This is a genomic window from Ruegeria sp. AE4, assembly GCF_056542185.1.
Window position 1 is genome coordinate 1 of record NZ_JBQFZK010000014.1, and the last position, 57,671, is coordinate 57,671.

A 57,671-nucleotide genomic window follows, 5' to 3' on the forward strand; every position below is an offset into this window, starting at 1 on the left:
CGAAGCCGAAGCCGAAGCCGAAGCCGAAGCCGAAGCCGAAGCCGAAGCCGAAGCCGAAGCCGAAGCCGAAGCCGAAGCCGAAGCCGAAGCCCCGGTCACTGAAAAGACCGTCGAACGCGTAGTTGAAAAACGTGGCGGTTTCGTTCCGGCCCTGTTGGGGGGCGCGCTGGCTGCCGTTGCAGGTTTCGCGCTGGGCAACGGAGGGCTGTTGCCAACCAGCCCGGACAACTCGGGAGCGCTGGCAGAGCTGGAAGCAAAGCTGACAGAGCAGTCGGACCAGATCGCCAAACTGTCACAGGCGCTTGCAAACAGCCCTGATGTGTCTGGACTGGCAGATCAGGTCAAAACGTTGTCGGACAAGCTGACACCGGTTGAAGGCGACCTGAGCACGGTAAAATCCTCGGTCGATGCGCTGTCCGGTCAGGTCGCGCCATTGACGGACCGGATCGCTGCGCTGGAAAAAGCCCCGATTGCCTCCACTGCCTCGCCCGAGGCAACCGCCGCGTTTGAGGCGGAACTGAAGAAACTTCAGGATTCGCTGGCAGCGCAACGGGCTGAAGTCGAAAAAATGGTTTCGGACGCTCAGGCCCTTGAAGCGAAAGCCTCGGCAGAAGCACAAGCCGCAACGAATGCTGCCACTCTGGCGCGCCTGCGTGGGCAGCTGGATACCGGCCAGCCTTTTTCGGAACTGGTTGCTGAATTGAAGGCAGGCGGCGTGAATGTGCCGGACGCCCTGTCCGGCCCGTCGGAAAAAGGCGTGGAAACACTGACCGCGCTTCGGGCGTCGTTCGAGCCTGCGGCGCGAGATGCATTGGCCGAGGCGCGCGAGGCTGAAAAAGGAACGGGTTTGGTCGCCTTCCTGCAACGCCAAACGGGCGCCCGTTCCGTCACGCCTCAGGAAGGTGATGGTCCAGACGCTGTTCTGTCGCGCGCGCAGGCTGCGCTGGCAGATGGCGACCTGACCAAAGCGTTGAATGAACTGAAATCACTTCCCGAAGTGGCGCGGGCTGCGATGGCCGATTGGGAGCAGGCGGCCGGGATACGAGCCGCCGCCGTTGACGCCGTGAATACGCTGGCTTCCAGCCTGAACTCGAACTGAAGGACCTGCCATGCTGTGGTCATTGTTTAAGATCCTCGTTTTTGTTGCGATTATCGGCCTGCTGGCGCTGGGCGGTCACTTCCTGATGCAAACCAGTGGTGGGGTGCAGATCACGGTCGCGGGCACGGAATTCACCCTTGGGCCGCTTCAGTCGGTGATTGCGCTGGGTGTTCTGGTATTTGCGGTCTGGCTGTTCTTCAAACTGCTCAGCCTTTTGGTTGCGACGCTCAAATTCCTCAACGGCGACGAAACCGCCCTGTCGCGTTATTTCGACCGCAGCCGGGAACAGCGCGGCTATCAGGCGCTGGCCGATGGGTTGATGGCGTTGGCCTCGGGCGAGGGGCGCATTGCCATGACCAAGGCCAGTAAAGCCGAAAAGCTGTTGAACAAGCCGGAACTGACGGATCTACTGGTGGCGCAGGCTGCCGAGATGACGGGTGACACCAAGAAAGCTTCGGACACCTACAAGAAACTGGTGACAAACAGTGCGACCCGGTTTGTCGGGGTGCGTGGTATCATGAAACAGAAGCTTGCCGAAGGAGATGATGAAACCGCCCGCAAGCTGGCCGAAAAGGCACTGGCCATCAAACCGCGCCACGAAGAAACACAGGATGTTCTGCTGAATTTGCAGACCAAGGCGCAGGATTGGGCCGGTGCCCGGTCGACGCTGACGTCCAAATTGAAAGCAGGGTATCTGCCGCGCGACGTATTCAAACGCCGCGATGCGGTTCTGGCACTGTCCGAAGCCAAAGGAATCCTGGATGAGGGCGCAACTGTCGAGCAACAGGAGCGCGCGATCGAAGCCAATCGCCTGTCGCCCGATCTGGTGCCTGCCGCCGCAATGGCGGCCCGCGCGTATATCGCCAAGGGGAAGTCCCGGGCAGCGACCAAGATCCTGAAAAAAGCGTGGGAGGTTCGTCCGCATCCGGATCTGGCCCATGCCTTTGCCGAGATCGAGCCGGATGAAACCCCGGAACAAAGGGTCAGGCGTTTCACGGCACTGACCCGCGTTCATCCTGAAAACATGGAAACTCGTTTGATCCTGGCCGAGCTGAACATTGTGGCCGAAGACTTTCCCGAAGCCCGCCGTGCCTTGGGTGATGTTGTCGAAATACGAGGTGATGCGCGGGCCTATACATTGATGGCTGCCGTTGAGCGCGGCGAGGGTGCCACGGACGCTGTTGTCCAAGGTTGGCTTGCCAAGGCACTGAACGCGCCGCGCGGCCCGCAATGGGTGTGCGACAACTGTCATGACATTCAACCCGAATGGGGACCTGTCTGTCAGAACTGCCACAGCTTCGATACGCTCAGCTGGCAGACGCCACAGACACCCGAGATTTCAACAGCAACTGGGGTTCACATGTTGCCCCTGATCGTCGGTGCACTTGAAAACCAGACTGAAGAACCCGAAACAGTCGAGCCTGCGGAAGACGACGATGTGGTTGAAGTCACAGTGGATGCCGTAGAGGTCGCGGACGATGCAGAGGCTCAGAAACAGGTCTGAGCCCTGCTGTTGCTAACTGTGAATTGTCGCAATCAATTCGGTTTGCTAACGTCATCCTCGCGTCGGGGAGGGCGTTCAAATCCAAATGCTGGACTACTCTCACAACACTTGGTTGGTGGTGGCTTCGCTTGCCGTGGCGCTCATGGCCGGGTTCACGGGTCTGTACCTGACGCATGGCGCGTCCAGGCTGGATAGCCAGCGACGCAAGTTCGTGGTGGCATTGGCCGCTGTCATTCTGGGCGGCGGCATCTGGTCGATGCATTTCGTGGCGATGCTGGGGCTGCAACTGCCAATCCTGTTCTACTATGATGCCCTGATCACCCTGATGTCGGCACTGGTCGCGATCCTGATGGTAGGGCTGGCGTTGCTGCTGCTGCATTTCCGACCGCGTTCGGTTCAGACGATGATCGGATCTGGTGTGGTTGTCGGACTGGGCATCGTCGCGATGCACTATGTCGGGATGGCTGGTATGCAGCTTTGCCGCCCCGTCTATGATGTTTTCGACGTTGCTCTGTCAGCGCTGGCATCGGTAATCTTGTCGGTGTCTGCAATTTGGGTGGCTTATGGCAACCGGACTCAACGAAACATCCTGCTCGGCACGGTTTGTTTCGGGCTGGCGGTGTTCACCATGCATTTTGTTGCCACGGGCCTTACGGATTTCGTCGCGAGCGACAGCCTCGGTGGTGCGGGTCCTGCGCTGGATAATCAGGTTTTGGCAATGGGGGTGACGGTATCCGTCTTTCTGATCTGTGGTGCTTTCCTGTTGACCGGTATCACGTTCATAGAGCCAAAGCCCGTGACTGCACTTGCCTCGGGACCTGTGTTGGAACCCGCCCCAATGCGCGCTGGTGTTCCGTATGAGCGCGAAGGCCAGACCTTATTTGCTCATCCCGCCCGGATCGCCGCAATTCGGGCCGAAGGGCATTACACGGTTCTCTATATGGATGCAGAGAAACTGTTCTGCCCCTGGTCGATCACCGATGCGGAAACGCGGCTTTTGCCCGAAGGGTTCCTGCGGGCGCATCGCAGTTATCTGGTGAACCCGAAACACGTCTCGCGCTTTGAACGTCACAAGGACAACGGCACCTGTTATTTCGATGGTGTTGACGCGTTGAGCAAGGTACCGGTCAGCCGGTCCCGCCTGACAGATATTCGCGAAGCACTGGGGGTGTAGGCGCAACTCGTGCAGTTCTTTCGCATTTCGTGAAACAAGCCTCGCGCTCCGTTTTCCTTAACTGGATCAGTTGAATCCACCGTTCTTTCCTTACCTCAGGTCCCCCAAGGCATATCGCCCGGACCCAGGGAGGAAAAACATGATACCAGCCGGCTTTGAGTATCACCGGCCAGGCGACATTGCCTCGGCCATCGGCATTCTACAGGAATATGGCGACGAGGCGCGCGTGATCGCGGGTGGGCACAGCCTGATCCCGATGATGAAGCTTCGGATGGCCGAGATGGGTCATCTGGTCGATCTTCAGGCCATTGAAGAACTAAAGGGGATAGAGGTCGGGCCTGACACCGTTACTTTGGGCGCGATGGTCACGCAGCACGAACTGATCACCCACAGCGGTCTGGCCGAAGCCATTCCGCTGATCCGCGAGGCGGCACTTCAGATTGCGGATCCGCAAGTGCGGTACATGGGCACTGTCGGTGGCAATGTAGCCAATGGTGACCCGGGCAATGACATGCCGGGTCTGATGCAATGCTTGAACGCCTCGTTCGAATTGTCCGGCCCGGACGGGAACCGGACAGTTGCCGCGCGTGATTTTTATGAGGCCGCGTATTTCACTGCCCGCGAAGACGAAGAAATCCTGATCCGGATTTCGATCCCTGTACCGGGTGCAGGCGTGGGGCAGGCCTATCAAAAGCAGAAGCGCAAGATAGGGGATTATGCGACCGCCGCGGCGGCTGTGATGGTTGGCAACGGTCAGGCCTCGGTTGCGATGACCAATCTGGCCGACACGCCCATCTGGTCGGATGAGGCCAGCACCGCGCTGGCCGGGGGTGATGTCGAAGGGTGCGTTGCCGCAATGCTAGACGCAATCGATCCGGTCGCTGATAATCGCGGCCCCGTCGAATTCAAGAAACACGTGGCAGCCGTGGTGCTGCGCCGCGCCATCGACCGTGCGCAAAGCCGCGCGGGCTGAGGGGGAGGGAACCAATGTCGAAAATGCATGTCAAACTGACCGTAAACGGCAAGCAGGTTGAAGGTCTGGCCGAGCCGCGCACGCTGCTGATCCACTTCCTGCGGGAAGATCTGAAAATCACCGGCCCGCATATCGGGTGTGAAACCAGCCATTGCGGTGCCTGCACGGTGGATATCGACGGCAAGTCGGTCAAATCCTGCACCGCCTTTGTAGCGCAGGTAAACGGTGCTGAGATCACAACCGTTGAGGGGCTGACCAATGATGATGGCAGCCTTGGAGTGTTGCAGGAAATGTTCCGCGAACATCACGGGCTGCAATGTGGGTTCTGCACGCCGGGCATGATCACCCGGGCGCATCGTCTGCTGCAGGAAAACCCGAACCCGACCGAGGAGGAAATCCGTTTCGGCATGGCCGGAAACCTGTGCCGCTGCACGGGATACCAGAATATCGTCAAAGCGATCTCGGCCTCGGCTGATTTGCTCAATGCACAGAAGGAGGCCGCGGAATGACCGACCAGACCCTGACCCCCGAAGAACGCGCTGCCAACCTTAAAGGTATGGGCTGCACCCGAAAGCGCGTCGAGGACGTGCGTTTCACTCAAGGCAAGGGTAATTACGTTGATGACATCAAGCTGGACGGGATGCTGTTTGGCGATTTTGTGCGCTCCCCCTATGCCCATGCCCGCGTCGTCAGCGTGAACAAAGAGGCGGCCTTGGCACTGCCCGGCGTGATCGCCGTTTTGACCGCCGAAGACCTGTCGCCTTTGGGATTGCACTGGATGCCGACACTGGCCGGTGACAAGCAGATGGTGCTGGCCGATGGCAAGGTGTTGTTTCAGGGCCAGGAAGTTGCCTATGTCGTGGCCGAAGACCGCTATGTCGCGGCAGATGCCGTTGAACTGGTCGAGGTCGAATACGAAGAGCTTCCAGTCATCACGGACCCGTTCGAATCGTTGAAGTCGGACGTGGTGCTCCGCGAAGACCTGGAAGGTCAGACCGAAGGCGCACATGGACCGCGTAAACATCACAACCACATCTTTACGTGGGAACAGGGCGACAAGGACGCGACCGAAGCCGTGCTGGCCGAGGCTGACGTGGTCGCCGAAGAGATGATCTATTACCACCGCACCCACCCGTGCCCGCTTGAGACCTGCGGTTGCGTGGCGTCGATGGACAAGGTGACTGGCAAGCTGACGCTTTACGGGACGTTCCAGGCCCCTCATGCAATCCGGACAGTAGTGTCGCTGATTTCGGGGCTGGCCGAGCATAATATCCGCGTGATCAGCCCCGATATCGGTGGTGGGTTTGGCAACAAGGTGGGGGCCTACGCAGGCTATGTGTGTTCGGTGGTGGCCTCGATCGTTACCGGCAAGCCGGTGAAATGGGTCGAGGACCGGATGGAAAACCTGATGTCCACTGCCTTTGCCCGCGACTACTGGATGCAGGGGAAGATTGCTGCCACCAAGGAAGGCAAGATCACTGGATTGTGGTGTCACACCACTGCGGATCATGGCGGTTTCGACGCTTGTGCCGACCCGACCAAATTCCCTGCCGGGTTCATGAATATCTGCACCGGGTCTTATGACATCCCGACTGCCTATCTGGCGGTAGATGGTGTCTATACCAACAAGGCGCCGGGCGGTGTGGCCTATCGCTGTTCCTTCCGCGTGACCGAAGCCGCCTATTTCATCGAACGCATGATCGAGGTTCTGGCCATCAAGCTGAACATGGATGCGGCCGAGTTGCGTCGGATCAACTTCATCAAGGCAGATCAGTTTCCCTATCAATCCGCGCTGGGCTGGGAATATGACTCGGGCGATTATCACACCGCTTGGGACAAAGCGCTGAAGGCTGTGAACTATGAGGGTCTGCGGGCGGAACAGGCGCAGCGGATCGCGGATTTCAAGGAAGGAAAAACGCGCAAGCTGCTGGGCATCGGCCTGACGCATTTCACGGAAATCGTCGGAGCCGGACCGGTGAAGAACTGCGATATCCTCGGGCTGGGGATGTTCGACAGCTGCGAGATTCGCATTCATCCGACCGGATCAGCGATTGCGCGGCTGGGGACGATCAGTCAAGGGCAGGGCCACGCCACAACCTTTGCCCAGATCATCGCCAGTGAAATCGGCCTGCCCGCCGATGACATCACGCTGGAAGAGGGTGACACGGATACCGCGCCTTACGGGCTTGGGACCTATGGATCCCGGTCCACTCCGGTCGCTGGCGCGGCCACGGCAATGGCGGCCCGCAAAATTCGGGCAAAAGCCCAGATGATCGCGGCCTATCTGCTGGAGGTACACGACAATGACGTCGAATGGGACGTGGATCGCTTTGCTGTCAAAGGCGCGCCGGAGCGGTTCAAGACCATGAAGGAAATCGCATTCGCCGCCTATAATCAGGCCATTCCTGGGCTGGAGCCGGGTCTGGAGGCCGTCAGTTACTATGACCCGCCCAATATGACTTATCCGTTCGGAGCCTATATCTGTGTCATGGAGATTGACGTGGATACTGGTGAATGGGAAGTCCGGCAGTTCTATGCGCTGGATGACTGCGGTACTCGGATCAACCCGATGATCATCGAGGGGCAGGTCCATGGGGGTGTGACCGAGGCACTGGCCATCGCGATGGGTCAGGAGATTGCCTATGATGACATGGGCAATGTGAAAACCGGTACGCTGATGGACTTTTTCCTGCCAACCGCGTGGGAGACGCCGAACTATACCACTGACCATACGGTGACCCCATCCCCGCACCATCCGATTGGCGCAAAGGGTGTGGGGGAAAGCCCGAATGTCGGCGGTGTGCCTGCGTTCTCGAACGCAGTGCATGACGCGTTCCGGCCTTTTGGGTTGGTGCAGAGCCATATGCCGCACGATCACTGGCGGATTTGGAAGATTGCCAATGGTCTGGGGATGCATGGGTGATTGGGATCGGACCGGCTGTTGCCGGTCCGACCGACGGAGGGGGCTCTGCCCCCTCCGAACCTCCCCCGGGATATTTGGGGCCAGATGAAGATAGGATCCTGGATTTGACCTTGAACGACGTGCAGAACGGGTTGGCCGAGCAGGGCTATGTTGCCGATGATCGGTTGGTCATGGCGCTGCATCTGGCGCAGAAACTTGGGCGCCCGTTGTTGCTGGAGGGGCCGGCGGGTGTGGGGAAAACCGAAGTTGCGAAAGCGGTGGCAGCCTGGCGCGATACGCGATTGATACGTCTGCAATGCTACGAAGGTCTGGATGCCAGTCATGCCATCTATGAATGGAACTATCAGCGACAGCTATTGGCGATCCGGGCGAGCGAAGCGCAAGGCGGCGTCGCGGAGGCGCAGCTGTTTTCGGATGAATATTTGCTGAAAAGGCCTTTGTTAGAGGCTATCTCGGAAACGAAACCTCCGGTTCTGTTGATTGATGAGATTGATCGGGCGGATGAGGAGTTCGAAGCCTATCTTCTGGAAATCCTGTCAGACTTTCAGATCACCATACCCGAGTTGGGAACGGTGCAGGCACATGTGCGGCCTGTCGTCATTCTGACGGCCAACGGGACGCGGGATTTGTCGGATGCGCTGCGCAGAAGGTGTTTGTACAGCTTTCTTGACTATCCTTCGAGGGAGACCGAACTGGCAATCCTGCGGGCGCGACTGCCTGAAATCGAGGGGATTCTGGCGCGTCAGATCATCGGTGTTGTACAGGCGCTGCGTCAGGAAGATCTTGAGAAGAAACCGGGCATCGCCGAAATGCTGGATTGGGCAGCAGCCCTGTCCGGGTTGGGTGTCAATGATCTGGCCAAATCCCGCGAAGACGTCCAGGCGACGCTGGTGTGTTTGCTGAAAACTGCCGCAGATTACAATGCGGCACCGCCCGAGGTGATGGATCGCCTGATTGGAAAGGTCGCGTGATGCAGGTTACGCGCTTTCCCTCTCGGGCCTCGGGTCTTGCCGACCGTATGTCGGGTTTCATAGCGCATTTGCGAATGAACGGTATGCAATTGGGGGCGTCGGATGCGGGGGACGTGCTTGCCGCCTTGTCCGAAGTGGATGCAACGGATGCCAAACAGGCCCGGCAAGCCATGTGCGCGGTATTGACCGGAGATGCGGAAGATTGGCGCCGATTTGATGAACTGTTCGACGCCTATTGGTTCAACGCTGGCGCACAGCGTTCGGGAAAAGCGAAAAACAAGCATGTGCGGGTGCAGTCCGCCAAGCCAATGATCTGGCAGACCAGAACTCAGGGTGAGGACGAACCACGATCCGGGTCGGAGCAAGAGGCCACTCTGCCTGACTGCGGTGAAGGGGAAGCCGAAGGGGTGGACGGCAAGTTGATCGCCACGCGAACGGCCAACCTGTCACGCCGGGACTTGCGAGAGTTGATGGACGAAGAGGCCCTAAAACAGGCTGAAACAGCCGCGCTGACCTTGGCGCGGGCATTTCGGGACAGGCGATCGCGCCGCCGGAAACGGGCGTTGCGCGGGGCTGTTCTGGATATGCGCCGAATACAGCGCGCCAGTCTGGCGCGTGGCGGTGAGCCGCTGGACCTGTATCGCCGAGCGCGGCCACCGCGCCCGATGCGGATTGTGGCATTGTGCGACGTTAGTGGTTCGATGACCGCGTACTCACGCGTGTTTCTGGCTTTTCTGAAAGGGTTGACCGGCAGCGGGATCGAGGCAGATGCGTATTTGTTTCACACGCGATTGATGCGGGTAACAGATGCGTTGCGCGACCATGACACCCTCCGGGCTGCGGGGCGATTGTCGCTGATGGCCGAAGGCTTCGGCGGCGGTACCGATATTTCCGGCAGTCTGGAGCGATTTCTGTCGGGATACGGCGCGCGGGCACTGAACGGGCGTACTGTCGTCCTGATCCTGTCGGACGGATATTGCAGTTCTGATCCGCAGGCTCTGGGGGATATGCTGGCGCGTATCAGGCGCAAGGCACGCCGGATCGTCTGGCTGAACCCCTTGAAGGGCTGGAAGGACTATCAACCTATTGCGGCAGCGATGCAGGCGGCTGAACCCTATCTGGATGCGCATTTGCCGGCCAATACACTGGATGCATTGGCAGCGCTTGAGCCGCAGTTCCAAAAGCTGTGAAAGGAGTCTGACCTTGGCGAATTTCGACATTTTTGACACCATCGATCAGCTGCGCGGAACCGGAGAGGCCTTTTGTGTGGCGACGGTTTTGCGCACGGCGGATGCGACCTCGGCCAAAGCTGGGGGGAAGGCGGCGATTACCCAGGCGGGTGAAATCCTGGGGCATCTAGGCGGGGCTTGTGTGCAGCGCGCAGTCCGGGCCGCGGCGCAACAAGCTTGGGCGTCCGGGGCACCGCAGATTATCCGTGTCAAACCTTCGGAAAAGGTGGTGAACATGACGGATCCCGATGGTGTTCAAACGTTCAAAAGTGGGTGCCCGTCCGGTGGTACAGTCGATCTTTTGGTCGAACCCTATCAACACGCGCCCCGGCTGGTGATTTTCGGCGAGGGGTTGATTGCCAAAGCTCTGGCAGCGCATGGATCGCTGGCCGGATTTCGCACGGCTGTCGAGGATGGGCTTGATATTGCTGGAAACCATGTGCGGTTTGCCTTGGCACATGTCGATGCGCTGGGTGTGGAGCCGCGGGACTTTGTCGTGGTGGCTGCGCAGGGGCGCAGCGATGCATCCGCTTTGAAGGCTGCATTGGAAACCGATGCGGCACGCGTGTCGATGGTGGCCAGTCGCCGCAAGGCAGCTACGCTGACTGCAAAGCTTATCGCCCAGGGATTGGACCCTTTGAAGGTCGCGCGCCTGAAATCTCCGGCGGGCTTGGACATACATGCCATAGATCCGCATGAAATCGCCCTGTCGATTTTGGCCGAAATCGTGATGTGGCGGAACGGTGAAAAGGCGGCAAAGGGGTCGCATGATGAAAAGCTTGCTTGAACACCTTTGCCACATGTGGCCTGCGTGGCTGGCTCAAAGGATAGAAACGGCTGCAACGTGCCTATTTCCAAGATGTTGTTGAACAAAGGAAAGACCTGAATGGAACTGACTGATGAAATCCGTATCGCAGCGCCACGGGACGTCGTTTACCGTGCGCTTAACGATCCCGACATTTTGATGGAATGCATCCCGGGATGTGAGGAACTGACGCAGAAATCACCAACCGAGCTTGAGGCGAAAGTTGTTCTGAAAATAGGCCCGGTCAAAGCGCGCTTTGCAGGTGAAGTCACGTTGGACACAGCCAATGCACCAAATGGGTTCTCTCTGATGGGTGAAGGCAAGGGCGGGGCGGCTGGATTTGCCAAGGGCGGCGCAGACGTGTCGTTGACCGAAGAAGGGGACGAAACCGTACTGAAATACACGGCGAAAGTTGATGTTGGCGGCAAGATCGCGCAACTCGGCAGTCGGTTGATTGCAGGAACCGCCAAGAAGTTGTCGGCAAAGTTCTTTACGCGGTTCGGAGAGATTGTGTCAGAGCAGTCGGCGGCATGATCCGGGGCATCCATAGCCGAGAGGTTGTCAAAGAAGGAACCACTGTCGACACGCCGGGGAAACCCGCCCTAAACAGAATGTGTGGCAATCGGCGGTGCCTGCAAATACCCAGTCAGGACAACACCCTTCAGCGAGAGCTGCGAACACCCCTGTCAACGGGGGGTTGAAAATCGGGTTCTGCCCATAAAAAATTGGCTTTTCCCGAAATAACCGGTAGGTTTTCTGCAAAAGGTGGAAAACACCGGAGGCAGTAAGAGAGCAGATGTCACAGGCAAAAACTCGTGTTTTGCGGACCACGATACCTGCCGGTCTTGTCGGCAAACGGGACGGTCTTTTTTTCTTGTGGGGCGAGATTGAGCGTGCCCGTTTGAAAACTGAAGTCGGAGCCCGCCAGGATGCTGCAACGCCGGATGGGCCAAGTGCAAACATGGCTGGCGCAGCAAGGCGACTGGTACAGGTGCCGGTGGACGAGTTCATATTTTATTGATGGGCAACGTCTGGTTGGGAACAGCGGGATCTATCCTTTTTCAAAGATCAGGATAACTTCGCCGAGGCGTATGCCAAAGCGTGAGACGTAAGCGCGGTTTAGCAGACGGTCCTTGGTCAGCAACCACATCCAGTCGTCAAAACTGACGCGCATCGTGCCATCTTTGACAGGCAGGTCAATTTTGTATTTCCAGTTGAAGGTGTCGCCCCTTTCGGTCCCGCTGGCGGTTCCCAGCACACCGGGTGCAGTACCAGCCCACGTGTCATCACCAGTCTTTGTCAACGTCCAGATGCGCTGTTCAGTTGCGCCGTCGTCGTAGATAAAATCCTCGACCAGTGTCAGGGTTTTCCCGTCCCATGTGCCGTCGATATCGACTTCAAACCTGCGTGGAACATTCCCCAACACATCCTGAAACTGCCCGTAAGCTACGGTCTTTCCGTCGAAGAATTCCTCGAGGTTCAGTTGCCGTTCAGACAGAAAAGTTGTCGGAACCTTCGGTTTGCCGGAGCAGGCAGCCAGAAGAGCAAGGCTTGCGACGGCAACACATGTAATCAGAGAGCGACCTGTGATCATTGCACCAGCTGCCTTTCTGAAGTGATGCTGTACTCATTTGCGCCACTTACGTGGATCGGATGTGATTTGAGGTTCGGGCGCATTGTTGCAACGAGCTCAGCAACCTTGATGCCAAACTTACGCATCTCGGAACGATTCATAATGACGCCATGTTCTGTCAAATACATCCAGTCTGTAACATCCAGCGTGTGTCCTCCTGCGTCCTTGGGCAGAATGATCCTGTAGGTCAGCTTGATCGTTGCGCCGGATATCGTGCCGTGACCTTCGCCAACGATATCCTCTGCCGTTGCCGTAAACGTATTTCTGGTGCCCAGCGTCAGATACCACTTACGGTTCATCTTTTTGCCATTTGAGTACGTGAAAAACTCGGAAAGTGTGCCTGTGTTCCCATTCCACTCACCAACCATGCGGGCCACAAAGCTGTTCGACATCCTGCCATTGGGGCCATAGATCAGACCTTCGGACAGGATTTCACCGTTCAGATGCTTCTTCAGCGAAAAAGTGGGCCCGGTACCGGCATAGTCTGACGGGCTCTGCGCACGAAAGCTCAGCAGTCGGGCGCGGACAAACATTGCAATCAGCAGAGCCAGCAGGATGATGGCGAAAGCATTCATTTGCTTGTGACCTCGGTTGGCAGGGTCAGGACCATTCCAAAGGCCCCAAGTTTCAGGATGCAGGGCAGCACCGCGTAGGCGAGATTGAGTGTATCAAGCGCTTGGGCGGAATTGGTTTGACCGGGGGTGAAGCCACTGCGGTCCAGCAATGGCAGGGTAAAAAAGGCTGCCAGGGCCAGGCCCAGCTTGCCAGCAAAGGACCAGATACCAAACGCTGTGGACGCGTTAAGACCAGCTCGGGTCAATGTGACCGAAAACATGGCGGGCAGCACGACCATATCCGCGCCCAGAGCGGCACCCGAGGCGAGGCAAATCACCGCAAAACCGGTGAGGTTCCCAGCGCTCAGTGTGGCGGCACCGATAAATCCCGCGATGGAAAGCGGCATTGCAATCATCAGTGTCTGTTTCGGGCCAATTTGGTTACTGAGTTTTGCCCAAAGCGGCACGCTTACGCCCGCGCTGAGGAAAAACAGGATCAACAGTGGCCCGGCTTTACCCTGCAATTGCAATCGGTCCTCTACGAAAAATAAAAACAGGGTCGATGTAATGGCCACGGGTAGGCTGTTGATCAAAGCCAGCACCAAAAGACGCAAACCTCCGGCCTGGCCCAGGCTTGAGAAAGACAGACCGGATCCGGTGATTGCGGGCCGCCGCCAGATCGGAACGGTCAACAAAAGGGTTGCGACCGATAGCAGACCCAGAAACAGACCAAACGCGGGATAGCCTTGCGCGTGGGCTCCGACAGCAACAAAAAGGGCAGGGGCACTTGCCGCGATGATAACGCCTGTCAGTTGTCCGCCTTCCCGATAAGCGGCGAGTGTCATCAACTCCTTCGCGTCAGCGCGTTTCGCCAGCGTCGCACTTCGCCCGTAGAGCAGGATAGTCCCCAGGCTATAAGCCGAAAACAACAGCATCAGAAGAACAACCAGCGTCAGCACATCTGTTCCCTGTTGCAGGCTGAACAGCACCGGGAATCCAATGGCAAGGCCGAGTGCTGCCATGGACGCAAAGACAAGCTGGCCACCGGGCCATCTATCTATCGCCCAACCGATCAGTGGGTCCTGTACCAGATCGACCAATCGGATCATCAGCAAGACGGTGCCAATCACCCCCAGTCCAATGCCTAGATTCACCGCCGCAAAACGCGGTAGATGAATGTATAGCGGGATGCCCGCCGCAGCGAGCATCAGCGCATACAAGCTGACCCGAGGGTAAAGCATCAATTTCCCTGAAGCATTTGGGTGAAGGACGCCGACCGCGTGTTTTCGCCAAGGAAAACCGACATGAAACTGCGTTTGATGCCCGGATATGCCATTGTGCAGGTCTTTCGACCGTTCAGCCAGAAACTGACCTTGTCTGGCCCGTCGGACACCGCCAGATAGCTGTCACCCTTGGTGACACCTTTAAAACATACATCCAGTTGGTCGCCAATCGGGGCAGGGTGGCCGACGCGTTTCATCTCGTCGAGCGTCGAGTTGACCAGCGCATTCTTCTTGATGCTTTTACGGTATGTCAGCTGAAGCCCGAAATCTTCACTCCAACTAAATGACGCACCTTTGGGTGTGTAAAGCTTGGCGTCGTAGATCGGAAACCCGAGATAGCGGAAGGTTGCAGTGCCAAGAAGCTGTGCACCATCCAACTCTTCCGTCACAGGCGAGGCAAACAACCCAGTGGGGGCCAGCAAGGAAAGGCTCAGAAGGGTCGCGCGCCGCATCCCGCTATTCGGCGGCAACAGAGATGGCCGGATCTTGTCCAAGAATGGCATATTCAGCTCCGATCGTTTGCGGGGTGCCATTTATCCGTTCAACAACATGCATCGCGCTGGCGATCCCGTCTTCGTGAAATCCGTGCCGGTTATACGCACCGGCGAACCAGGTTCGGTTCTGTCCTTGTATCTCGCGAATATGCCCCTGTGCTTTCAGGGCGGCTTTGTCGAATACCGGGTGGGCAAATTCGACCTGATCATAGATTTTATCCGCTGGAATCTCTGTTGGGGCGTTCAGCGTCACAAAAAGCGGGTCGTTGTCCGGTATGTTCTGTAGTCGATTCATCCAATATGTAACGCCTACGTCTCCGGCCTGTGATCGATAGGTCCAGCTGGACCAGCATGCACGCCGTTTTGGCATCTGACCAGGATCACAATGCAGGGTGGCGGTGTTGGGTTGGTACCGAATTGCGCCCAGTGCAGCGGTTTCCGCCGGGGTGGCATTCCCGCCCAAAATGGCAAGCGACTGGTCAGAGTGGGTAGCCAGGATGATCTCATCAAACTGATCCACCGCACCCTGACTGCGGACCGTGACACCTGTATCACTCCGGGAGATGTTCTGAACCGGACTGGTCAAACGGATTGCCGCCCCTCGTGCCCGTAGGGCGGCATCGATCCGGCGGACATATTCGATACTGCCACCTTTAACTGTGTACCACTGGTGTTGATTTGCGCGGCCACTGGCCAGAAGGGCGTGATTTCGAAAGAACTGCACCAATGAGCGTGCAGGGAACTGATCCACCAGTTCAACCGGAGTTGACCAGATCGCCCCACACATTGGCATCAGATAGTTGTGGCGGAACCAGTGTCCCAGACGAAGCTGATCCACCAACTCACCAATCGTGGTGTCGTCATCTCTTGCAGCCTCCGGAGCCTTTTTGCCAAAGCGCAGAATGTCGGCAATCATCTTGTAATAGGCAGGGCGCGCAAGATTGCGCCTCTGCGCGGTCAGGGTGCGCAGATTGTTCAAACCATATTCGATACGACCATTGTCGATTGTCGCGCCAAAACTCATTTCGCTTTCGATCACGGGAACATTGAGCTCATCAAAAAGTCGGGTCAGAAAAGGATAGGTTGCGTAGTTGAAGACGATGAAACCAGTATCCACCGGTTGATCGCCGTTCTTCCCGGCCATGACTGTGCGGGCATGGCCACCTAACCGCGGTTCCGCCTCATAGAGGGTCACGTCATTGTTTTCTGAAAGGTAGTAGGCGGCTGAAAGGCCTGAAATACCTGCACCAACAACTGCGATTTTCTTCCGTACACCCTGGGTTTCGTCGAACATTCCAGCCTCGTTAAGTGGTTCTTAGAATGAAATACGCGGGGTAGGTGCAGCTGGATCAATCCGGTTGGAAGTTTTGTCAGAAGCGCGATCGCATTTGATCCAACTACGTCACGGGCCCGTAGAATATGAAACATGACTGAATCGGCCCGCGCATGAGCAGCTTTGACGGAAAAACCTATTGGATCATCGGCGCAAGCGAAGGTTTGGGTCGTGCTTTGGCTAAGGCGCTAAGCGACAGGGGCGCGCATTTGATCTTGTCGGCGCGTAGTTCTGAACGTTTGGCTGACATCTGCTCCGAGCTTCCCAATGCCCGCGCGATCCGGTGCGATGTCACCGATTTAGACTCTGTTCGCGGGGCTGTGGCCGAGGCGGGTCTGGTCGATGGGCTGGTTTACAATGCCGGCGCGTATGACCCCGTGCGCTCGGCGGATTGGGATACAGAAGCGTCGCTCAGGATGGGTGATGTGAACTATCTGGGTGCTTTGCGTGTGTTGGGTGAAACCGTTCCGGACCTTGTCAAGGCAGGTCGGGGGGATATTACGCTGATCGGGTCGCTCGCGGGCTATCACGGGTTGCCAGCGGCCATCGGATATGGGGCCAGCAAGGCGGCACTGATTTCTCTGGCGGAAACGATGCGCCACGATCTGGCGGGCACCGGCGTGACCGTGCGGATCATTAATCCCGGCTTCATCAAGACCCGACTGACTGAGAAAAACAGCTTCAGGATGCCCATGCTGATGAGCCCCGAGGATGCGGCGGGTCGTGTGGTCAAGGCGATGTCGCGGCGCCGTTTCCGTACGGATTTTCCTGCACCATTCTCGTGGTTTATCCGTCTGATTGACTATCTGCCGGATCTGTTGGTGTACCGAGGGAAATAGACCCTAACCAAACTGCCCGTGACAGAACCAGCCTGCAGACATGGTTCCGCCATGGCCGTAAAACAGCCACAACCGCTCGCCCTGCTGTGTCACCACAACCCAGTAGTCCCGCACGCCGCTGCGCCAGTTCGGGTCATCCAGCCACCATTCCGGTGCGATCCGTTCCGGGCCGGTGGCCTGCGCCAGCTGCCAGTTACGCCCGCGCCAGCGAAAGGCGCTGGGCACGTCAGGGGTTTCCGGTGCCATCACCGGCTCAGGCTGCCACATCAGCAGGGGGCGGGGGCGTGGCGGCGCAGGCCAGTCGCGGGCAGGTTCCGACCATGCCGCCGCCAGCGTTTGCGCCGTTTTCTCAGGGATGTGCGAGGCCGCGGGATGGCGCCGGGTGATCGCCTCAAGCCCCACCCGCGCGCCCAGCTTGCCGATCAGATCATCCACGGCGGTGTTGCCCGCCAGCCGGTTGCGGGCCACACGGCGGGCTTCGGCATGGCCGGCCACGGTACGGGCGTGGATGGGTTCTGTCTGAACCGCCTCAAGCCGCAGCATGTCGATGCCGTAGCCTGCGTCGATCTTGTCAACTTTCATCTCTAACAAAGGGCGAATGCGGTATTTATCGTAAGTTGGGCGGGCCAGGCCGACCTCGATAACCTCAGCTGCCTGATCGGCGCGGTGCGCCTCCAGCCGCAGGGTGCGGGCACCGCGCCCCTTTTCTTCCAGCTTGGTGCAAAGCGTTGGCAGAACCCGATCAACCGCAGCCATGACATCCTCAACCAGACCAATCGGGTTGGGCAGGGTCATCCGCACCGCGAAATGGTGCGGCGGGCGGGCGGGCGAGACAGGCTCGGGCGCGCTGCCCATGGCCTGATCCAACCGCAGAACCAGCCCGCGTCCAAACCTCCGCGCAAGGCTGGCGCGGGGTTGACCCAGCAGATCGCCGATGCGGCGCAGGCCCAGACGGTTCAGCTGCACGACAACCTGATCTTCCAATCGCAGCGCGGCGATAGGCAGGGGGCTGAGTGCGCCATAAGATTGACCCGGCGGTGCGATCCGCGCGCCTCCACCCAGGGCCCTCACTTGCGGCGCGGTGCCGCCTTTGGTCCAGTGCCGCCGTTTGCCCGCCCGGGCGCGGGTGGCACGGGCCTCCTGACTGATGGCGTCGCCATTGCGGTCGGATGTGGCCGCCTGCCCCGCATAGCGCGCCAAAGCCCAGGCTGCGCCCAGCGTGTCGGCGATACCCATTTGTACGCTGAGACCCATATCCGCGCAGTCGGTTTCAAGAACGTTCAGCAACGCCTCCTCTCCGCCAAACAGATGGGCGCAACCTGACAGATCGACGATCAGCCCGTCCGGGGCCTCTTCGGCCACCCATGGGCTGAACTTTCCCGCCCAGCGACGCAACGCGGCCAGGAACGCGGCTTCGGCCGGGGCGTTACGGTGCCGCGTGATCAGGTTGGCACACATGGCATGAGCATCCCGCACCGGCTGGCCGATACGCAGCCCGGCAGCCTGCGCATCGGCATTCACCGAGGTAATAACCTGCATGTTCGACTGTTCGGCCACGATGGCCAAAGGCCCGGTATGCAGCCCCCGCGCAGCGCGGATCAGCCGTTCAGCCCCCAGACGGGGGAACCATAGCGAAAGTATTCGGCGTTTGGGCATTTGCAGGCATCACAATGTTCTTACTTTGTTCTTAAATGAGAATCGATGCCTGAGTCGAGTCCGCCCTTATCCGCAGGTCAGCCGCAGGATGATCCCGTCGCCATTCACGTACACGTTCAGCCGGTCGATGCGGTAATCCTGTGTGGCGATGCCATCCGGGCCCAGCACGCGCGACCGTGCGGGCAGGTTTGCCTGAATGTTCGAAACCGGCTGGCCAACGGTATCGGAAAAATCTTCTCCCTGACAAAAGGCCAGATCGACCGGGGCAGGTTCCGGCGGCAGCAAAGCGTCTTCGGGCGCGGGCGGGGTTTCAGCACAGGCCGCCAGAAAGAACAGGATCGGGAAAAATCGGTGCATTGGCGTTCCTCATTCTGGCAATGTCGTTTCTGCAATATCAATTAATTAGCCAACCTGCCATGAAAGCACGGTTGAAAACACCCTGTAATTGACGCAGGGTCGGGGCAAAAGTGACAGGGAGATAAGTAGCATGCGTACCCGTGCCGCCGTCGCCATTCAGGCAGGCAAACCTTTGGAAGTGATGGATGTGAACCTCGAAGGCCCCAAGGCGGGCGAGGTTCTGGTCGAGATCAAGGCCACCGGTATCTGTCATACCGACGAATTCACCCTGTCGGGTGCCGACCCCGAAGGCTTGTTCCCGGCCATTCTGGGCCATGAAGGCGCAGGCGTGGTGGTTGAAGTGGGTCCGGGCGTAACCAGCCTGAAGTCGGGCGATCATGTGATCCCGCTTTACACGCCGGAATGTCGCGAGTGTGAATACTGTCTGCACCCCAAGACCAACCTGTGTCAGGCGATCCGGGAAACCCAGGGCAAGGGTCTGATGCCCGATGGCACCTCTCGTTTCTCGACCTTGGATGGCGATCCGATCCTGCACTACATGGGCTGCTCGACCTTCTCGAACCACACAGTTCTGCCTGAAATCGCCCTGGCCAAGGTGCGCGAGGACGCGCCGTTCGACAAGATCTGCTATATCGGCTGTGGTGTCACGACCGGTATCGGCGCGGTCATCAACACCGCCAAGGTGGAAATCGGCAGCCGCGCAATCGTGTTTGGTCTGGGCGGTATCGGCCTGAACGTCATTCAGGGTCTGCGTCTGGCCGGAGCAGACCAGATCGTCGGCGTCGACCTGAACCCCTCCAAAGTGGAAATGGCCACCAGGTTCGGCATGACCGACTTCGTGAACCCGTCCGAGGTTGAAGGCGATCTGGTGCCGTATCTCGTCAACCTGACCAAGGGCGGTGCGGATTATACGTTTGACGCCACAGGCAATGTCGGCGTGATGCGCGCAGCACTTGAATCGGCGCATAAGGGCTGGGGCGAATCCATCATCATCGGCGTGGCACCTGCAGGGGCCGAAATCTCGACCCGGCCATTCCAGCTGGTTACCGGTCGTTCATGGCGCGGTACCGCGTTCGGCGGCGCACGTGGGCGCACGGATGTGCCCAAGATCGTCGACTGGTACATGGAAGGCAAAATCGAGATCGACCCGATGATCACCCACACCATGGGTCTGGACGACATCAACCACGGCTTTGACCTGATGCATAAGGGCGAAAGTATCCGTTCGGTGGTTATCTACTAAGAGTAAAATCCACAGTTTTCTAACCACGGCGCGCTGATCGGCGCGCCGTTTTTTAGACCTACTTTCCAGGCCGTGTTGCCCCTGTGTCTGCCCGGGGTGAACGAACCCGCAGAACCGGGGTGTTGACCGAGGTGGTGTTGGCCCGGCTTTCTCGCCAAACAACATAGACACCGGATGCGATGATGATGCTGGCACCGACGGCGACCCAGATGTCAGGGCGCTCGTCGAAGAAGATCATGCCAAACAGCGTCGCCCAGATGATCTGGCTGTACTGGCTGGGGGCGACGACACCGGCGGGTGCGGCGCGGTAGGCCAGAATGATCAGGTGTTGCGCGATGACCGAGAACACCCCAACCAGCGCCATCATCGCCAGATGCAGCAGGGACGGCGGCAGATATACAGCCGGTTGGGCAAGGCTCATCACAACGATAGCCAGCAACATCGGATAGAGGATCAGCACGGCCGAGCGCTCCTCATTCCCGATCTTGCGCACCAGGACCGAGGCAAAGGCGCTGCAGAAGGCGGCCATCAGGGCGGCCATGTGGCCCAGTGTGATATCCGTTGCACCGGGGCGCAGAACGATCAGGACGCCGATCAGGCCGACACCAACCGCAGCCCAGCGCTGTACGCGGACCACTTCACCCAGTATCGGGATCGACAGTACCGTGACGATCAGCGGGAATGAGAACAGCAGGGAATAGACCTCGGCCAGTGGCAGAACCGAAAACGCGTAAAACGCGCAGGACATAGCCGTTACCATCAGGCCCGAGCGCAGCAAAACCAGCCATGGATGATGCGGCAGAAAATTTCCCGTCGTGCGGTCGGCCAGGATCGTGACGGACATTGGAACGAACGAAAACAGCGTGGCGAAAAAGATGATCTGCATCACTGAATAGGTGCCGCCCAGCACCTTGATCAGCGCGTCGTGGCTGGCAAAGACGGCAAAGCCCAGAAATGCATAGCCAAGCCCCCGCAGGGTGTTATTTTGTGCGCTCATCGATCCGGCCTCGGCCTATGTTGGTATGGTGACGATACATCATAGCAGCGCAGGCAGGGTTCCCGGCTGTCCGTAGTGCTGCTTAACCCTATTCCGAGGGCGCGAATAGTCCTTATTTTACCGCTAACATCGCATGGCCGCCATGATCTGGGATCATCGCAGGATCGGCGGCGCGTCTTTGGGCTGTCGTGCGGATTGGACACCTGCCTTCATGCCGACACCGATGCGGCGGGCCAAGGCGACCCACGGGGTGGCCGTTTCAGCGGGCAGCGTTCGGGTGGCAACCTCTTCGAACAGATCCAGCCAATGGGCAAAAAATTCCGGTTTCACATCGGGCCGTTCGACATGGACCCGTTGCGGATTGCCGTCATAGCAGCGCTCATACAGGATGGCATTGCGCCAGAAGGCGGCGATCTTGTCCTCATGCATGGGCCAGTCGGTGACGTGATTGGCAAATACGGGCCCAAGAACCGCGTCTTGCCGGACACGGGCATAAAAGGCGCGAACTTGCGCGTTGATCTGCTCGGGCGTCGCGGGAAAGCGCGGGGGAAGGATGGGTCTGGTCATGACGGCCTGAATTTCGACTCTGTTTTTGGCAGATAGGGTGTTCCGGCGTTACGGAACAGAGGTGGTATTGTCGCGCCCATCCGGTGTCAGCAGATGCCGCAGCAGGGCCACCGGGTGCGCCCGCAGGCTGAGGCGGGTGGCGACGTAATCTTCGACCACCTGCTCGCCCAGCGTCATCTGTGGCAGGTAAGCCTTGGGTTCATCCAGCGCCTCGCCCTCCAAGTCCTGCGAGAACAGTGGCAGAGGTTTGGCGGTGGCAATTGCCTTGGCCTGCCACAGCGCCTCGCGCCGGGTCAGATCGCAAGCGGCGAAGGCATCAGCCTCGGCCAGCCGTTCGATCACCGATGGCCCAAGGCCTGCGCGGCGCCAGACATCATCGACCTGATGGTAGCCGTTGCCGCGTGCGGCGGTCAGCCAGCTGGCATCCTCCTCGCTCAGGCCCTTGATCTGGCGAAAGCCCAGCCGCAGCGCCAGCCCGCCATGGCCGTCGGGCTCCATCACGTTGTCCCAGAAGCTGGCATTGATGCAGACCGGGCGCACCTGAACGCCATGTTCGCGCGCATCCCGCACGATTTGCGCCGGCGCGTAGAACCCCATCGGCTGCGAGTTCAGCAGGGCGCAGGCGAAGATGCCCGGATGGTGGCATTTGATCCAGGCCGAGGCATAGACCAGCAGCGCAAAGCTGGCCGCGTGGCTTTCGGGGAAGCCATAAGACCCGAAGCCTTCGATCTGCGAAAAACAGCGCTCGGCGAAGTCATCCTCATACCCGTTGCGTTTCATCCCGCGCAAAAAGAGCGCGCGGAATTCGCTGACGTTGCCATGTTTCTTGAAGGTTGCCAGCGAGCGGCGCAGCCGATCGGCCTGTTCCGGGGTGAACCCCGCACCGACAATGGCGATCTGCATCGCCTGTTCCTGAAACAACGGCACGCCCAGCGTTTTGCCCAATACCTCGCCCAGCGCGTCCGAGGGGAAGCTGACCTCCTCCTCTCCGTTCCGGCGGCGGATATAAGGGTGGACCATGTCGCCCTGAATGGGGCCGGGGCGGATGATGGCAACCTCGATCACCAGATCATAGAAATTACGCGGCCGCATCCGGGGCAGGAAGTTCATCTGTGCACGTGATTCCACCTGAAACACGCCGATGCTGTCCGCCTTGCAGAGCATGTCATAGACCACCGGATCCTCGGGCGGCAGGGTGGCAAGGGTGTAGCTGGTCTGATGATGCTGGCCGATCAGGTCAAACGCCTTGCGGATGCAGGTGAGCATCCCGAGGCTGAGGACATCGACCTTGAGGATGCCAAGGCTGTCGATATCGTCCTTGTCCCAGCAGATGACCGTGCGGCCCTCCATCGTGGCGTTTTCGATGGGGACAAGCTCATCCAGCCGACCCTCGGTGATGATGAATCCTCCCACATGCTGCGAGAGGTGGCGGGGAAAGCCGTCGATCTCATAAACCAGAATTAGAGTCTGTTTCAGGCGCCGATCTTCGGGGTCGAGGCCAATTTCGCGCATCCGTTGCGCCTCAAGCCCCGAGGCCGAGAAAAAGCCCCAAAGCTGTGAGGAAAGCGCCGAGATCGTATCTTCGGTCAGACCCATGGCGCGTCCAACCTCGCGGATGGCGCGTTTGCCGCGGTAATGGACCACCGTGGCGCAGAGGCCCGCGCGTTCGCGGCCATAGCGGTCATAGATGTGCTGGATCACCTCTTCGCGGCGTTCATGTTCGAAATCGACGTCTATGTCTGGCGGTTCATCGCGCGCCTCGGAGACGAAGCGTTCAAACACCATGGTGCCCATCTCGGGGCTGACCTCGGTGATGCCGAGGCAGAAACAGACGACCGAGTTGGCAGCCGATCCGCGCCCCTGGCAGAGGATGCTGCGCGACCGGGCGAAATGGACGATATCGCGGACGGTCAGGAAGTAGGGTTCGTATTTCAGCTTGCCGATCAGCGTCAGCTCATGCGCCAGCATTTTTTTCGCCTTTTCGGACGCCCCGGCGGGATAACGCCATTTCAACCCCTCATGCGCCAGACGGTGCAGGCGCTGGGTCGGGGTTTCTTGTGTGCTGCCCTCGTTGGGGTATTCATAACGCAGCTCGTCCAGCGAGAACGTGAGTTGTTCGCTGAGCGCATAAGCGCGGGCAACGGCCCCCTCATGACCTTTGAAGATGCGTAGCATCTCGGCCTCGGAGCGCAGGCGCTGTTCACCATTGGCCAAAGCGTCCCGACCCAATGCATCCACTTTGCGACGCAGGCGGATGGCAGTCAGCACATCGCCCAGTTTGCGGCGGGTGCCGTGGTGCATCATCGGTGTCGCGCTGGCGAGCGTTAGGATGCCAAGCTGTTTTGCTTCAGTCTCTAATAAAGAGAAAAATGCGCTATCGGCGCCATCATACCGGGGGTGCATCAACAGATGCATCCGCCCGGCAAAGCGGCGCGTCAGCTGCTGCGCCTGTGTCCGCCACGCGCCCGCGCCGCCCGGAGAGCCCGCCGCCTGTGGCCACAGCAGCAGGTGGAGGCCATCGGAAAATTCGAGCAGGTCAGACAGGTGCAGGATGCAGTCGCCCTTATCGGCGCGCAGGCGGCCTTTGGAGAGGATGCGGCACAGGTTGGCCCAGCCCTGCCGGTTCAGGGGCAGAGCGGTAACCATGGGCGCATTGGTGAAGATCAGTCGCGCCGCCGGGATCAGGCGGGGAACCGCGTGGATGGGATAGGAGGGCGGCTTGGGGATATGATCGGGGCAGGGTGGCCCGATTGAGGTATTCTGCGCCTCCCACGCCAGCCGTTCGCGGACCTTGCGGGCGAGCTCGCGCGCCTGAGTGTGGGCGCGGACGATCCCGGCGACCGAGTTGTCATCGGCAATCGCAATGGCGGGTAGGCCCAGGGTGACGGCACGCTCCATATACTCCTCGGGGTGCGACGCCCCGGTGAGGAAGGTAAAATTCGACGTGATCGACAGCTCGGCATACATGGCGATTCCACATTATATTCACGTTTTGTTCTTTTTCGAGTCCTTTGCGCAGGAAACGGGTCGATTGGGTCCGGTCGCACGGGCATGGTCAGCAAAAAAGGAGATCCGAGATGTTCAAAATCACCGCTTTGCCCACCAACGATGTACGCGCCCTTCAGGCAGGTGGCGCGGATGCATATGGTTCAACGCCGGAACGTGCTGTTTCGACGGGTGCAGGTAACCCGTGCCGCCACTGCCTGCGACATATCCCCGAGGGCGATGAGATGCTGATATTGGCACATCGGCCTTTTTCAAAGACACATCCCTATGCGGAAACCGGCCCGATCTTTTTGTGTGCAACACCATGTGATCGGTACGAGGAAGACGCGCTGCCCGAAATTCTGACCACCTCGCCCGACTATCTGATCAAGGGCTACGGTACGGATGACAGGATCGTCTATGGCACTGGGGCGATCACGCCGACGGATCAGATCGGCGCAAAAGTCAGGGATATCTTTTCCCGATCCGACGTTGCCTATATTCACGTGCGATCTGCGCGGAATAACTGCTATCAGGCGCGAATAGACCGGGCTTAAAGCTTGACGCGGTGGATGCCCCGGCGTGGCTGATCCTGATCATCCGCCGGATGATCTTCGGTACGGGACGAGGTCAGGGCAAGGAATACATCCTCAAGATCGGCCTCTTCGGTGCGGACGTCGCGGATGCGGATATTCGCGGCGCGCACCGATTCCAGAACCTGTTCGGCGCTGGTCTGGATGTTTCGGTATTGCAGGACAAGGCTGCCATCATCGCGGAGAGCTGCCTCGACGCCTTCTGACGCAGGCAGATCAGTGATCGGGCTGTCGGGCACAATCACCATGGTGCGGCTGTCCATGCGGCCCAGCAGGTTGGCGGTGCTGTCCTGCGCGACCTTTTCACCGTGGTTGATAATGGCGATCTCGTCGCACATCTCCTGTGCTTCTTCCAGGTAGTGGGTGGTCAGGATGATGGTCATGCCCTGTTCGTTCAGCTTGCGCACATTGGCCCAGAGCATCTGGCGCAGTTCGATATCCACACCTGCTGTGGGCTCATCAAGCACAAGGATTTTCGGGTGATGCACCAGTGCCTTGGCCAGCAGCAACCGCCGCCGCATACCGCCCGAAAGAGTGCGGGCATAGGCCTCGGCCTTGTCGCTGAGACCGACCAGTTCAAGAATCTGATCACTGCGCCGCTCGGACTTCGGAACGCCATAGAGGCCGGCCTGAACCTCAAGCGCGCCGCGTGGGGTAAAAAACGGGTCGAGGTTGAGCTCTTGTGGCATTACACCAATGGCCGATCGCGACTGGCGTGGATTCTGATCCTGATCGAAGCCCCAGATCACCACGCGACCCGCCGATTTTACCACCAGACCAGCCAGAATATTGATCAGGGTCGATTTTCCGGCACCATTCGGGCCCAGCAGACCGAAAACCGAGCCGCGCGGGACGGTCAGGTCAATGCCTTTCAGCGCATGCTTTTCGGGCTGACCCTTGCCACCGCGATAGGTTTTGCGCAGCCCTTCGATCCTGATTGCCGCGTCGCACATGTGGCACTTGCCCCCGGTTTGATCATCGCTCATAAACGCACCTAATACATGCCCGCGTGGCCGACAACCGAAGAAGGACCGCCAGCCGTGACCATCGAAGCGCCGGAAACAAAGATCGTCGAAACCGCCCGTGTTGCCTGTGATGGCGGCGAAGGTGCGTTGGGTCATCCGCGCGTGTGGCTGCAAATTCCAGAAGACGCAGGCTGGGTCGAATGCCCCTATTGCGACTGCAAATATGTTCTGGCCGGGCATCAGACTGACGCCTGAGCTTGTGTTGCCCTGTGCGGGCATTGAGTATTTATGAAAAGATGAAGTTTGCGGCTGCGGTGCGGGTGGCTCTATCGTTGCGCCCGTGGCATTAGTGTTCTCGCAAACGATCAGAGAGGGCGCGAAATGACCACGAATTTCGGAAAAGGGTGTCACCTGCATCTGATTGACGGATCGGCCTTTATTTTCCGGGCTTATCATGCGCTGCCGCCACTGACCCGCAAGTCGGATGGGTTGCCGATTGGGGCTGTTTCGGGCTTTTGCAACATGCTGCAGAAATATGTCGAGGGAAACACCGGGGCAGATGCGCCGACCCATGTGGCGGTAATCTTTGATAAGGGTTCCCATACTTTCCGGAACGATCTTTATGACCTCTACAAGGCCAACCGCGAGGCGATGCCCGAGGATTTGCGCCCACAGATGCCGCTGACCCGCGAGGCGACAAAAGCGTTCAACATCGCCTGCAAGGAGATGGAGGGCTATGAGGCTGACGACATTATCGCGACCCTCGCTGTTCAGGCACGAGATGCGGGTGGCCGTGTGACCATCGTGAGTTCCGACAAGGACTTGATGCAGTTGGTCGGGGACGGCGTCGAAATGCTGGATGCGATGAAGAACAAACGCATTGACCGGGATGGCGTTGTCGAGAAGTTCGGGGTCGGACCGGAACGTGTGGTCGATGTTCAGGCGTTGGCCGGTGATAGCGTCGACAATGTTCCTGGCGCGCCGGGGATCGGGGTCAAGACGGCGGCTTTGCTGATCAACGAATTCGGCGACCTAGAGACCCTGCTGGACCGGGCAGATGAGATCAAGCAGCCCAAACGCCGCCAGACCCTGATCGAAATGCGAGACCAGATCGAGCTTTCGAAGAAACTAGTTCAACTGGACGAGAATACTCCGCTGGATTTCACCTTGGACGACCTTGAGGTGAGGGACCCCGATGCAGACACGCTGTTGGCGTTTCTAGCGGAGATGGAGTTCCGCACCCTCACCAAGCGCATCGCTGACAAGCTGGGGGTTGAGGCTCCGGTGATTGCCGACGCGCCTGCGCCAGCGGTGGCAGAGGTCGAGGCCGAGGTGATCCCGTTTGACAGTTCGAAATACGAATGCGTACGTGATGCAGCGGTCCTGCAAAAGTGGATTGACCAGGCCTATGAGCGTGGTTGGGTGGCTGTAGACACAGAGACCACGGGTCTGAACGAGATGATTGCCGGTCTGGTGGGTATTTCGCTGTGCGTCGAGGCCGGAGAAGCCTGTTACATCCCGTTGACCCACCGCGATGGATCAGCGGATGATCTGTTTGGATCGGATGCCTTGGCCGATGGGCAGATGCCATTGGATGAAGCCCTGAGGCTTTTGAAACCGGTGCTCGAGGATCCGTCGGTCCTCAAGATCGGGCAGAACATGAAATATGATGCTAAGATCTTCAGGCGGTATGGCATCGACGTGTCACCCATCGACGATACGATGCTGATGTCCTACGCCATGCATGGCGGTGAGCATGGGCATGGGATGGACACCCTGTCCGAGCGTTATCTGGGCCACACACCAATCCCGATCAAACCGCTGCTGGGGTCGGGAAAATCGGCAATTACCTTCGACAAGGTCGCGATTGACGAGGCCACGGCTTATGCCGCCGAAGATGCGGACATCACCTTGCGTTTGTGGCAGCTGTTCAAGCCGCAATTACACCGGGCGCAGGTGACCACGGTCTATGAGACGCTGGAACGGCCGCTTGTGCCGGTGCTGGCCGAGATGGAGATGCATGGCATCAAGGTCGACCGTGATGTCCTGAGCCGGATGTCCAACGCATTTGCCCAGAAAATGGCCGGATTAGAGGCTGAAATTCACGAGCTGGCCGGGGGAAGCTTTAATGTCGGATCGCCTGCTCAGCTGGGCGAAATTCTGTTCGACAAAATGGGTCTGGAAGGTGGCAAGAAAGGCAAGACCGGCAAATACTCGACCGGCGCTGATATTCTGGAAGACCTCGCAACCGAGCATGAACTGCCGCGCCGCGTTCTGGACTGGCGGCAGCTGAGCAAGCTGAAATCGACCTATACCGACGCGCTGCAGACCCATATCAACCCCGACACACGTCGGGTGCATACGTCTTATTCGATCACCGGAGCAAATACAGGGCGTCTGGCCTCGACCGATCCGAACCTGCAAAACATTCCGGTGCGGACAGAAGAAGGGCGGCGTATTCGTGAGGCTTTCATCGCCGAGCCGGGCAATGTGTTGGTAAGCCTCGACTACAGCCAGATCGAGTTGCGGATTCTGGCCCATATCGCCGATATTTCGGCTCTGAAACAGGCGTTTTCGGACGGTTTGGATATTCACGCCATGACCGCGTCCGAGATGTTTGATGTGCCGTTGGATGAGATGACGCCTGATATCCGCCGTCAGGCAAAGGCAATCAACTTCGGCGTGATCTACGGCATCTCGGGCTTTGGTCTGGCCCGAAACCTGCGCATTCCGCGGGCCGAGGCGCAGGGCTTTATTGATCGTTATTTCGAACGTTTCCCAGGCATTCGCCGTTATATGGACGACACAGTCGAATTCGCGAAAGAGCACGGCTATGTGCAAACCCTGTTCGGGCGCAAGATTCACACGCCCGAGATCAATGCCAAAGGGCCACATGCCGGGTTCTCGCGCCGCGCAGCGATCAATGCGCCAATTCAAGGTACGGCGGCGGATGTGATCCGGCGCGCTATGGTGCGAATGCCCGATGCGATCAACGGGTTGCCTGCCAGGATGCTGTTGCAGGTTCACGACGAGTTGCTGTTCGAAGTGGCCAAAGATGCGGTGGATCAGGTGATCGACGTGGCCCGAGACGTGATGGAGGGCGCCTCGGATCCTGCGGTCAAACTGGATGTGAAGCTGGTCGTGGATGCCGGGAAGGGGGCGAACTGGGCCGAGGCGCACTAGCGGCGTTGTTCATCAGGCCTCGGCGGGCTGTGCATGCATCGGGTCAGCCCTGCGGCCTTACCATGCGGTTCACCATTCGTTGCACAGAAGGGCCAAACAGCAGGATTACGGTGAAGGCGATGGGCCAGCAAAAAGCCCAGGACGCCATCCAGTCGCCAACTGTTCCAGGGTTAAACCCAATCGCTTTGACCGTCGCGATCCCTGTTACAATCAAGGACATGAGGCCGGACATGATCAGGCTGAAAACGGCACGGGCATAGCGGGCTGGTATCATGGCAGGCATCCTAATGGTCACAATGCCGCTGATGTGCGGTATCTGAATGAAAATTACCAGTGTCAGTCCCGCATCCAGTCAAGTGTGTCGCAGGTGCGTTGTGTTGTGGGTGTGTATTCCGCGCTGACCCAGCCGCTATAACCTACCGCGTCCATGGCCGAGAACAAGGCCTTGAAATCCGTTGGTCCACGACCCGGTTCCGTGCGATCCGGGGCTGCGCCAACTTGGGCATGGACCACCTGCGGATGAAAGCGGTCCCAGACAGCCAGCGCGTCGCCATGAATCATATGAGCGTGAAAGCTGTCAAATTGCAGGCCGACATTCGGGCGATCCACCTGGTTGAGCACATCTGCTGCCAGATCGTAATCGTTCAAAAAATAACCGGGCTGTGAAACCGGGTTGAGCGGTTCGATGGTGAATTTTTGCTGGGGGGCGAAATCGGCGGCCCATTGCAGGTTTTGCACAAAACAATTCAATGCATCCGTTCCGGTGGCGTATCCGGACATGACGTGGATCAGGCCGGGGCGCAGCACCCCGGCATATCGCAGGACACGGCGGATATCCGACTGGAACCGCGATTGACCGTCGGGGATCGCGGCGTAACCCGGCGCACCGCCGGTGTAGTTGGGCGGTGGCGCGTTGATCAGCACAAGCTCCAACCCGTTGGCAAGCAAGGCACGGCGGGTTTCCGTCGCGGCGATGTCGTAAGGAAACAAGACCTCGACCGCTGTGAACCCAGCATCTGACGCAGCCTGAAATCGCTCCAGGTAAGGCATTTCGGTAAATAGCAGTGAAAGGTTGGCAGCAAATCTGGGCATGAGCGGTCAGTGGTTGTGTTGATCCGACCATAACCAAGGGATGATTTTCGGGGAAGGGATCGAAAACGACAGATTGTCGAAAATCGACCAGATCGCTTGCACCGAATCAGCAAGGGTCCGCTCAGCACGGCGCGTCATTACGGGTGCCGTCTTAACAAAAGGTCCGAATCCAATGGCGATGAGCCCGGAACCCGTACGCGGGGCAACTACCGCTATGTCTGGTGGCCGAAACCCTGCGTTGTCAGGGAATGGGCTGGCGGTTGCCTCCATGATTACCTGGGCAGCGGGGTTCCCGGCGGCGGAAGTTTTGCTGCAAACCTGGCCCCCTGTTGCATTGCTGACCGCGCGCCTGGCGCTGGCGATTGCCGTTCTGATACCGGTCTGGATCCTGCTGGATGGCCCCAGCAGAGTGTTACGCGCAAGATGGGGTCGGGCGATGGTTGTCGGCGGCTTTGGTTTTGGCTTTGCCATGTTTCTGCTGATCGTTGCGCAGAAAATGACGGACCCGGTGACAGTCGCGATCATTGCATCCTGCGCGCCTTTGCTGGCAACGGTACTGGAGCTGATGGCAGGAACCCGACGGCTGAAGTGGACCTTTGCGTTGGGTGTTCTGGTGTCGGTTCTGGGTGGGCTGATTGCAACCAGCACCGCCGCGCCCGAACAGCTGGGGCTGGGCGCGGTTCTGGCGATCCTTGCAACGGGCCTGTTTTGCTGGGGTAGCATGGCCACTGCGCGCGACTTCCCCGAACTCAGTCAGATCGGGCGCTGTACAATTACTTTCGTCGGTGGGTTGCTCATGGCCGCAGTGCTGAGTTTTGGGGCGGCCCAGCTGGGCATGGATGTGCTGCCAACCGCCGCCATTGATGGGCAGCAATGGGGGATGCTTGGGATCTATGCCTTGATATCACTGGGGCTCAGCCAAGTGTTGTTCATCTCGGCCGTGGGAAAGCTGGGCGTGGCGCTGGCTTCGTTTCACATCAATATCGCCCCGTTTTACGTGATGCTGATCATGCTGATGCTGGGGGAAGACTGGAACTGGACCCGTGCGCTGGGCGCGGGCGTAGTCGCCTTGGCCGTCGTGCTGGCCCAGGATCGCGCTCCACGGTCAGCCAAGATCGGCTGAAGGGATCAGCGGGAAGAATTGCCCACCTGACCAGACACCAAACCAGCCCTCATGGTGGCCGCCAATCTCGACAAGGCGATAGAAGCTTTTGCGATCTATGCGCGCTTCGAGGTTCGTGCGGATCAGTATGTAGGGTGACGGTTCTTCTGTTTCAGGATCGATTACAATCCGGATTGGATGCGCGGGCCCTGCAACAGCGATGTCGTCCACTTGTGTGCGAAAGGTCAGGTCTTGCGTCCGACCTTCGCCGGTTTGCTCGAAATCCACGGCGATGAACGGCGCGTCCTCGACAGTGATTCCCACCTTTTCAACCGGCGTGACCAGATAGTATTTCCCGTCTTCTTTCTTAAGAATTGAGGAAAAAAGCTTCACAAGCTCGAACCGATTGATGGGCGAGCCTAAATAACTCCATGTACCATCTTTTGCGACACGGATGTCCAGATCGCCACAAAACGGAGGATTCCACAGGTGAACGGGCGGTAAACCCCGGGTTTTGGCGGCTTTTACCGATGCGGCCAATCCGTCGGGCGAGGGTTTCACAGGTTTTTGTCCGCTCATTGCTTTTGCCATTTCCTCTCAGCGCGATACACTTCAATCATATTCGTCCACGGAAGGGAAAGTCATGAACGAACCTGCCGACCTCGTAGCCGAGATCGAAGCGCTGGAAAACAAGCTGCAAGAGGCCAAGGCCTCGATCACCCGCCGCTTCATCGGGCAGGAAAGGGTCGTTGACCTGACCCTGGCTGCGCTTTTGTGCGGTGGTCACGCCCTTCTGATCGGTCTGCCGGGCTTGGGCAAGACGCGTCTGGTTGAAACCCTGTCAACGGTGATGGGGCTGCATGGCAATCGCATTCAGTTTACGCCCGACCTGATGCCAGCCGATATTCTTGGATCTGAGGTGCTGGATACGGCCGATGATGGCAGCCGCCATTTCCGTTTCATTCCAGGCCCGATCTTCTGTCAGCTGCTGATGGCGGATGAAATCAACCGCGCAAGCCCGCGAACGCAATCTGCGCTGCTGCAGGCGATGCAGGAGCGTACGGTGACAGTAGCCGGTGAGGACCGTTCCCTTGGTGTGCCATTCCACGTTCTGGCCACGCAAAACCCGATCGAACAGGAAGGCACCTATCCCCTGCCCGAAGCGCAGCTGGACCGGTTTCTTGTGCAGATCGATGTAGAATACCCCGACCGCCAGACCGAGCGGGATATTCTGCTGGCCACGACCGGTGTTGACGAAGACGAAGCACATCAGATTTTCAGCAAGGAAGAACTGCTGGCTGCGCAGGTCTTGCTGCGTCGGATGCCGGTCGGGGACTCGGTTGTCGAACTGATCCTTGATCTGGTGCGGGCCTTCCGCCCAGAAGAAGCGGGTGTATCCGAACGGGTTGCTGAAACCGTCGCGTGGGGTCCTGGGCCACGCGCTGCACAGGCGCTGATGATGACGGTTCGGGCACGTGCGATGTTGCAGGGGCGTCTGGCACCCAATGCCGAGGATGTGCTGGATATGGCGCGCCCGGTGCTTAGTCACCGGATGGCTCTCAACTTTGCGGCACGGGCACGCGGCGACAGTTTGGCCGACCTGATCGACTCGACTGCTGTCGGGTTGATCCGGACCGAGGCGGCAGCGTGAATGCCGCGCTGACCCTTCGCGAAAGATCCGAGGCCGAGGCATCGCGGCTGCCGCCCCTTTTGGCGCGGGCCGAGCATCTGGCGGGCACCGTTCTGCTGGGTGACCATGGACGGCGGCGCTCTGGCATGGGGGATGATTTCTGGCAATACCGCCCAGCACAGATCGGGGACAGTCGCCGGATGATCGACCACCGCCGCTCGGCGCGTGGAGATCAGCAATATGTGCGGGAACGCGAATGGCAGATCGCGCAATCGGTAATGCTTTGGGTCGATCAGGGGGCGTCGATGCGGTTTGCGTCCGACAAATCGTTGCCGACCAAGGCAGATCGCGCCCGGCTTTTGGGACTGGCAACGTCCATCCTGCTGGTCCGCGGTGGAGAGCGTGTTGGCCTGACAGGCACGACCTTGCCACCCCGGCGTGGCAATGCGCAGATCATCCGGCTCGCGCAAGCCTGGTCCGAGGATGATCAAACGGATTACGCCCCGCCTGAACATCGCGCCATGATCCCGCATGCCCGTGCCGTGTTCATTTCGGATTTTCTTGGTCCAATGGACGAAGTTGAACTGGCCCTGACCAAAGCCGCAGACCGTGGTGTTCGCGGCGTAATCCTTCAGGTGCTGGACCCGGGCGAAGAGACATTTCCTTATCGTGGGCGTACGATTTTCGAAAGCGTCGGGGGGTCCGTCCGGCACGAAACGCTCAAGGCGGCAGAGCTGCGGGACCGCTATCTGCAACGCCTCGCCCACCGTAAGGATGCGCTGACGCAGCTTTGCCGGGCGACTGGCTGGCAAATGGGCCTGCATCACACGGGCGATAGCGCGCAAGCGGCTCTGTTGTGGATATATCGTGCGCTGGACGGGGGAACGCGATGACGGTTCTGGCGGGCATCGGCTTTACTGCTCCATGGGTGCTGCTGGGTCTTCTGACCCTGCCGATCCTGTGGCTGATCCTGCGCGCGGTGCCGCCGGCGCCGATCCGTCGGATGTTCCCGGCGGTGACGTTGCTCTTGGGCCTGAAGGATGACGAAAGCGTTTCGGACCGCACGCCGTGGTGGCTGTTGCTGCTGCGGATGCTGGCAGCTGCGGCGGTGATCATAGGTCTGGCCGGTCCGGTTCTGAACCCGTCGCGGGATGAGATCGGGTCCGGGCCGCTGCTGATGGTGCTGGATGCCAGTTGGGCTGGCGCGACCCGATGGTCGGCCACGCTGGATCAGATCGATGCGCAACTGACCGAGGCTGGCCGCGCAGGGCGCACGGTGGCTATCCTGCGCCTGACCGAACCGGAAACACCCGTTTTTCAGGCGGCCGAGGCTTGGCGGGGACATTTGCCGGGATTGATGCCCAACCCATGGCAGCCGACAGAACCTCAGATCGCACAGACCATTGCGGCATTAAAATCATTTGATGGCGGGTTTGATACTCATTGGTTCAGCGACCGGCTGGATTATGTAGATCATGCGGCGCTGGTCTCCAGCTTGCAGGCTCGTGGCGATGTGGTGGTGTTTCAGGCGGCGTCCCGGCCCATGGCGATCCTGCCAGCCGCTTATCAGGACGGGTTGATCCAATTGACAGTGCAGCGCGCGGGCCCCGGACCCGAGGAACGTGTGACAGTATTGGCACAAGGGCGCGACCCGGCCGGAACGGCGCGTGTGCTACATTCAGTGGAACTGACCCTTGAAGCCGGGAACGCTTCGGCGCAGGTCGATCTGGCGCTGCCATCCGAACTCCGCGCGCGGATCACGCGGTTCGAAATCCAGGGCCAAAGGTCTGCCGGGGCCGTGACCCTGACCGATGACAGCCTGCGTCGGCGCGAGGTCGCGCTGATTGCCGGGAGTTTGAACCGCGAAGGTCTGGAGCTGCTGTCACCCCTGCATTATCTGACTCAGGTCCTGAGCCCCACGGCGGATTTCGTCGATGGTGGCCTACCCGAGGTTCTGCCCGCCAATCCGGATGTCATTGTTCTGTCCGATGTGGCCCAGATGTCGGAACCGGAAAAGGCGGACCTGATTGAATGGGTCGAACAGGGCGGTTTGTTGCTGCGCTTTGCCGGCCCGCGCATGGCGGCCAGCGATCTTGGGCGCGACATCGAAGACACCCTGCTGCCTGCACGGCTGCGCAGCGGTGGTCGATCTGTCGGCGGCGCGATGAGCTGGGGTGAGGCCAAGACCTTGGCACCATTCCCCGAAACCTCGCCCTTCTATGGACTGGACATCCCTGATGACGTGGTCGTTTCCACTCAGGTCATGGCACAACCAGACCCTAACTTGGCGGATCGCGTGATTGCCTCACTGTCTGACGGCACACCTTTGGTGACTCGTAAGGCGTTGGGGTTGGGGCAGGTGGTGTTGTTCCATGTGACCGCCGATGCAGAATGGTCGAGCCTGCCACTGTCGGGCCTGTTCGTTGAAATGCTGGATCGGCTGGCCGTGGCTTCGGCTGCAAAGTCCCGGCAAGAGGCTCAGCTACTGGGAACAACATGGGAGCCGGTACAAATCATGGACGGGTTTGGCACCTTGTCAGATGCCGGAACCCTGGCCGGTGTCGACGGGGTTGAACTGATATCGGGCCAGATCGGGCCGGAACTGCGCCCAGGTCTTTATGAAAGTGGCAAGCAGAAGTTGGCGTTGAACGTCGTTTCGGAAGAAACTCAGCTGCGCCCTGTTGTCTGGCCCGCGAATGTGCCGATCAAAGGGCAGGAGGTCAGAACGGAAACGCCACTGGGCGGTCTGTTGCTCAGCCTTGCACTGATTTTGCTGACAGTCGATGTTATTGCATCGCTTGCTTTGTCGGGCAGGTTGGGTTTGGCCCGAACGACGGCCGCTGCGCTGGCCGGTTTACTGCTGGTCCCCGAAGGTCACGCACAAACGCCTGAGGACACCGAGTTTGCATTGGCTGCGACCCACGAACTGGTATTGGCGCATGTCCTGACTGGCGACGCTCAGGTGGATGATATTGCGCAAGCCGGGTTGCGGGGACTTGGTCAAACCCTGTTCTATCGCACATCGGTCGAACCGGCAGACCCCATTGGTGTTGATCTGGAACGGGATGAACTGGCGTTCTTTCCGTTGCTTTATTGGCCGATCTCAGCAAGCCAGTCGCAACCTTCGGCCGAGGCTTATGTGAAGCTAAACGCCTATCTGCGGTCCGGGGGGATGATCCTGTTTGACACGCGTGACGCGGATATCGCCGGTTTCGGTGCCTCCAGCCCAAATGGCCGCAAACTGCAACAACTGGCCGGACCGCTGAATATACCTGCATTAGAGCCGATTCCGCGCGATCATGTTCTGACACGCACGTTCTACCTGTTACAGGATTTTCCGGGCCGATATTCAGGCACCGAGGTTTGGGTTGAAGCCGCGCCGCTGGATGCAGAACAGATCGACGGGATGCCTTTCCGCAATCTGAACGACAATGTGACGCCGGTGGTCATCGGCGGCAATGACTGGGCCGGTGCCTGGGCGGTGGATCGCCACGGGCAGGCCCTGTTGCCCGTCGGGCGCGGTTATGCCGGGGAACGGCAACGCGAGTTGGCCAATCGTTTTGGTGTCAATCTGGTGATGCATGTGCTGACGGGGAACTACAAATCCGATCAGGTTCACGTGCCCGCCCTTCTGGACAGGTTGGGACAATGACAGGAACCGTCATCTTCGATCCGCTGATCCCGTGGGCGATGCTGCTTGTCGTGGGTATGATTGCCGTGGCCGGGGTCGTGATGGCCTTGTGGCGCGGATTGTCGGGATGGGCCTTGCGTGGGTTGGCGGCGCTGGTGATCATCGCTGCGCTGTCCGGCCCGGTCTATCAGATCGAAGATCGTGCACCGCTGACAGATATCGTTCTGATGTTCGAGGATGAAAGCGCCAGCCAGACGCTTTCAGATCGGGCGGAACAAACAGCAATGGCCGCAGATGACCTAGCCGCAGAGATCGAGGCACGCGACAATACAGAACTGCGCCGTATCCGGGTTGGCGATGGTGAAGGCGATGAGGGCACGCAGATCATGGCAGCCCTGAACGAGGCCCTGGCCGAAGAGCCGCGTGCGCGTATTGCCGGTATCCTCGTGGTGTCCGACGGGATAGTGCATGATGTCGATCAGGCCCCGGATCTGCCCGCACCGATGCACCTGCTGCAAACCGGGCGGGAAAGCGACTGGGATCGCAGGCTTATTGTCCGAAACGCCCCTGCTTTCGCCATCATTGGTGAATCGGTGACCTTGACCTTGCGCGTCGAAGACAGCGGAGCTGCCCCCGCAGGTGCAACATCTGCACCGTTGGAAATTTCGGTGGATGGGGGCGAGCCCGAGCAGTTCAGCATTCCAATCGGTCGCGATGTCGAACTGCCCGTCACATTGCCCCATGGCGGGCGCAACGTGATCCAGTTTTCCGTTCCTCAGGCTGAGGGCGAGTTGACCGATCGCAACAACACGGCCCTGATCCAGATGAACGGCGTAAGGGACCGCCTGCGTGTGCTGCTGGTCTCGGGTGAACCGCATCCGGGTGGTCGCACGTGGCGTAACCTGTTGAAATCCGACAGTTCTGTTGATCTGGTGCATTTCACCATCCTGCGCCCGCCTGAAAAGCAGGATGGTGTGCCGGTGGACGAGCTGTCGCTGATCGCCTTTCCGACGCGTGAGTTGTTTTTAGAAAAGATCAACGATTTCGACCTGATCATCTTTGACCGCTACAAGCGGCGCGGGATTCTGCCTGCGATCTATCTGGACAATGTCACAAGCTACATCAACGAAGGCGGCGCGGTCCTGGTTGCCGCCGGACCTGATTTCGCCGGTGCCGACAGCATCTTCCGCTCGCCCCTGGCGCCAGTTCTGCCTGCTCAGCCAACCGCGCGGGTGATCGAGGAACGATATGTGCCGATGGTCAGTGATCTGGGGCATCGTCACCCGGTCACGACCAACCTTGGAGAATCCGAGGATTGGGGGGCGTGGTTGCGACAGATCGACGTGAAACATCGCTCGGGCGACGTGCTGATGACCGGGGTCGAGGATCGTCCGCTGCTTGTCCTGAACCGTGTCGGCGAAGGGCGCGTTGCGATGCTTGCGTCTGACCATGCCTGGCTTTGGAGTCGTGGCTTCGAAGGAGGAGGTCCGCAGCTGGAGCTGTTGCGCAGGCTGGCCCATTGGATGATGAAAGAACCGGAACTGGAAGAAGAGGCGTTGTGGGCCGAGGCCAACGGTCAGTCCATGCGCATCATTCGTCAGACGCTCGGGACAGAAGTCGGCCCGGTAACAATCACCTTGCCGAATGGCGAGACGTTGGAGATTACCTTGAAAGAGGTTTCTCCGGGTCGGTTTGAAGCGCAGTATTACGGCCCCGAGATCGGCCTTTATCGTTTGCAGGAAGGCGACCACATGGCTGTGATCGGCCTTGGCCCTGCTGCACCGAAGGAGTTCGAGCGCACCATCGCGACTGGTGATGTCCTTGAACCGGTGCTGGCCGGGATGCGGGGCGGTGTGATCCAACTGGAAGATGGGCTGCCGTCGATCCGCAACGTGCGCGCCGGACGCCCCGCCGCCGGGCGGGGCTGGATCGGTTTGACCCCACGCAACGCGTATGAGACGCGGGATGTCACGCAGGCCGGGTTGCTGCCGCCCTGGCTTGTCTTGCTACTGGCTGGGGGCTTTTTGCTGGGCGGTTGGCTGCGGGAAGGGCGGCGTTAACGCTGGCCCGTTGCTGTTCTTTAACGGGAACCGGGCGCGCTCTGGTCGATCCGGAACGAGGCCCGGTCGGATTGACCCTGCGCATCCACCACCACAAGTGAGGTAAATCCGGGTCCGGGATTGGGAATTTCAAATTCTCGCTGCCGTTGCCCGGTCAAGACAGGCACGCCGTTGGTCAGAACGGAAAACGGCCCGACACCACCGCGTAGTTTCACCGTCAGAGGGCTCCCGAGAGTCTCTAACACAGCGTTTTCTGGTGGAAACAACAGATCAGGTGCGGTTTGGTCCGTTTCGAAAGCCGCCGCGCGGGGCCGGAAACGTTGCAACGGTTGCGGCAATTGCGCCGCGCCAACCAACAGTGTTGATGGTGGCGGTGGGCGCAAGGGCGTGAGTTCGGGTTTCAACAGGCCGAAAGCCTCGGTCAGAAGCGGCGCGGCAACGTCCCCTCCGAATGCGCCGGGAACAGGTGTGCCATCCGCGCGTCCCAGCCAGACCCCGATGACATGCTGCCCGTCAAAGCCAATGGCCCAGGCATCGCGGTGCCCATAAGAGGTTCCCGTTTTGAAGGCCAGCGCCCCTGAAGTGCTGCCCGTGGGTGGTGTGATCCCGGATAGGATATCCGCAATCTGCCATGCTGAGGTTTCGGACAAAACACGAGAGGTGAGCCGTGCATCAGCCAGGGCGTCATGGCGCAGAATCGGGCCTTGCCCACCAGCGGCCAGCGTCACGTAGATCTGCACAAGATCATGCAGGCTCAGACCGACGCCACCCAAGGATATTGCCAATCCGGGTGTACCACTGCTCAGGCGCGGTTCTGATCCTGCTGTCCGCAGTGCTGCCATCACGCGCGCAGGGCCCAGCTCGTGCGTCAGGCGCACGACAGGGATATTCAGCGACAATTGCAGCGCGTCCCGAACCCTTACATCGCCCCGGAAAACGCCATCGAAGTTTCGCGGGGCGTAACGCCCGAACATCACCGGGCTATCGCTGATCAGGGTTTCCGGATGGGCCAGCCCCTGATCGAGTGCCAGCCCGTAAACCAGAGGTTTCAGCGTCGATCCGGGCGACCGCACGGCTTGGGTCATATCCACGAACCCTTGTCGTGCATCCTGATACCCGGCTGACCCGACCGAGGCCAAAATCTTACCGTCGCGATGATCTGCCACGATCAGCGCACCGGACACGCGCGGCCCGATGCGCGCGGCGGCCCGAGCGACCACAGTTTCCAACCGGGCTTGCACCCCTGCATCCAGGGTCAGATCAAATACACCGGTTGCACGGGTTTGGCCTTTCACGCGGTCGGTCAGATGGGGTGCAAGGCGCGGAAACGGGATCATTCGACCAGGAATGGTTTCCGTCAGGGCTGCGTGCGTCTCAGCCTTGGTCAATACGCCGTGGCGCTCTAACCTGCGCAAAATCCGATCACGGGCAATTTGGGCTGTCTCGGGTCTGCGATCCGGGCGCCGCGCCTCCGGGGATTGCGGCAAAGCGACCAGCAGGGCCGCCTGTGCGGCGGTCAAACGGGTTGCTTCTTTGCCGAACCAGGCGCGGGCACCGGCACGGATACCTTCCAGATTGCCGCCATAGGGGGCATGGGTCAGGTATAGGTTCAGGATCTGTGTCTTGCTCAGCTGCCGTTCCAGCGCCAATGCGACCCTAATCTGGCGAAATTTGCCACTCCAACGCCCGGTCGATCCATCTTCGATCAGCCGCGCGACCTGCATGGTCAGGGTTGATCCGCCCGAAACCGCGCGCCCATTCCAAAGGCTTTGCCCGGCTGCGCGCAGCAACGCGACAGGGTCCACGCCCGCGTGGGTCCAGAAACGTTTGTCTTCGTACCGGACCAGCATGGTGGTGAAATTGGGATCGACAGCGCCGGGCTGCAGCCTCCAGATGCCATTTGCAACCGGAAACACACGCAGGAGGTCACCGTTACGATCCCGCATCTCGACCGAAGTTTCAGTCAGAACGGGCGGCAGCACCGTGGCGTCGACCCAGCGGTCGACACCATCCCGCGCCAACGCCGCCAGATAGAGGGCACCGGCCAGCGCAAATAACAGGCGCGGCACCCTAGGCATGAGAGCCGCCCAAACAGGGATATGAAAGATGGCCGGTCACTGCACCTCGACCCGTCCCGTCGCCGTTCGCGCACGGTTCTGGGGGCGGTACATATCCTCGACCGAGGCCGCGGGATGGTGGAACACGCCCGGTGTGACAGCACGGGCGACATAAGCCAGTGTCACGGTCTGGCGCCTTGACAGGTCAACCGCAGCCAGGAACCTGTCCGAGCGGAACTCGGTATGTGTGGCATCAGACAGATCCAACCAGTCCAGCGACCGTACATCGCCCGATCGCAGCAGGTTCGGGTTGTCAATCTCGATTCCGGCGGCAAGGGGATCGTCCACCATCAGACGCGCCCCACCGCTTTCAAACGGCGTGACCGTCAGAACCGTGACAAACCGGTCCCCCACGGCAAAGCGGCCTGCGTCAATCAGATCGCCGTCCATCGAATAATACTGCCGTTCGATTGCATAGCCGGTGCCACCAGCCCCAGGCGGATCTTCGGGGATTCCGGTCACCGTCAGGGTGATATCGGTTGCCTGACCGTCGGTCGCAGTGATGTTGACCTCTTCCGCCTGCCCGGATTGCAGAACCTGAACAAAGGGGCCGGATACTGACACGCCATTGACCGTCAAACCGGAGCCGGACGGATCAGACACCAGCGCGTGCGCCGCCAGCAGGGACCATGTGGCCTCTTGCGTGGACAGGGGAGTGCGGCCCGTGCTTACCCGTTGGATCAATGCGTTGCGGTCAATCGCCTCGCTGCCCGCATCTACCGCCAGGGTCAGCAGGCCCGCCGCATCCCGCAGGCGGGTGCCGTAATCCGCGCGCCAGTGGTTTTCCTGATCGTTCGGCACCTGTTGCAGCATCCGCGCCGCACGGGCGAACATCGCGTCTGCGCGGGTCTGGTCCCCGTACGAGGCCAGCGCAGCGCCCAGTTGCGCTGCAGCCAACGGCGTGTCGAAAGCATCCCCTTTGACATCCGCATAATAACGCAGATCGCCCATCGCCGCCGCGCCTTCCCGCGCCAGAACCATCAGGGCATAAGCGATATCCTGACCACCTTCGTCAAAATCCGGCGCATAATTGACCCGATTGCGCAGGTTATCCATGGCCTGCGCAAAAGCCTGATCCGGCACCGGGTGCCCGTGCGCACGGGCGCGCGACAGGAAATCGGTTACATAGGCGTCCAGCCAGAAATCACCGCTGCCTGCGCGCCACAGGCCAAAGGCACCGTTTGCAGCCTGACGAGTCAGGATGCTTCGGATTGATTCCGTGATGCGTTGATTCACCTCCGGGCCATTGCCCAGCCCCGAGGCCTGCGCGACGGATGACAGGTAAAGCAGCGGCAGCGCCTTGCTGGTGATCTGCTCGGTGCAGCCATAAGGGTAACGGTTCAACTGATCCAGCAGGCCGGGCATATCGAACTTTGCCAGTGCTCCGGCGGACAGAATGGCCTTGGCCGAGCCGGGTTGAAACCCATCAAAAACATCCTGTGAAAACAGAAAGCTGTCACCCGCACCCAGCGCAAAGCGCCGTGTCCGGGCAATCACGGGATCATTGGCCCGCACCGGCATCCGAAGGGTTTGCGACAGATCGCGCCCGTCTGGTGTGGTGATGGAAACGCTGATCTCTGGATCGCCAATAACATGGGCCGTTACAGGGATGTCGAACACCGCTTTGCCACCATCCTCCAGCAGAAAGCTTGCCGGTACCGGGCCCAGTTCCAGCCCACCAGTGGTGGTCAGGCCAAGCGCCATGTCTCCGGATGTGCCATCCGCATGGACAATCTCAAGCCGCATCCGACTTTGATCGCCGGGGGCCAGAAACCGCGGCAGACTGGCCGTCACCACCACCGGGTCGCGGACGATCATGTCCGCTTCGGCCTGACCGACGGCTTTTTGTGACCACGCGACGGCCATCAGTCGGACCGTACCATTGAAGGCGGGCAGGGGGATGTCGACCTCAACCTTTCCATCCGCACCGACCTGAACCGGGCCGCTGAACACCGCCATCAGATCTTGCGTCGGTGGCGGGGATTGGCGGCGCATCCCGTTGTCATTGTCGCCGCCAGAGCGAACCGTACCCATCGTTCCGTTCATGCCGTCGATCAGCCGCCCGTAAACATCTCGCAGGTCCACGCCCAGACGACGTTGCCCGAAATAGTACGCTTGCGGGCTTGGGCTTTCGAACCCCGTTAGGTTGAGGATGCCCACATCCACAGCAGCAAGGGTCAGCCAGACTGGATCATCGCTTGCAACATTTTTGACCCTAACAAGGGTCTTCTGTGTTTGACGGGGCGAGGTAACCTCGGGCACCTCAATGGCAACTGACAGCGTGCGATCCGCGGGATCAATGGCAGCATAGGAGACGCCCATGGCGCGTGCCGGGTTCTGACCGGCCGCAACATCCATCGGTCGGATCACTGTGGCCGTGACATAGGCACCTGCACCCCAATCTTCTGTCACCTCTATCGGGATAACTGTCTCGCCCTCCTTTACGGCAACCATCTGGCGATGGATCAGGCGGTTCGAAAGCACCTCGATCTGGGCGATACCTGCCATGCGCGGAACGATGCGCAGCTGTGCGGTTTCCCCGGCGCGATAGCTGTCGCGATCCAGCGACATCTCAAGCCGGTCAGGCGTGGTCGAAGCATCTGCGGCCTGATACCAGCCTGCGTGGAAATCGACAGCGGTTTCCGTAAAGGTGCCATCAATACGTTGGACCACCAGTTCATAACGGCCCCAGTCCACGGGCTGGGACAACGCCAAAGGATCAGTAGCGACGTCAATCTCTCCGGTGGCAACGCGAGTGCGTCTGGTTGTCGGTTCCCAATTCCAGTTTCCGTAAAGCTGATACCATTGATACCGCGTTTCGATCTTGTTCAGCGTCCAGCGCAGGCGCATCGGGCTGGGGCTCAGGTCGGGTGCAAGGCCAATGATCTGAAACGCTGCCTCGGTACCTTCGGGGAGTACGTCCTCGAACAGGGGTTTGACACCGATCACAGGTTGCGGCGGCAGGACAGGAACGCTCAGGCGACGTTCAACAGGGCGGCCTGAGCCGTCAGCCAGTCGCGCAATAACCTCGGCTTCAATTGGTTTCCCTTCCGTCTCTAACAAAGGGATTTCAACGGCAATAGATGCTTTGCCGTTTGCATCTGTGCGCATGTCACCAAAATAGGTGCTTTTGATCGATGTCTCGGCGTCATAGCGGCCAAAGCGATACCCGTCGTAGCCCGGCACTGTGTCCGCCGGGCGTGCGATAACCTGACCGTCGATGCTCAGGTCGGACCCCGGCGCACCAAACAAATAGCGCGCGTCGATCGAAAGCGGAGGGCTGTCGCCGGGACGCAGGGGCGCGTCCGGCAGGGTCAGCTCAAAATCTATACGTTCCGGCAGGAAGTCTTCTACCAGCACTGTTTGTCGCGCCAGCGCATCGCCTTTGGGATCAGACTTGATCTCGATCCGCCAAGCGCCGCGTGGTGCATCTGCCGCAACAGGCAGGGCAAAGATATGCCCCCCGGCGACGCCGCCATCCGAGACGGTTCGGCGGTATTCCACGCCGTCAGGGCGATACAGGATTGCAATCAGGGGCAGGCCCTCGATAGCCTGCGCCTCACCATCGCGCGAAAGGGCGGTGAGGTGTATCACCTCTCCGGCTCGATAAGCGCCGCGATCCGTGGCTAGAAAAACATCAACCGGCCCCGCAGGTGCACGCCCTTCAACACCACGATCTGACAGGTCAAAGGCAGGATCGGTCAAGGATAGAAAGCTGAAGTCACTGTCCCCGGTCGATGCCATCACCAGCGCGGGCGCACTGGCCCCCTTGCCCCGTATCAGACCGGGATCGAACCGGACATAACCTGATTCATCCGTTCGCGCTTGGGCGATGACCGCATTTGCGCTTGTGACCAGTGAAACCTCGACACCTTCACGGGGTGCCGCGTCGCTCAGCCCGCGCACCGTGACGTGCAATCCATCGGTGCCAAGCACGCTGCTGATCCCAAGATCGGACAGAACAAACCATTGCGTTGCGCCCAGGTCGTCATAGGGATCAGCCCCCGGAACACGGGCGGTCAGCGTATAGATGCCAGCGGGCTGATCCGCGATCGCTTCTGCCATGGGCAGGCGCGCCGTCATGGTCTGGTTCAGTTCGTTGGCCACTTCGGCGGTGCCAGTCCAGATATCCTCGGCAATTTCATCGGAAAATTCTGCTTCCTGCCATTCACTGAGCGGGCGACCGAAGAAATCCTGCTGAACCGCGCGCAACAGGTTCCGGTCGCTGACCCTCCGCAGGATCAGGTTCAGCTCGGTGACGTTGACCGTTTCAACGGGCAACGCAGCATTAACGGATTTCGGCAGAACGTAGCTGCGCCCGGGAAACCGGACCAAAGGCGCCCGGTCGCGCACGTAATGGGTAAGCTCAACATTGCGGTTCAGCGCCTCGCCCGAGGCGGAGGGCAAGCCTTCGCGTAGCGTCAGGCGATAGCGCTGACCATGGGCGACACCGTCAACGCACAGCTGCCTGCCCTCAGCCTGTACCACCAACCCGTCATCGTTGCGCTGGACAAACGGATCATAGTCGACCCCCGCCTTGACCAACGGTTCCGAAAACTCAACACAGATCCGCGGCGCGGCGGCGTCGCTTTCGACAGAACTGTCGACCACGCGAAACCCGTATTTCCCGATGGCATCATTCAGTGCGGCCAGTACATCCTCGCGCGGTTGGATTTGCTCGGCCAGCCGCAGCACCGGGATCATATCGCGCCCACGCTCGACTTCCTCCAGGGCGCGGGCCAATGTCATCAGGGCGGCAACCTGCGTGCCGGGAGTATCGGCGCGCAGATAGCCATTGGTTGCGGCATTCAGCGCACGGTTGCGCAGATCGCGCCTTTCACTCCAGTCCGAAGAGTTTGTCTGCAACAACAGGCGCGCGTATTCCACCCACAGATCAGGCGCATCGCTGAGCGATACGGCCACACCAGTCCAATTCATCGCCTGCCGCGGGCTGCTCGCGCTGCGCGCCGCGTCCAGAACAGCCTGCAGGTCGTTACCCTGTGCCATATGCAAAAAGCCCAGATCGCGCGCCTGATCTGCGGCCTGCTTCAGGTCAGCAGTACCAAGTACATTCAACGCATTTGCACGCGTTTTTGCCAAAGTTTGGGTCTGATCTAGAGTAAGCACCTTCTGCGCAGACACAGCCCCCTGATAGGCCTCTTGCCGGTTTACACCGCTTTTTGGAAAACAGGCATTGGATCGGGTGTTGTAGGTGAACGCGGTGCAAAGTGTATTGGCGGAACAAGCCTGAATGCAGGACTTCAGATCGGTATCGAAAAGGGCGTCCAGATCCGAGCCATAAAAATCTGCGTCCCGTGTCGTGATGTAGCGGAAATCAGGCACTGCATCCTGCGCCTGGGTGGCGCCGGGCTGGACCAATAGTGAAAAGACGTAAGTTATTGAAATAAAAACAAAGCGGCGCATGGTGCCCTCCTCTTTGGGCACAGCGTTGCATGGTGTGCGCCTGTTGTGCAACGGCTTAAACAGTTTTTCATCTTCCGCCGGGATGCTGGGCGCAGAGCGTTCTGGAATCAATCAAATGAGTCTTGCACATAAATTGGCACAGGAACGGCGCGCGCGTTTGGCAGCTGAACGGATGCTGGCCCTGAAACAGGCCGAGCTTTCGGCAGCCAATCGCAAACTGGGTCAACATGCCATGGCGTTGACCAAACGAATTGGCGAAACGCAGGCTGAGGTTGAAACCGTTCGGGATGAAAACGAAAAGGTCAAATCCGATCTCTGCTTGGCCAACGCCAAGATCGAGGTTGCCGAACGCCGTTTGTGGCACTCGATTCAGACAATTCAGGACGGATTTGCCTTTTTTGACGGTGACAACCGGCTGATCGGCGCAAACGCCGCGTATCTGAGCGTTTTTGAAGGCCTGGACGAGGTCGCGCCGGGAATATCATACCCGCGTATTCTGCATTTGCTGACGTCAGAAGGTATTGTCGATATCGGGGATGAATCCGCGGAAGACTGGCAGGCCAGAATGCTGGCCCGCTGGAGCCGCGCCAATCCGCCACCAATCGTTATGCAGCTTTGGAACGGTCACTATATCCGTCTGATCGACCAGCGTGGCAGCGGTGGTGATATGGTGAGCCTTGCTCTCAACATCACAGCGTCGGTCCGGCACGAAATCGAGCTTAAGGCGGCGCGCGAGCGAGCCGAAGCAGCAAACCGGGCCAAGTCGGCCTTTCTGGCCAATATGAGCCATGAAATCCGCACTCCGATGAACGGCATCGTTGGCATGTCCGAGTTGCTGGATGAAACACCGCTGGACGAAGAGCAGCGGCTATACGTCAACACGATCCGCAATTCGGGCGAGGCGTTGCTGGTCATCATCAACGACGTTCTGGACTATTCCAAGATTGAGGCGGACAAGTTGGCTCTGCACCCCGAGCAGTTCGATCTTGAACGCTGCATTCTTGAGGTTGCGATGCTGCTACAGCCCAGCGTGCGCGATAAGGGGCTGACATTGCTGGTGGATTACGACTTGTTCTTGCCAACCCTTTTTGTAGGCGATCCTGGTCGGATACGGCAGGTTTTGACCAATCTGGTCGGCAACGCCGTCAAGTTCACCTCCGAAGGCTACGTGCTGGTCCGGGTGACAGGGGTGCCCAACCCGGATGCGCAGATCTGCGACATCCATATCGCGATTGAAGACACCGGAATTGGCATCGACGCCGAGAAAATCGACCACATATTTGGCGAGTTCAATCAGGTCGAAGACGAGCGTAACCGCCAGTTTGAAGGCACCGGGCTTGGCCTTGCCATCACCAAGCGGCTGATCACCTTGATGGGCGGCACGGTTTGGGTTGAAAGCGAACCGGAACAGGGATCCTGTTTCGGTTTTCGCGTGACACTGCCCACGGTAGAAGGCCCGCAACCCGAGCCTCCGAACCTGGCGGATTGTTTGAAACATGTCCTGCTGGTCGAAGATCTTGCCGTGAACCGGGCCATTCTTGCCAAACAGCTTGGACGACTGGGGGCTGAGGTGACGGTTTGCACGTCGGGGACCGAGGCGCTGTCACAGATGAATGATCAGATTGATTTGGTTCTTTGTGACCACGATCTGCCGGATATGGATGGGCTGGATCTTGCGGTCGCGCTCAGGGATCGCGGGTGGGGTGACATTCCGGTGGTCGTGATGTCTGCAAGCCCCGGTTTGATTCACGCGCATCCTGCCCGTGACCTGATCGACGGTGTCTTGCAGAAACCCATCCCTCGATCCGAGTTGTATGGCAGGTTGATGGCCCTCGACGGCTCATCGTTGGAAAGAGGCCCTTTGGATATGGGTAAAACAGTCTCTAAAAAGAGAGATTCTGAATCTGCGCACCCCCGACGCATGAGGGTTCTTGCCGCCGAGGACAACCGCACCAACCAATTGATCCTGAAGAAGATGGTCAAGGATCTGAATATCGATCTTCGCTTTGCCTCCAATGGGATTGAAGCGGTTGAGATCTATCAGGCGTTCGAGCCAGATCTGATCTTCATGGATATTTCAATGCCGAAGATGGACGGCAAACAAGCAACAGCGGAAATTCGCGGGCTTGAGGTTGCAACCGGTCGTCACGTTCCCATCGTTGCCCTGACGGCCCATGCCATGGCGGGGGATGATCAGGGTATTCTGTCAGCCGGCTTGGACCACTACCTGACCAAACCGCTACACAAGAACCGAATTCACCAGATGATCCTGCAACACCAACCCGATTGCGTCTGCTCGGTCGCAGACACCATGCCCAGTGTCAAAATCCGGCGTGAGCGGGGCGAAAACCCAAATCCGACCTCGTCGGGCTGACACTTCAGGCGTTTGCCATCGGGATGCAAGTTCAAGTGATCTGGGTTTCAGGCCGCATAAGGTCTGACGAAAACGGGCTTATCCGCTTCCGACAGATCAGGGCGGTATTCATAGCCGCCACTGTCGAAATCCAGCAGTCCCTTAGGGTCGGTCAAGCGGTGTTGGATGACATACCGCGCCATGGCACCGCGCGCCTTTTTGGCAAAAAAGCTCACAATCTTTGGGGTGCCGCCCTTATCTTCCATGAAGACCGGTGTGATGACGCTCAGGTTCAGGGCATTCAAATCCACCGCACCAAAATACTCCTGACTGGCACAATTCACCAGAATGTTGCTGTTAATCTCGGCACCTTGTGCATTCAGTGCCTTACTCAGCTGATCGCGCCAGTATTCGTAAAGGTTCTTCCCTCTTCGGGTTTTAAGCTTGCTGCCCATCTCAAGCCGGTAGGGCTGTATCGCGTCGAGTGGCCGCAACACACCATAAAGGCCGGAAAGGATGCGCAAGTGGTCTTGCGCCCATAACAGCTCGTCTTCGTCCAGCGAAGCAGCTTCAAGCCCTTGATATGTGTCGCCAGCAAAAGCAAGCGCAGCCGGGCGTGTGACCTTGGCGTCGGGTGCATCCGAAAAAGCGCGATACCGGTCGCGGTTCAGGCGTGCCAGATCGTCGCTCAGATCCATCAGTTTCTTCAGATCACTCAGCGTCAGGTTGCGAGCGGTTTTGGACAGCCGGATCGCATCCTCCTGAAAATCGGGCTGCGTTACCCCGACATTCCGCTCTGCCCAGTCCAGCCGTTTGGCCGGGGAAATCACGATCAGCATATCCGCCCTCTTTCTTGCCTGTTCGGGGGTATCTAGCCCGCCTCACGCAGCACGTCCAGAAAAGCGGCGCCAAACCTTTCGTGACATCGATCACCCAGCACCTGCGCAATCCCACGGGGATCGTCTGGGCGGAGTTGCGCAACTTTTGCCAATTGTGAGGCCGAGCAGGTCAGGGGCTTGTCGATCCCGGCTGGACCGCGCGACAGCAAGGACTGAACTTCCATCAAACGGTCGTAAATCTCACCCTGATTGCGGCCAGCCAGTTTTCGGCGCGCCGGATGAACACTTCTTGTTTCGCCCGCGATTACTTCAAGGAACGTATCGCCATAGCGTTCCAGCTTTTTGGCCCCAACACCGCCGATCCGGGCCATATCGTCCAGCGTTACAGGGCGCTTTTCCGCCATCTCGATAAGCGTACGGTCCGGAAAGATGACATAGGCCGGAACACGTGCAGCTTCAGACAGGGCACGGCGTTTGGCCTTGAGCGCGGATAGCAGCGGGGCGTCTTCTTCGGACACCATTGCCTTGACCGCAGGCCGACGGACCGCATTGCGCAGCGTATCCTTGCGCAGGTTGATTTGCGTCTCGCCTTTCAGAATTGGTTTGGCCGCTTCGGTCATGCGCAATGCGCCGTGACGTTCAGGGTCGGGGCGGACCAGATCGTGTCCCATCATCTGGCGGAAAATGGCCTGCCATTGCGGGCGCGTCCAATCCTTTCCGACGCCAAAAGTGGACAAATCCTCGTGGCGGCGGGCGCGGATTTTGTCGGTCTCATTTCCCAGCAGGATATCGATCAAATGGCCTGTACCGAACCATTCCTCGGTCCGCAGGATCGCGGACAGGGCCATGCGTACCGGAGTTGTGCCATCGAAAACTTCGGGCGGGCTGTCGCACAGATCGCATTTGCCGCAGGGTCCTGTGGTCTCGCCAAAGTAACCCAACAATGTCTGGCGGCGGCATTCTAATGCCTCGGCCAGACCCAGCAAGGCATTCAGACGCGCATGATCGGCCATGCGGCGCTCGGGCGGCGCTAGACCCTCGTCAATCTGTGATCGCCGCAGGCGAATGTCATCGGGGCCGAACAGGGTCAGCGTTTCGGCCGGGCCGCCATCGCGCCCGGCGCGTCCGATTTCCTGATAATAGGCTTCGATTGATTTCGGCAGGTCCGCATGGGCGACCCAACGGATATCGGGTTTGTCGATGCCCATGCCAAAAGCCACGGTTGCGACGACGATCAACCCGTCCTCGCGCGCGAAACGGGTTTCGACAATGCGGCGGTCCTCGGCCTCCATCCCGCCGTGATAGTGGCAAGCCGAGTGCCCCTCGGTGCGCAGGGCCTGAGCAATCACCTCGGTTTTGTTTCTGGTGCCGCAGTAAACGATACCCGACTGGCCTTTGCGTGCATCTGCGAAATCAAGGATCTGCTTGCGCGGCCCGTCTTTTGCGGCAAAGGCCAGATGGATGTTGGGCCGGTCAAATCCGCGCAGAAATTTGCGTGGCTCAATGCCATCGAACAGTTTTTCGACAATCTCATCCTGCGTTTCGGCGTCCGCCGTGGCGGTAAACGCGGCCAGCGGAACCTTCAGGGCGCGCCGCAACTCTCCGATCCGTAGGTAATCAGGGCGAAAGTCATGCCCCCATTGACTGACACAATGGGCTTCGTCCACGGCGATCAGGCTGACGTTGATCCGACGGAGCATCCCAAGCGCCGACCCGGCAGCCAGACGTTCGGGTGCCATGTAAAGCAGCTTTAGCCGCCCGTCCTCCAGCGCGTCCCAGACGGCCTCGGTTTCCTCGGGCGTGTTGCCGGATGTCAGCGCACCGGCCTCGACCCCGGCCTCTTGCAGCCCCCGCACCTGATCACGCATCAGGGCAATGAGCGGAGATATAACGACCGTCACGCCATCGCGGAGCAGTGCAGGGAGTTGAAAGCAAAGAGACTTCCCGCCACCTGTGGGCATGATCGCCAGCACGTTTTCACCTGCCGTCACGGCGTCGACAATCTCTTCCTGCCCGGGGCGGAAGGCGTCGAATCCAAAGACATCTCGCAGCAAGGGTGCGGCGTCGAACATATGCGGGGGTGCCCTGTTTTAAGGTTTATCTGCTCTTAAAACAGGACAATCACATACTAAGATTAAGTGAACAAGAGGTCAGTAGAAATAGGGCGCGTTGTTGATAAGGATGATCCGCAAGGCATAGACGCCGATCAGCACCACCAGCGGGGTCAAATCCAACCCACCCATATTGGGTAGAACGCGGCGGATCGGCCCGTAAATAGGCTCTAATATCCGATTTAATCCGTACCAGATTTGTGCAACCAGTTGTTGGTGCAGGTTGAGCACCTGAAAGTTGATCAGCCAGCTCATGATCACATGGGCCAGAATGATGAACCAGACAATGTCCAAGATCAGCAGCAGGATTTGGATCAGCGACAGCATGGGATCTCCGTTTTCTTGTTGGACGAGACCTAAGCACCCTTTCAGCAAAGAGCAAGTAGGCTGAACTCTGCGCTTGCGAATTGCCCCAAAGCCCCGTCTTATGACCGCAACAAGAAAACAGGGGCAGAAATGGCAGAAATATCCAAGCGCAGGCGTATCTGGGGCTGGTGGTTCTTCGATTGGGCCAGTCAGCCCTATCACACTCTTTTGGTCACGTTCGTGTTCGGCCCTTACTTCGCGGGCGTCGCTGCGGAATATTATCTGGCATCCGGCCTGGACGCGGGGTCTGCAGATGCACAGGCGCAGGTGGTTTGGGCCAACTGCATGACCATAGTTGGTTTGATTATTGCCTTCGGTGCACCGCTGATGGGGGCGATGGCCGATGTGTCGGGTCGGCGAATCCCCTGGATATTCGCCTTTTCCGTGATGTACGCAGTAGGTTCCGGCGCGCTTTGGTACACGATGCCCGATGGCTCGAACATGTGGTTGATGCTGTCTGCCTTTGGTCTGGGTTTCATCGGCGCGGAATACGCCCTGATCTTCATCAATTCCCAACTGCCCGATCTGGGTGATGACAGCGAAGTGGGCGAAATCTCCGGCTCGGGCTTTGCCTTCGGCTATTTCGGCGGCCTGATCTCGCTGGCGATCATGCTTGCACTGTTTGTGGAGCAGGCCAACGGCAAAACGCTGATCGGGATGGACCCCTTGTTTGGGCTGGATGCGTCGCAACAGCAGGGTACGCGGTTTGTTGGGCCGTTTACTGCGGGGTGGTTCATTCTGTTCATGGTGCCCTACTTCCTTTGGGTCCATGACGACGAAACGACAAACAAAAAGGGCAGCGTTGCCGATGCGCTGCGGCTGTTGGCAAAATCAGTGTCTAACCTGCGCCATCGCACCAGTTTGGCCAGTTACCTGGGCTCATCCATGTTCTATCGGGATGCGCTGAACGGGCTTTACAGTTTTGGCGGCGTCTATGCCCGGCTAGTGTTGGAATGGGACCTGATCAAGATCGGTGTTTTCGGCATCGTCAGCGTTCTGGCTGCAGCGGCATTTTCCTGGGTGGGCGGCAAGCTGGACAAGAAATATGGTCCCAAGCCCGTGATCATCGTTGCGATCTGGGTGTTGATCCTTGTCTGCATCACCATCGTTTCAATGGACCGGTCCCAGATATTCGGTATCGCCATGCCCGAAGGGTCGGGCTTGCCGGATATGGTTTTCTTTGGTTGCGGTATCCTGATCGGAGGCATGGGCGGCATTCTGCAATCCTGTAGCCGGTCGATGATGGTCCGGCATACGGACCCGGCAACCCCCGTCGAAAGCTTTGGCCTTTATGGTCTGTCGGGTCGTGCCACCGCCTTTGCTGCGCCACTTCTGATCGGGATCGCCACCACGGTGACAGGAAGTGCTCGTCTGGGGGTGTCACCCATCGTTCTGTTGTTTATTCTGGGTCTATTCCTGATGCGCTGGGTGAGACCGGAAGGGGATCAGAGCAGATGATAATAAAACGTTTTTTGGTAATTTTGGCGGCGCTTGCTTTTGCAGGCACTGCGACGGCAGAACCGCTGGCAAAGCAGTTGTTCGGGGCGCAGAAACAAGGTTCACAGCAAAAACCGGCCGCTTTCGGCAGTTATTCGCGCGGATGTGCTGCGGGGGCAGTTCAACTGCCTGAAACGGGGCCTACTTGGCAGGCGATGCGCCTGTCGCGTAATCGCAACTGGGGGCATCCGCAGACGATTGACTACGTGCAGGACCTCAGCAGGTTTGCAGCCAGTCAACCGGGATGGAACGGTCTCTATATAGGGGATATCAGCCAGCCACGCGGCGGGCCGATGACCTCGGGCCATCGCAGCCATCAGCTGGGGCTGGACATCGATATCTGGATGCTGCCGGGCGAAAACATGCGCCTGAGCCGCAAGTCACGCGAAAACATCTCGTCCATCTCTCTTCGTCGTTCCAATGGCGCTTACGTCAACGGCAACTGGACCAAGCAGCATCATGCACTGTTGCGTGAAGCGGCAAAAGACAAGCGTGTGGCCCGGATTTTCGTGTTTCCCGGGGCCAAGGTTCAGATGTGCGATGACGAAAAAGGCAATCGCGCCTATCTGCGGAAAATCAGGCCCTGGTGGGGGCATCACTATCATTTCCACGTGCGCCTGAACTGCCCCAGAGGGTCAAAGGGTTGCGTGAATCAAGACCCACCCCCCAAAGGCGATGGCTGCGCCGAGGCCCGGCAATGGGTGCAAAACATTTTGAACCCGCCGCCACCCGATCCGAATGCACCGCCGCCGAAGAAACGCCGGGAATACGTTCTGGCCGACTTACCGCAACAATGCTCCGCCGTTTTGCAATCCAACTGAGTGCTGCGCTGATCCTTGCCCCGGTGGCTGCTGCGCTGGATGTGAAATCCGCTGCCCACTTGAACAGTTTCGCGTGGCACTATCCAGCAAGTTGGTTTGGCGGGTTTTCTGCGCTTCACGTCTCGGATGACGGACGCCAGATGATTGCGCTTAGCGACCGGGCGCGGATCGTGACCGCGCGGATTGAGCGGCGCGAAGGCCGGATCGCGGATATTAACGTACTTGGTCAATGGCCGGTGCTGTCCAGCAATGGGCATGTCATGAAAGGCGGCGTCGGCGATTCCGAAGGCATCGCGGTGACGCCGGATGGCGGGATATTCATCTCGTTCGAAGGGGTGCATCGTGTCGCCTATTACCCTGCACCGGGCTCAAGCGCGCGTGTGTTACCTCGCCCGAATGCGTTTCGGGACCTTGCCGACAATGGTTCTTTCGAAGCTCTGGCCATTGATGGGCGCGGCTGGCTTTACACTTTGCCGGAAAAGAACCGCACCGCTAAAGGGGACATTCCGGTTTACCGTTGGAATGGCGGCACATGGTCGACCCCGTTTGTTCTGCCACAGCGCAGCGGCTTTAAACCCGTTGCCGCGGATTTCGGTCCCGATGGACGGTTCTACGTTTTGGAACGCAAGGTATCCTTGGTCGGTTTTCGATCGCGACTGCGGCGATGGGACGTGGTAGACGAGAAACCAGGCACCGAGGAAACCCTGTTCGAAACCGGAACGGGCGCGCATGACAACCTCGAAGGATTGTCGGTCTGGCGCGACGGGCAGGGCCGGTTGCGCGCCACGATGATTTCAGATGACAACTTTCTGGCGTTGCAGCGGACCGAACTTGTGGAATACCTGCTGCCCGATTGACAGAGCGCAGGCAAAGGTCTAAAGGCACGGCTTGCCTTGGGACGGTCCCTTGGCCAAGTCGCCGCTACCTTGTCAAAACGGGCATCAAAACATGCAACGTAACTTCATTCCCGGCATTATTGCCATGGCCACCATTGTTGTGGCCTCGAACATTCTGGTCCAGTTCCTGATCCTTGACGGGCTGCTGACATGGGGTGCTTTCACCTATCCGCTGGCCTTTCTGGTTACAGACATCATGAACCGCGTCTATGGCGTGGGTCCGGCCCGTAAGGTCGTGTTTGCCGGCTTTGTCACCGGTGTTATCTGTTCGCTGATCGGCAGCCAGATCATGTTGCAGGGTGACGGGTTCACCTATGCTGCCGTACCGCTGCGCATCGCCGTTGCATCGGGAACCGCCTTCCTGATCGCGCAACTGACGGATGTCACCGTGTTCAATTCCCTGCGCGGTGGTCGCTGGTGGCGTGCACCGCTGGTGTCGACGCTGGTGGGGTCGGCACTGGATACCGCGATCTTCTTCACCCTCGCCTTTTCGGCTTCGGTCACCTTCTTCGGCGCCAATGCTGACGCCGCAATCAACTGGGCGTGGGAACCTGTTCCGTTCATGCTGTCCGGCCCGATGGCACCACTTTGGGTGACGCTGGCTTTTGCGGACTGGTTGGTGAAGCTTTCACTGGCGCTGATCGCCCTGATCCCGTTCAAGGTGATCGTTGCGCGGCTGACTGTGCAGCCTGTGTAAAAAAACGCTTTGAGAATGGCACAACTTGTGGCACGCTTCTTTTCAACCGCAACAGATAGAAAAGGAGGTGATCCAGTGTCAAGAAAGAGATTGGAGAGAGGTGTCGGAACAACCGGGGGGATCGCCCGTTAGGGCAGCCCTTGGCGGAGCGCTCGCTCCGGCTGGTCGATTGATCTAACCGACCCGACCTCCTGAACTTTCGAAGGGCCGTCCCGCTGGGGCGGCCCTTTTTGATCCCTTCACTTTCTGGGGGTGTTCAAAACTTACCGTGCGCGGAGGCTGGCTGCGTTTGACGCAGCATAAAGCTTGGTCGCGGCAACGGCGTGAATACGTGTCGTCAAAGCTTCGGTGTCTGGCCGCGTGCACTTGATGTCTGGCAAAGCTGCCGCGCGGCCTGACCCGGATATCCTTCTTCCTCGCTTTCATCGAACACGACATAGGCGGCATAAGCGAATCTGGGTGCCATTTCGATCAACTTGAGCCAGCCTTTGCGAAGTTCCGGTTCGACAACGCGCCGTGGGAAGTATCCGGCCGAGGGAACCGACCGAAGATATTGCAGGCCGAGGGTGCCAATGCCCAGCTGAAGGCGCGGAGCATCAAGTTCCGGAAAGTTCAACATATGATCGGCGCGAAACTCCGGGCCCCAGTCTATCAGGACATAAGCGTTGCCCAGATCAGCGGGCAGGGCTTCCGGGCCGCTGCTGACAAGAACAAACTCGTCCTCGAAAAGCTGGAGCGCGGACAAGCCCGGTGCGTTTCGCGGCCGGTACATGATGGCAAGACCCAGGCTGCCTTCCTCGATTTCGCGCGTGAGTGTTTCCGACGAGGCCGCTGTCGCCCGGATGGCGACGTCAGGGAGTGCCGCCATCAACTCGGGCAGGGCGTTGATTAGATAGCCGTCCCAAAGGCTTGGTGTTGCGCCGATTTCCAAGGCGGCTGCCATCGAAGCAGGCAGACCGGCATCCAGCTTAGCCTGGGTCCACGTTCGCACCAGAACCTGCGCATGTTTGAGGAAATGCCGCCCGGCAATGGTCAGGGTCGCACCAGACTTGCTGCGTTCAAAAACGGGCTGTCCAAGCTGTTGTTCGAGCGTTCGAATCCGCATGCTGACAGTCGATTACGTAACATGGACCTTGTCCGCTGCGTCAAGAAAAGTACCGGTTTCAACGACCGCAAGGAAAGTTCGGGCGAGCTCAATGTCCATCGTTCACCTATTTGAATATTCGATATTATGGGTGATATAAATTCGTTATTCAACGCTATGCGGATGTGCGATATATGCTGCGTAGCGCGAAAGTGCCCCCACCGGATCGGACCGCCAATCAACAGTTTTCATCGTATAGTGGACAACCCGATCTGCGGAACAGGTGTAATCTGTCTGCCGTAGATAAGCCTCCGACACCCAAGCGCTGCACCAACCCCTCAATGGGTAAACTGCCCTTTCCCTGATGGAGAACAAAATGAGTCGAGTTTCTGTTGTTGCTCTGCTCGCGTCATTCCTTGCCCTTCCGGCCGCTGCCTTGCCGGTAGGACTGGACACGGACGGTGATGGTCTGGCTTCGCTGACCGAGCTACAGACAAAGTATCCCGATATTACCAGTGAGAGCTTTGCCGAAATTGACACGGATGCCGACGGTTTCGTCAATGACGAAGAAATGGTCGCTGCGGTCGAGGC

At 59.1% G+C, this 57,671-nt stretch carries 46 protein-coding genes (1 of these 46 running past the window's edge); 26 read left to right on the top strand and 20 right to left on the bottom strand.

The features are described from left to right. From ACR0EK_RS15435 to ACR0EK_RS15480, 10 genes are all read left to right on the top strand, one after another. The coding region (locus ACR0EK_RS15435) for a COG4223 family protein (RefSeq protein ID WP_480914833.1) at positions 1-1,099 on the top strand (1,099 nt) is incomplete at its 5' end. A 10-nt stretch (positions 1,100-1,109) separates the two neighbouring features. Next, complete coding sequence (locus tag ACR0EK_RS15440; protein ID WP_480967922.1) at positions 1,110-2,603, top strand: heme biosynthesis HemY N-terminal domain-containing protein; 1,494 nt, start codon at positions 1,110-1,112, stop codon at positions 2,601-2,603. An 85-nt stretch (positions 2,604-2,688) separates the two neighbouring features. After that, positions 2,689-3,777, top strand: a complete 1,089-nt coding sequence (locus tag ACR0EK_RS15445) for an MHYT domain-containing protein (protein ID WP_480914829.1) — start codon at positions 2,689-2,691, stop codon at positions 3,775-3,777. Positions 3,778-3,916: 139 nt separating this feature from the next. Next, on the top strand, positions 3,917-4,750 hold the full coding sequence (locus ACR0EK_RS15450) for an FAD binding domain-containing protein (RefSeq protein ID WP_209505219.1): 834 nt from the start codon (positions 3,917-3,919) through the stop codon (positions 4,748-4,750). A 14-nt stretch (positions 4,751-4,764) separates the two neighbouring features. Further along, on the top strand, positions 4,765-5,259 hold the full coding sequence (locus tag ACR0EK_RS15455; protein WP_480474462.1) for a (2Fe-2S)-binding protein: 495 nt from the start codon (positions 4,765-4,767) through the stop codon (positions 5,257-5,259). Continuing rightward, the gene (locus ACR0EK_RS15460) at positions 5,256-7,673 is read left to right on the top strand and encodes an aerobic carbon-monoxide dehydrogenase large subunit (protein ID WP_480914827.1); all 2,418 of its coding nucleotides are present in this window, start codon (positions 5,256-5,258) and stop codon (positions 7,671-7,673) included. Before ACR0EK_RS15455 ends, ACR0EK_RS15460 begins: the two co-directional genes overlap by 4 nt. 104 nt (positions 7,674-7,777) lie before the next feature. Next, a complete protein-coding gene (locus tag ACR0EK_RS15465; RefSeq protein ID WP_480487920.1) occupies positions 7,778-8,644 on the top strand; it encodes an AAA family ATPase in 867 nt (288 codons plus the stop codon). Continuing rightward, positions 8,644-9,834, top strand: a complete 1,191-nt coding sequence (locus tag ACR0EK_RS15470) for a vWA domain-containing protein (RefSeq protein WP_480773005.1) — start codon at positions 8,644-8,646, stop codon at positions 9,832-9,834. The genes ACR0EK_RS15465 and ACR0EK_RS15470 overlap by 1 nt, the downstream gene beginning before the upstream one ends. A 13-nt stretch (positions 9,835-9,847) precedes the next feature. Continuing rightward, entirely contained in the window at positions 9,848-10,660 is an 813-nt protein-coding gene (locus ACR0EK_RS15475; RefSeq protein ID WP_480967923.1) for an XdhC family protein, read from the top strand. 99 nt (positions 10,661-10,759) lie between these two features. Next, entirely contained in the window at positions 10,760-11,212 is a 453-nt protein-coding gene (locus ACR0EK_RS15480; protein WP_480474467.1) for an SRPBCC family protein, read from the top strand. Between the two features lie 517 nt (positions 11,213-11,729). Here ACR0EK_RS15480 and ACR0EK_RS15485 read toward each other — a convergent pair. Genes ACR0EK_RS15485 through ACR0EK_RS15505 form a run of 5 tightly spaced genes read right to left on the bottom strand, consistent with a single transcriptional unit; the run spans position 11,730 to position 15,936 of the window. Further along, entirely contained in the window at positions 11,730-12,272 is a 543-nt protein-coding gene (locus ACR0EK_RS15485) for a DUF3833 domain-containing protein (RefSeq protein WP_480898754.1), read from the bottom strand. Further along, positions 12,269-12,886, bottom strand: a complete 618-nt coding sequence (locus ACR0EK_RS15490) for a DUF3833 domain-containing protein (RefSeq protein WP_480898756.1) — start codon at positions 12,884-12,886, stop codon at positions 12,269-12,271. The genes ACR0EK_RS15485 and ACR0EK_RS15490 overlap by 4 nt, the downstream gene beginning before the upstream one ends. Next, on the bottom strand, positions 12,883-14,106 hold the full coding sequence (locus ACR0EK_RS15495; protein ID WP_480898758.1) for an MFS transporter: 1,224 nt from the start codon (positions 14,104-14,106) through the stop codon (positions 12,883-12,885). The genes ACR0EK_RS15490 and ACR0EK_RS15495 overlap by 4 nt, the downstream gene beginning before the upstream one ends. Next, positions 14,106-14,651, bottom strand: coding sequence for a hypothetical protein (locus ACR0EK_RS15500; protein ID WP_480967924.1), 546 nt, complete (start codon positions 14,649-14,651; stop codon positions 14,106-14,108). Before ACR0EK_RS15500 ends, ACR0EK_RS15495 begins: the two co-directional genes overlap by 1 nt. After that, on the bottom strand, positions 14,605-15,936 hold the full coding sequence (locus ACR0EK_RS15505) for an NAD(P)/FAD-dependent oxidoreductase (protein WP_480967925.1): 1,332 nt from the start codon (positions 15,934-15,936) through the stop codon (positions 14,605-14,607). Before ACR0EK_RS15505 ends, ACR0EK_RS15500 begins: the two co-directional genes overlap by 47 nt. Before the next feature lie 152 nt (positions 15,937-16,088). On the opposite strand from ACR0EK_RS15505, the gene ACR0EK_RS15510 reads away from it, so the two are divergent. Next, entirely contained in the window at positions 16,089-16,814 is a 726-nt protein-coding gene (locus ACR0EK_RS15510) for an SDR family NAD(P)-dependent oxidoreductase (RefSeq protein WP_480967926.1), read from the top strand. Between the two features lie 3 nt (positions 16,815-16,817). Here ACR0EK_RS15510 and ACR0EK_RS15515 read toward each other — a convergent pair whose 3' ends face one another. Both ACR0EK_RS15515 and ACR0EK_RS15520 read right to left on the bottom strand, forming a co-directional pair. Continuing rightward, positions 16,818-18,470 carry a DUF6504 family protein gene (locus ACR0EK_RS15515; RefSeq protein WP_480898768.1) on the bottom strand — a complete coding sequence of 551 codons (1,653 nt, stop codon included), beginning with the start codon at positions 18,468-18,470 and terminating at the stop codon, positions 16,818-16,820. Between the two features lie 66 nt (positions 18,471-18,536). Next, positions 18,537-18,827 (bottom strand): I78 family peptidase inhibitor, encoded by a 291-nt coding sequence (locus ACR0EK_RS15520; protein WP_267364411.1) that lies wholly within the window; start codon positions 18,825-18,827, stop codon positions 18,537-18,539. A 130-nt stretch (positions 18,828-18,957) separates the two neighbouring features. Between ACR0EK_RS15520 and ACR0EK_RS15525 the strand changes: the two genes are divergently transcribed. Next, positions 18,958-20,070, top strand: coding sequence for an S-(hydroxymethyl)glutathione dehydrogenase/class III alcohol dehydrogenase (locus tag ACR0EK_RS15525; protein ID WP_480506583.1), 1,113 nt, complete (start codon positions 18,958-18,960; stop codon positions 20,068-20,070). A gap of 58 nt (positions 20,071-20,128) precedes the next feature. Here the strand turns inward: ACR0EK_RS15525 and ACR0EK_RS15530 are convergent, their stop codons facing one another. The 3 genes from ACR0EK_RS15530 to ACR0EK_RS15540 all read right to left on the bottom strand — a co-directional run bounded on the left by ACR0EK_RS15530 (position 20,129) and on the right by ACR0EK_RS15540 (position 24,601). After that, a complete protein-coding gene (locus ACR0EK_RS15530; protein WP_480967927.1) occupies positions 20,129-21,067 on the bottom strand; it encodes a DMT family transporter in 939 nt (312 codons plus the stop codon). 153 nt (positions 21,068-21,220) lie between these two features. Further along, positions 21,221-21,634 (bottom strand): group III truncated hemoglobin, encoded by a 414-nt coding sequence (locus ACR0EK_RS15535; RefSeq protein WP_480898774.1) that lies wholly within the window; start codon positions 21,632-21,634, stop codon positions 21,221-21,223. Between the two features lie 48 nt (positions 21,635-21,682). After that, positions 21,683-24,601 (bottom strand): error-prone DNA polymerase, encoded by a 2,919-nt coding sequence (locus tag ACR0EK_RS15540; RefSeq protein ID WP_480967928.1) that lies wholly within the window; start codon positions 24,599-24,601, stop codon positions 21,683-21,685. 110 nt (positions 24,602-24,711) lie between these two features. On the opposite strand from ACR0EK_RS15540, the gene ACR0EK_RS15545 reads away from it, so the two are divergent. Next, the gene (locus tag ACR0EK_RS15545; protein WP_267364402.1) at positions 24,712-25,176 is read left to right on the top strand and encodes a DUF1203 domain-containing protein; all 465 of its coding nucleotides are present in this window, start codon (positions 24,712-24,714) and stop codon (positions 25,174-25,176) included. Here the strand turns inward: ACR0EK_RS15545 and ACR0EK_RS15550 are convergent. After that, positions 25,173-26,165, bottom strand: coding sequence for an ABC transporter ATP-binding protein (locus ACR0EK_RS15550; RefSeq protein ID WP_267364423.1), 993 nt, complete (start codon positions 26,163-26,165; stop codon positions 25,173-25,175). The genes ACR0EK_RS15545 and ACR0EK_RS15550 overlap by 4 nt on opposite strands. Positions 26,166-26,252: 87 nt before the next feature. Here ACR0EK_RS15550 and ACR0EK_RS15555 point away from each other — a divergent pair, with 87 nt between their 5' ends. Next, positions 26,253-26,432: a zinc-finger domain-containing protein gene (locus ACR0EK_RS15555; protein WP_267364399.1), complete on the top strand. Its 180-nt coding sequence runs from the start codon at positions 26,253-26,255 to the stop codon at positions 26,430-26,432. A 126-nt stretch (positions 26,433-26,558) separates the two neighbouring features. Further along, the gene (gene polA, locus ACR0EK_RS15560; protein ID WP_480898778.1) at positions 26,559-29,360 is read left to right on the top strand and encodes a DNA polymerase I; all 2,802 of its coding nucleotides are present in this window, start codon (positions 26,559-26,561) and stop codon (positions 29,358-29,360) included. A 43-nt stretch (positions 29,361-29,403) separates the two neighbouring features. Here the strand turns inward: polA and ACR0EK_RS15565 are convergent, their stop codons facing one another. Continuing rightward, positions 29,404-29,634 (bottom strand): DUF2798 domain-containing protein, encoded by a 231-nt coding sequence (locus ACR0EK_RS15565; protein WP_480474477.1) that lies wholly within the window; start codon positions 29,632-29,634, stop codon positions 29,404-29,406. Between the two features lie 62 nt (positions 29,635-29,696). Next, positions 29,697-30,452 (bottom strand): hydroxypyruvate isomerase family protein, encoded by a 756-nt coding sequence (locus tag ACR0EK_RS15570; RefSeq protein ID WP_480898781.1) that lies wholly within the window; start codon positions 30,450-30,452, stop codon positions 29,697-29,699. Between the two features lie 268 nt (positions 30,453-30,720). Between ACR0EK_RS15570 and ACR0EK_RS15575 the strand changes: the two genes are divergently transcribed. After that, positions 30,721-31,575, top strand: a complete 855-nt coding sequence (locus tag ACR0EK_RS15575; protein ID WP_480482669.1) for a DMT family transporter — start codon at positions 30,721-30,723, stop codon at positions 31,573-31,575. Here the strand turns inward: ACR0EK_RS15575 and ACR0EK_RS15580 are convergent. After that, complete coding sequence (locus ACR0EK_RS15580; RefSeq protein ID WP_267365918.1) at positions 31,558-32,133, bottom strand: DUF1285 domain-containing protein; 576 nt, start codon at positions 32,131-32,133, stop codon at positions 31,558-31,560. The genes ACR0EK_RS15575 and ACR0EK_RS15580 overlap by 18 nt on opposite strands. A 64-nt stretch (positions 32,134-32,197) precedes the next feature. Between ACR0EK_RS15580 and ACR0EK_RS15585 the strand changes: the two genes are divergently transcribed. From ACR0EK_RS15585 to ACR0EK_RS15600, 4 genes are read left to right on the top strand one after another with little or no spacing between them, the layout of a single operon-like run. Next, on the top strand, positions 32,198-33,205 hold the full coding sequence (locus tag ACR0EK_RS15585) for an AAA family ATPase (RefSeq protein WP_267365919.1): 1,008 nt from the start codon (positions 32,198-32,200) through the stop codon (positions 33,203-33,205). Continuing rightward, complete coding sequence (locus tag ACR0EK_RS15590; protein ID WP_267365920.1) at positions 33,202-34,077, top strand: DUF58 domain-containing protein; 876 nt, start codon at positions 33,202-33,204, stop codon at positions 34,075-34,077. Before ACR0EK_RS15585 ends, ACR0EK_RS15590 begins: the two co-directional genes overlap by 4 nt. Then, positions 34,074-36,836, top strand: coding sequence for a DUF4159 domain-containing protein (locus ACR0EK_RS15595; protein WP_480967929.1), 2,763 nt, complete (start codon positions 34,074-34,076; stop codon positions 36,834-36,836). The genes ACR0EK_RS15590 and ACR0EK_RS15595 overlap by 4 nt, the downstream gene beginning before the upstream one ends. Continuing rightward, positions 36,833-38,875, top strand: a complete 2,043-nt coding sequence (locus ACR0EK_RS15600) for a hypothetical protein (protein WP_480967930.1) — start codon at positions 36,833-36,835, stop codon at positions 38,873-38,875. Before ACR0EK_RS15595 ends, ACR0EK_RS15600 begins: the two co-directional genes overlap by 4 nt. Positions 38,876-38,895: 20 nt before the next feature. Here ACR0EK_RS15600 and pbpC read toward each other — a convergent pair whose 3' ends face one another. Together pbpC and ACR0EK_RS15610 are read right to left on the bottom strand one after the other, a co-directional pair. Beyond that, positions 38,896-40,953 (bottom strand): penicillin-binding protein 1C, encoded by a 2,058-nt coding sequence (pbpC, locus tag ACR0EK_RS15605; protein WP_480967931.1) that lies wholly within the window; start codon positions 40,951-40,953, stop codon positions 38,896-38,898. Between the two features lie 36 nt (positions 40,954-40,989). Next, positions 40,990-46,416 carry an alpha-2-macroglobulin family protein gene (locus ACR0EK_RS15610; RefSeq protein WP_480967932.1) on the bottom strand — a complete coding sequence of 1,809 codons (5,427 nt, stop codon included), beginning with the start codon at positions 46,414-46,416 and terminating at the stop codon, positions 40,990-40,992. A 115-nt stretch (positions 46,417-46,531) separates the two neighbouring features. Between ACR0EK_RS15610 and ACR0EK_RS15615 the strand changes: the two genes are divergently transcribed. Then, on the top strand, positions 46,532-48,790 hold the full coding sequence (locus tag ACR0EK_RS15615; RefSeq protein WP_480898793.1) for a response regulator: 2,259 nt from the start codon (positions 46,532-46,534) through the stop codon (positions 48,788-48,790). 47 nt (positions 48,791-48,837) lie between these two features. Here the strand turns inward: ACR0EK_RS15615 and yaaA are convergent, their stop codons facing one another. From yaaA to ACR0EK_RS15630, 3 genes are all read right to left on the bottom strand, one after another. Further along, complete coding sequence (yaaA, locus tag ACR0EK_RS15620; protein ID WP_480967933.1) at positions 48,838-49,608, bottom strand: peroxide stress protein YaaA; 771 nt, start codon at positions 49,606-49,608, stop codon at positions 48,838-48,840. 32 nt (positions 49,609-49,640) lie between these two features. After that, positions 49,641-51,680 carry a DNA helicase RecQ gene (gene recQ, locus ACR0EK_RS15625; protein WP_480898795.1) on the bottom strand — a complete coding sequence of 680 codons (2,040 nt, stop codon included), beginning with the start codon at positions 51,678-51,680 and terminating at the stop codon, positions 49,641-49,643. A gap of 78 nt (positions 51,681-51,758) precedes the next feature. After that, positions 51,759-52,046, bottom strand: coding sequence for a YggT family protein (locus ACR0EK_RS15630; RefSeq protein WP_170382138.1), 288 nt, complete (start codon positions 52,044-52,046; stop codon positions 51,759-51,761). A gap of 129 nt (positions 52,047-52,175) precedes the next feature. Here ACR0EK_RS15630 and ACR0EK_RS15635 point away from each other — a divergent pair, with 129 nt between their 5' ends. The 4 genes from ACR0EK_RS15635 (at position 52,176) to ACR0EK_RS15650 (ending at position 55,996) form a co-directional block, all read left to right on the top strand. Beyond that, a complete protein-coding gene (locus ACR0EK_RS15635; protein WP_480967934.1) occupies positions 52,176-53,543 on the top strand; it encodes an MFS transporter in 1,368 nt (455 codons plus the stop codon). After that, positions 53,540-54,403: a penicillin-insensitive murein endopeptidase gene (gene mepA / locus ACR0EK_RS15640; protein ID WP_480920096.1), complete on the top strand. Its 864-nt coding sequence runs from the start codon at positions 53,540-53,542 to the stop codon at positions 54,401-54,403. Before ACR0EK_RS15635 ends, mepA begins: the two co-directional genes overlap by 4 nt. Next, entirely contained in the window at positions 54,376-55,260 is an 885-nt protein-coding gene (locus ACR0EK_RS15645; protein ID WP_480920097.1) for an esterase-like activity of phytase family protein, read from the top strand. Before mepA ends, ACR0EK_RS15645 begins: the two co-directional genes overlap by 28 nt. A 91-nt stretch (positions 55,261-55,351) precedes the next feature. Further along, the gene (locus tag ACR0EK_RS15650) at positions 55,352-55,996 is read left to right on the top strand and encodes a queuosine precursor transporter (protein WP_480772988.1); all 645 of its coding nucleotides are present in this window, start codon (positions 55,352-55,354) and stop codon (positions 55,994-55,996) included. 337 nt (positions 55,997-56,333) lie between these two features. Here ACR0EK_RS15650 and ACR0EK_RS15655 read toward each other — a convergent pair whose 3' ends face one another. After that, positions 56,334-57,101 (bottom strand): LysR family transcriptional regulator, encoded by a 768-nt coding sequence (locus ACR0EK_RS15655; RefSeq protein WP_480898802.1) that lies wholly within the window; start codon positions 57,099-57,101, stop codon positions 56,334-56,336. Between the two features lie 355 nt (positions 57,102-57,456). Between ACR0EK_RS15655 and ACR0EK_RS15660 the strand changes: the two genes are divergently transcribed. Beyond that, a protein-coding gene (locus ACR0EK_RS15660; RefSeq protein WP_480487879.1) for an EF-hand domain-containing protein crosses the window boundary here: on the top strand, positions 57,457-57,671 show its 5' portion. 34 nt of this gene lie beyond the right edge of the window; the window shows 215 of its 249 coding nt (coding positions 1-215); the start codon lies at positions 57,457-57,459; the stop codon falls past the right edge of the window.

Excerpts from the sequence above, each read along its gene's own strand:
- ACR0EK_RS15440 (WP_480967922.1), top strand. The coding sequence starts at position 1,110 with ATGCTGTGGTCATTGTTTAAGATCCTCGTTTTTGTTGCGATTATCGGC.
- ACR0EK_RS15445 (WP_480914829.1), top strand. The coding sequence starts at position 2,689 with ATGCTGGACTACTCTCACAACACTTGGTTGGTGGTGGCTTCGCTTGCC.
- ACR0EK_RS15450 (WP_209505219.1), top strand. The coding sequence starts at position 3,917 with ATGATACCAGCCGGCTTTGAGTATCACCGGCCAGGCGACATTGCCTCG.
- ACR0EK_RS15455 (WP_480474462.1), top strand. The coding sequence starts at position 4,765 with ATGTCGAAAATGCATGTCAAACTGACCGTAAACGGCAAGCAGGTTGAA.
- ACR0EK_RS15460 (WP_480914827.1), top strand. The coding sequence starts at position 5,256 with ATGACCGACCAGACCCTGACCCCCGAAGAACGCGCTGCCAACCTTAAA.
- ACR0EK_RS15470 (WP_480773005.1), top strand. The coding sequence starts at position 8,644 with ATGCAGGTTACGCGCTTTCCCTCTCGGGCCTCGGGTCTTGCCGACCGT.
- ACR0EK_RS15480 (WP_480474467.1), top strand. The coding sequence starts at position 10,760 with ATGGAACTGACTGATGAAATCCGTATCGCAGCGCCACGGGACGTCGTT.
- ACR0EK_RS15485 (WP_480898754.1), bottom strand. The coding sequence starts at position 12,272 with ATGATCACAGGTCGCTCTCTGATTACATGTGTTGCCGTCGCAAGCCTT.
- ACR0EK_RS15490 (WP_480898756.1), bottom strand. The coding sequence starts at position 12,886 with ATGAATGCTTTCGCCATCATCCTGCTGGCTCTGCTGATTGCAATGTTT.
- ACR0EK_RS15495 (WP_480898758.1), bottom strand. The coding sequence starts at position 14,106 with ATGCTTTACCCTCGGGTCAGCTTGTATGCGCTGATGCTCGCTGCGGCG.
- ACR0EK_RS15500 (WP_480967924.1), bottom strand. The coding sequence starts at position 14,651 with ATGCCATTCTTGGACAAGATCCGGCCATCTCTGTTGCCGCCGAATAGC.
- ACR0EK_RS15505 (WP_480967925.1), bottom strand. The coding sequence starts at position 15,936 with ATGTTCGACGAAACCCAGGGTGTACGGAAGAAAATCGCAGTTGTTGGT.
- ACR0EK_RS15510 (WP_480967926.1), top strand. The coding sequence starts at position 16,089 with ATGAGCAGCTTTGACGGAAAAACCTATTGGATCATCGGCGCAAGCGAA.
- ACR0EK_RS15515 (WP_480898768.1), bottom strand. The coding sequence starts at position 18,470 with ATGCCCAAACGCCGAATACTTTCGCTATGGTTCCCCCGTCTGGGGGCT.
- ACR0EK_RS15520 (WP_267364411.1), bottom strand. The coding sequence starts at position 18,827 with ATGCACCGATTTTTCCCGATCCTGTTCTTTCTGGCGGCCTGTGCTGAA.
- ACR0EK_RS15525 (WP_480506583.1), top strand. The coding sequence starts at position 18,958 with ATGCGTACCCGTGCCGCCGTCGCCATTCAGGCAGGCAAACCTTTGGAA.
- ACR0EK_RS15530 (WP_480967927.1), bottom strand. The coding sequence starts at position 21,067 with ATGAGCGCACAAAATAACACCCTGCGGGGGCTTGGCTATGCATTTCTG.
- ACR0EK_RS15535 (WP_480898774.1), bottom strand. The coding sequence starts at position 21,634 with ATGACCAGACCCATCCTTCCCCCGCGCTTTCCCGCGACGCCCGAGCAG.
- ACR0EK_RS15540 (WP_480967928.1), bottom strand. The coding sequence starts at position 24,601 with ATGTATGCCGAGCTGTCGATCACGTCGAATTTTACCTTCCTCACCGGG.
- ACR0EK_RS15545 (WP_267364402.1), top strand. The coding sequence starts at position 24,712 with ATGTTCAAAATCACCGCTTTGCCCACCAACGATGTACGCGCCCTTCAG.
- ACR0EK_RS15550 (WP_267364423.1), bottom strand. The coding sequence starts at position 26,165 with ATGTGCGACGCGGCAATCAGGATCGAAGGGCTGCGCAAAACCTATCGC.
- polA (WP_480898778.1), top strand. The coding sequence starts at position 26,559 with ATGACCACGAATTTCGGAAAAGGGTGTCACCTGCATCTGATTGACGGA.
- ACR0EK_RS15565 (WP_480474477.1), bottom strand. The coding sequence starts at position 29,634 with ATGATACCAGCCCGCTATGCCCGTGCCGTTTTCAGCCTGATCATGTCC.
- ACR0EK_RS15570 (WP_480898781.1), bottom strand. The coding sequence starts at position 30,452 with ATGCCCAGATTTGCTGCCAACCTTTCACTGCTATTTACCGAAATGCCT.
- ACR0EK_RS15575 (WP_480482669.1), top strand. The coding sequence starts at position 30,721 with ATGATTACCTGGGCAGCGGGGTTCCCGGCGGCGGAAGTTTTGCTGCAA.
- ACR0EK_RS15580 (WP_267365918.1), bottom strand. The coding sequence starts at position 32,133 with ATGAGCGGACAAAAACCTGTGAAACCCTCGCCCGACGGATTGGCCGCA.
- ACR0EK_RS15585 (WP_267365919.1), top strand. The coding sequence starts at position 32,198 with ATGAACGAACCTGCCGACCTCGTAGCCGAGATCGAAGCGCTGGAAAAC.
- ACR0EK_RS15595 (WP_480967929.1), top strand. The coding sequence starts at position 34,074 with ATGACGGTTCTGGCGGGCATCGGCTTTACTGCTCCATGGGTGCTGCTG.
- ACR0EK_RS15600 (WP_480967930.1), top strand. The coding sequence starts at position 36,833 with ATGACAGGAACCGTCATCTTCGATCCGCTGATCCCGTGGGCGATGCTG.
- pbpC (WP_480967931.1), bottom strand. The coding sequence starts at position 40,953 with ATGCCTAGGGTGCCGCGCCTGTTATTTGCGCTGGCCGGTGCCCTCTAT.
- ACR0EK_RS15610 (WP_480967932.1), bottom strand. The coding sequence starts at position 46,416 with ATGCGCCGCTTTGTTTTTATTTCAATAACTTACGTCTTTTCACTATTG.
- ACR0EK_RS15615 (WP_480898793.1), top strand. The coding sequence starts at position 46,532 with ATGAGTCTTGCACATAAATTGGCACAGGAACGGCGCGCGCGTTTGGCA.
- yaaA (WP_480967933.1), bottom strand. The coding sequence starts at position 49,608 with ATGCTGATCGTGATTTCCCCGGCCAAACGGCTGGACTGGGCAGAGCGG.
- recQ (WP_480898795.1), bottom strand. The coding sequence starts at position 51,680 with ATGTTCGACGCCGCACCCTTGCTGCGAGATGTCTTTGGATTCGACGCC.
- ACR0EK_RS15630 (WP_170382138.1), bottom strand. The coding sequence starts at position 52,046 with ATGCTGTCGCTGATCCAAATCCTGCTGCTGATCTTGGACATTGTCTGG.
- ACR0EK_RS15635 (WP_480967934.1), top strand. The coding sequence starts at position 52,176 with ATGGCAGAAATATCCAAGCGCAGGCGTATCTGGGGCTGGTGGTTCTTC.
- mepA (WP_480920096.1), top strand. The coding sequence starts at position 53,540 with ATGATAATAAAACGTTTTTTGGTAATTTTGGCGGCGCTTGCTTTTGCA.
- ACR0EK_RS15645 (WP_480920097.1), top strand. The coding sequence starts at position 54,376 with ATGCTCCGCCGTTTTGCAATCCAACTGAGTGCTGCGCTGATCCTTGCC.
- ACR0EK_RS15650 (WP_480772988.1), top strand. The coding sequence starts at position 55,352 with ATGCAACGTAACTTCATTCCCGGCATTATTGCCATGGCCACCATTGTT.
- ACR0EK_RS15655 (WP_480898802.1), bottom strand. The coding sequence starts at position 57,101 with ATGCGGATTCGAACGCTCGAACAACAGCTTGGACAGCCCGTTTTTGAA.